The following is a 57671-nucleotide window of genomic DNA, read 5'->3' as shown; positions in this document are numbered from 1 at the left end:
CTTCGGGGCTGAGCGTCTGCGAATGCGTCATGTGGGGGACCCTGTTCCTTCCGGTGGGCAGCCATGAGGCCGTCTTGTCCCGCAACTGGTGTCTGAAAGTGATGACTTGAGCAGCCGTGCACTACCGTAACAACTACCGGACAATGTTGTCCGGTTGACCATCTGTTGCTTCCGCGTACTTTCGGACAGGAAAGGTGATCCGCATGCGGCGATTCCCCAGCCGGGTCGTCACCGGGTTCATCGCGCTCGGCCTGCTGCCCCTCACCGGGTGCGGCACGGAGACCGGCACCGCCACCACGGCGGCAGGCGGCGGAATCCGGACGATCCGCGCCCAGCAGGTCATGAAGCTGACCGAGGTGCACGAGGAGACCGGGATGACCCTCCTGGAGGGCCCGGTCTTCGACGGGAGGGGCCGGCTGCTCGTCGTCGACGTCACCGCACCCGCCGGTGAGCCGAAGGTGGTGCGCGTCGACGTCCGGAGCAAGACGGCCGAGCGGTTCCACACCGACGACCGGGGCGCGTACACCTCGGCGCAGTTCAGCCCGTACGACGGCCGGATCTACCTCACCGACTTCGCGCACGGCGAGATCGTCAGCCTGGCCGCGGACGGCACGGACCGGCGGACCTTCTTCACCGGCGATGTCGACGGCGCCCCGATGAAACCCGACGACCTCGCCTTCGACCAGGACGGCGACCTCTACGTCAGCGACTCACGCGGCATGTCCGAGGGCGAGCCGATCGGACGGGTGGTGCGGATCGACCGGGACGGGAAGGACGTCACCGTCCTGGCGGACGGGCTGTCGGCGCCCAACGGCGTCTCCTTCGACGCCGACCACCGCGGCCTGTGGTTCAGTGAACTGACGGAGGACCGCGTCTCCTACCTGCGGCTGGACGCCGAGGGCCGGGTCTCCTCCCGGCACACCGCCATCCATGTCGACGGCGGTCTCGCGCAGACCGACTCCATCGCCGTGGACGCCGACGGCAACCTGTACCAGGGCCTGCACGGGCGGCCCGCGATGGCCGTGTACAGCGAGTACGGCGAGCGTCTGGGCACCGTGGAGGTACCCGCCCGCGCCGCCGAAGGGCTGGAATCGGCCACCAACGTGGCCATCACACCCGGTGGGACCAAGGCGTACATGACCGTCAGCGGCCCCGCCGGCGGTTACCTGTACTCCTTCGACGCCCTGGCCGAGGGCATCCGTCAGTCCAACGGCGGCTGAGGCCGCACCTCGAAGGGCCGCACCGGTCCCACCTCGACACCGAGCAGCCGCCACGCCGCCAGTGCCCGGCGCTCGCGCTGCTCGCGGGTGGGGCCGGTGACCGCGCCCGAGACCATCGCGACGGCGAGCATCAGGTCCTGCGGCCGGGCGGCGAGCACGTGCTCCTGCGGCAGGTGGCTGCGCAGTGCGGCCTCGACACGGCGGGAGAGCGACTGGGCGTACGGGGCCGCACCCGGGCTGACCCCTGCCCCGTCGGCGTGCAGAACGGCGACGAAGGCCGCCGACTCCGTCTGGTGCCAGGTCAGTACACCCAGGACCTCGTCCATCCGCGCACCGGTCACCGCCGCCGCCTGCTCGATCTGCCGCACGTTCTCCTCCAGCACGGCGAGGGCGAGTGCGGCTCGGTCCGGGAAGTGCCGGTACAGCACGCCCTGTCCGACCCCGGCCCGCCGGGCGATGGCGGACAGCGGGGCATCGAGACCGGATCCGGCGTAGATCTCCCGGGCTGCGGCGATCAGGGCGGCGCGGTTGCGTGCGGCGGCTCTGGGTCCGTCGTTCGCGGGCCGTCGCTCGTCGGTGGGAGGGTGCTGCGTCATACCGGGAGGTTAGCGGTCGGGCCGGCGCACGGTTCGGCCTTCCCGGCCGAGAGCGGAGGGCTTCGTCGCCCCCGCCGGCCATGGGACGGGCCGCGTCGTCGTCGGCTGAGCACAGGACCCGTCGTACGGCTCGTCCTGCGGGAGCGGCCCGGCCGAAGTGGTGCGTGCCCGCTTCGGCCGTTGTGGTCCGGCCCGCCGGGCGGCGAGTTCGGCATGCCGTGCCGCGTCGTCCTGCCTCCTCAGGACATCGGCGCCGCGTGCCGGCGGACGGTCCCGGACGCGCTCGCCGGCGAGATCTCCCTGGTGGGTCGCGTGGACGGATCACCGGGCGGCTGGAGTCGTGGTGGAAAGGGCCGGTGACCGGTCTCCCGGCCCTCGCGCCCGGCCCGCACGCCCCGCGCGTCCTCGCCGGACCGGACCCCCGGTGAGCGGCGGTCACCAGAAGATCGCTATCGCCTCCAGCGTCACCTCGCGGGTGTCCTCCCGCCAGCCGGTCATCTTGCCGAGGCAGCGGGCCGTGAACGTGCCGTCCGGGATGGGGCGGCGCGCGTTCCCGGGAGCTACGACGCGCATGTGGACAGGGGGCCGCTCGTCGCCGTACTCGGCCCGCAGGACGAATCCTTCCGTCACGTCCGGCACGCGCGAGAACATGCCTTTGACCGAGACGAATTCACCGATGCGGCTCAGGGTCACCGCACGGCCGTCGGTCAGGCTGTCGGCGAGGTTCCGGTTCGGGACGACGGTCAGTGTGGTCAGGTCGGCGTGGACGATGGCGTCGGCCCGGTCGAAGGCCTCCATGACCACGCCGATCACGTTGATCGGTTTGTCCTTGCGCACGAACTTGCGGAACGTCTCCTGGCTGACGTCCCGCTTCAGCCGGAACCGGAACAGCCACGTCAGCACCCGGCTCCAGAAGCCGACGCTCGTATCGACCTTCGTCCGCAGTTCGACGGCCTCCTCCAGCGCGGACCGGTAGTTGCCGAGCTCGTACAGGTCCATCACGGCCTGCTCGTCGAGGTACAGGCAGATGCTGTACGCCGACTGCCAGCGTCGCAGGTGTCTGCGCCGCTGGCGGGCATGGCGCACCAGGATCACCGCGAGCACCACCGTGCCGGCGGCCGTCACCAGCCAGACCGTCATCCACGGCCACCAAAGGCTCCACCACAGTGCGTCAGTGACAGCCACGGATCTCCTTGAAAGCCTCGGAAAGGGACGAGCCGGCGGCTTCCACCATCCGTCCGCCCGTCCTCGCCGCCGCGCGCCGCAGTTCGTCCGCGTCGGCCTCGCCGAAGTGGACGGGGTAGGTGGGGACGGCGGCGCGCACGGCGGCGTCCAGCCTCTTGTGGCGGCGCACGAACTCGGCGTAGGACAGGCCCGCGTTGTTCTCGCCGTCCGTCATCAGGACGAGTGAGACGGAGCGGTCGGGGTCGGCGGCCAGTTCATGGGCGGCGGTGCGGTAGCCGTGGTCGAGGGCGGACCATACGGCGGTGGCGTCGCCGTAGCCGCCCCGGGCGACGGTGTCGGCGAGGGCGGTCAGATCCTTCGGGCCGGTAACGGTGACGGTCGTCTGCTCCAGCACCCGGCCGCCGAACCGGACGACGGTCAGCCGCTCGCCCCGGTAGAAGCGGGTGAACTTGCCGGAGGCGGAGGGGTCCGCGCCGCTGAGTCCGGCGAAGGCCTCGCGCAGGGCGGCCATCCGGGCGCCGCGCATCGAGCCGGAGAAGTCGAGCAGGAAGACCACCTGGCTCGTGGTGCGGCGGTCGGGGTCGCCGTAGTCCGCCAGCAGCGTTTCGACGACGGCCGGCCGGTCGGGGTAGAAGAGCGCGTTGCCGACCGGTTCGCGCAGCCGCGCGTCCCGGGTGACCGTCGTGGTCACGGGGCGGCGCACCGTCTGCCGCATGATCTGCCGCTGCACCGAGTCGCGCCGCAGCCACCTCGTGACCTTGTCGTACGCGGCACGGTGGGCCGGGTTCAGCAGGAGCAGCGGGAAGTCCGCCAGGACCATGCCGTCCTCGGGGCGAACGACCTCCAGGCGGTCGTCGAGACGGCCGGAGTCGTTGAGGGCGAGCAGATCGGACTCGTACGTGATGAGGGCGTTGGCCTCGTCCTGGTGGTCGACGTAGGTGTCGACGAGGGCGGGGCCGGTGTCGGCGGTGAGGGCCTGGCCGGAGCGGAAGCCGCGCAGCCGGTCGCAGGAGACGTCCTCGGGGCGCAGCGCCGCTCCGGTGCCGGCCGCGGCGGTGGCGACACCGACGAGGGCGGCGAGCCCGCTGCCGGCGTGCCGGGGGTCGGCCATGCCGAAGCGGACGGTGCCGGTGGCGGCGGCGTCCGCGATGTCCGCCCAGGTGAGCCGGGAGCCGGGCACCCGGGCGCGCAGCTCGCGTGCCACATCCGGCTTCAGGCCGATGACGACGGGGGACGTCATGGTGGCCGTGCGCTGCAGTCCTCGGACCGCGTCTCTGTCGGTGAGACGCAGATAGTGGTCGGAGGACAGCCACGCGAGGTCGTACCGGTCGCGGTCCGGGGCCTTCGTCTCGGCGTCGGCCCGGTGGTACAGGCGCAGGTCGACGCCGGTCTCGTCCTTCAACTCGCCCAGCAGCGGGTCCAGTACGGCGAGATCGGGGCCGGCGAGGACGCGCAGCCGGACCGTGTCGTCGTCACCGCCCGAGCAGGCGGTGAGGAAGGTGGCGACGAGCGCCAGGCAGAGCGCCGGCAGGCCCACGCCGCGCCTCACGGGTTGCCGTTCCTGTCCGGGCAGTCGCCGACGATCTCGATCATCTTCTCCAGCAGGGGCAGGCTGGGCAGGACCGCGCGGGTGTCGTCGGAGGAGGTGGTGGGCACCGGGATCCGCCGCTCGGTGAGGAACCGGGTGAGGTCGTCGCTGCTCGCACCGCTGCCGGTGCTGCGGGCCCGGAAGCCCAGCTCCATGGCGCGGTGCTGGAGTTCGGGGTCCTCGCTGACCAGTTCGCCGAGCCGCGCGCCGTCGCCGGTCAGCGCGACGAGTTGGGGTTCGGTGACGAAGCGCGTGGACGGGTAGAGCAGGACGCGCTCGTCGTCGGTCTCGCCCTTCTGCGCCTCGTGCCGTAACTGGTGGGCGAGGAACTGGTGCTCGTAGATCACCGAGACCGGGGCGATGCCCTGCCCGTCGGGGGACAGATACGTTTCGGCCCGTTCGGAGGACGGCAGGCCCTGTTCGACGAGGAGCGGCTTGATCCTCCGGGCGAGTCGCTCGGCCTCGGCCTCGTTGTCCGGTGCGTCGTTCCCGTGCTCGACGAAGGCCACGAGTCCGAGGTAGGTGCCGGCGGAGTTGGACTCGCAGATGTCCGAGGTCTGGGCGAGGATCTTGTTGCCGTTGCGGACGTGGTTCTTGTCGTCGATCTCGTCCCAGCGGTAGCCGTCCTCCGGGTCGCGCTGGACGCCCTTCCTCCTGCCGAGCGCGAGGTCGAGGAACTTCCGCATGTCGAGGGTGTAGTACATCGGCGGGCTGCCCGAGCCCGGCAGGCGCTTCGCGACGCCTTCCGCCGCGAGCACCTCGGCGTAGTCCCGGTAGGTGGCCAGCACGATGGGGCTGACGAAGGGGCGGTACAGCAGCACCGGACGGTTCGCCCGGGCGCGCTCCCGGTTGATCAGGTCGGCGGCCGGCTGGCCGGAGGGAAAGACGACGTCGTATCCGTCGTAGTCCTGCTTGGCGATCTCACGCGAGCCCATGTTCGTGATGTGCACGCGGAAGCCGTGCTTCATGAGCAGCCGCTCGACTTCGGGGTCCTGGAAGAAGTCCCTCTTGGAGGCCATCTTGGCCTCGATGGTGACCACCGGCCGCATCGGCAGCAGCAGGTTCCCGGAGGTCACGAGCAGGACCAGCCCGATGACCGGGACGGGCAGCGCCGCCGCCAGCGCTCTGCGCAGGTGGCGGCGCGGGGGTCTGGTCACGGTCAACCGCGGCTCTTCGGCAGCGGGTCTGTTCTCGGACACCTGTGTTCCCCCCTGACACCTGCGTTCTCCCCGTGTGGCCGGGCCAGGATCGTCGGTGACGGAGGTGTACCCCGAATGACCTTTCGGGGAACGTCGGTTGAAAGCGGGGAGCATGAACGGCTGGTCCGGGCGGGGCGGCACAGCCCTCGAGAGCCGGCGGACTTCCGCCACGGCGAAGCGGAGGATTCCGGTGGTGTCGTCCCCGCGGTCCCCTTCCGGGGGTCCGGGCGGTGGCCGCGGCAGGGAAGGCGCGCGGACGCGCGATGGAGGACTTTCGCCGAGGCCGGAGGGCCCGGCGCCACCGCGCCGCCGGGGAGCACGCGCGGTGACACTCGCTCGACGGCGGGCGCGGGCCGGTCGCACGTGCTCTTCGCCCCGCAGGTACGCGTCGCCGCAAGCCGTACCGGCTTTCGATGCCGGTGTCGCCCTCACCTCGTAGAAGGCCACCGCCGCGACCGAGCGGCTCGCGGAGGGCTGCGGACCGCGCCAGGCGATCCGGGGTGAACCCACCACTCGGCCACGGGAGCCGGCTGATGCGCGGCAGCGCGTCACCACAGCGCGCGAGGGCCTGCGTCCGATGACCGGAAGCGCTCATCCGGCCCTTTTCCCGGTCCGCTCGCGTCCCGACGTCCCGTTGCATGTCGTGCTCATGGCAAATTTGTTGCCAGGTAATCAACTCCCTTGTCCTGTACGGAAGTCGGCGACGAACCTTGATTGCGGTCCGGGAGCGCAACGCAACGCTCCCGGCAGGGGTGTGCGATCACGCGCACCCGCCCCCACAGACGCGTGCCCCACCCGGGCACGCCGCCCGGAGGAGGAATCCCTCGTCATGGCACGACTGCGCAGCAAGAGAACACGGTTCGCGGTGATCGCCGGTATCGCGACGGCCGCCCTGGCCTGCGGGCTCACCTCGACCCCCGTCCAGGCCGCCCCCGCCGAGGGCACGGTGCTCGCCGCCGGCTCCCCCACCGCGGTCAAGGACAGTTACATCGTGACGCTGAAGAAGGCCGCCGGGTTCAAGGCCTCCTCGGCCGCGGGCCGGGACCTGGTCGAGCGGTACGGCGGCAGCGTGCGGAAGACGTTCGGCAGCGCGCTGAACGGCTACACCGCCGTCCTCTCCGCCACCGAGGCCGGCCGCCTGGCCGCCGACCCGGCGGTCGCCTCCGTCGAGCAGAACCAGCGGGTGAGCGTCGCCGACACCACGCAGTCCAACGCGCCGTGGGGTCTGGACCGCATCGACCAGACCTCGCTCCCGCTCTCCGGCACCTACACCTACCCGGACAACGCGGGAAGCGGTGTCACGGCCTATGTCATCGACACCGGCGTGCGCATCACCCACCAGCAGATCAGCGGTCGTGCCGCGTACGGTTACGACGCCGTGGACGGTGACACCACCGCCTCCGACGGCAACGGTCACGGCACCCATGTGGCCACCACCATCGCCGGATCCACCTACGGAGTGGCCAAGAAGGCGAAGATCGTCGCCGTACGGGTGCTGGACAACAACGGGTCCGGGACCACCGCCGGGGTCATCGCCGGCATCGACTGGGTGACCAGGAACCACTCCGGTCCCTCGGTGGCCAACCTGTCGCTCGGCGGCGGTGCGTCCACCACCCTGGACGCGGCGGTGCGCAACTCCATAGCGAGCGGCGTCACGTACGCGGTCGCCGCGGGCAACAGCGGCGCCAACGCCTCCTCCTACTCCCCTGCCCGGGTCACCGAGGCGATCACCGTGGGCGCCACGACCAGTACGGACGCCAGGGCGAGCTACTCCAACTACGGCTCGGTGCTGGACGTCTTCGCCCCGGGCTCCTCGATCACGGCCGGCTGGCACACCGGTGACACCGCGACCAGCACCATCTCCGGCACCTCGATGGCGACTCCGCACGTCGCCGGAGCGGCGGCGGTCCATCTGGCCGGCCACCCCTCCGCCACCCCGGCCCAGGTCGCCTCGGCCCTGGTGAACGGCGCGACCACCGGCAAGGTGACCGGCCCCGGCTCGGGTTCGCCGAACCGGCTGCTGAGGCTCGTGCCCTGACGGTTCCCGGGTCCGACGGTGGCTCCGTGATCCGCCGGACCTGAACCGCGGTGCCCCGGAGGCCCGCCTCCGGGGCACACCGGTGCCGGTCAGGCCTCCTCGGCCGCAAGCGCGTACAGCCGGGGCAGGTTCACCACGATCGCCTCCTGCGTGCTGCGGGCGATGACCACCACCGCCTCCTCGGCGGGATCGGGGTTCTCCTCGCGGTGCGGGACGAACGGGGGGACGAAGACGTAGTCACCCGGGGACGTGCGCAGCCGCACCTCCTCGGCCTGGTCGCCCGAGTCGTCCAGGAAGACGAACTCGGGGTGGCCGCTGACCACGTAGATCGCGGTCTCCGACTCCCCGTGGTGGTGGTCGGAGGAGGAGGTCGCGGGAGCGACGTGGGTCTGGCCCATCCACAGTTTCTCGGAGCCCACCGTCCGCCCGCTCACGGCGGCGAACCTGCGCATGCCGCCGGTCTGCGCCGTGTCACCGTCGAGGGAGTCGGCGCGCACATGGTGCAGGCGGGTCCGCAGCGGGGCGGCCGACCGCCCGGGGGCGTCGTGGAGATGGGGATGGAAGCCCTCACCCGGGGCTGTCAACGGCTCGCTCATGCCGGGGACGCTAGAAGGGCGCCGAAAAAGATGTCAAGAGGTGTCCATTGCTGTTCACCTGCGGCAATGTTCTCGCAACAGACGACGGAAGCGGGTGGAAACACCATCCGGGAGGATGAACTCCGGCATCATGGGCGCCATGCATATCTCCGCGAAGGCGGACTACGCCACGCGGGCTCTTCTGGAGCTCGCCCGTGAACCCGCCCGCCCGCTGACGTGCGAGGCCATCGCCTCCTCCCAGCGGATCCCGTTCCGCTTCCTGAAGTCCGTCGTGAGCGAGCTGCGCAAGGGCGGACTGGTCCGCAGCCAGCGCGGCTGCGAGGGCGGCTACTGGCTCGGCCGGCCCGCCGAGGACATCACACTTCTGGACATCTCCCGTGTCGTCGACGGGGAGTTGCTCACCCTGCGCGGCGAGTCCCTGGCCACGCTCGACTATCCCGGCGCCGCGGCGGCGCTGCCCGATGTGTGGCGCCGGATCGAGACGGATGCCGCCGCCGTCCTGGGCGGGGTGACCGTGGCCTCGCTGCTGTCCGTGGGCGCCGGCGACGGGCTGCGGAAGGGAGCCGCGTGACGGCGGATCCGGGCGAGGCCCTGGTGGAGGTGGTGGAGTACACCGATCCGCTGTGTCCGTGGGCGTGGGGCTCGGAGCCCGTGTTCCGCCGGCTGCGCGCGGCCCTGCCCGGGCGGGTGGGCCTGCGTCGCGTCTTCTGCGTCCTCTTCGACGAGGACGACGACCCGCCGCCCGACCCTGCGGCGGAGACCGCCTGGTACGAGGGCTACGTCGACGAGGTCTGCCGGCACACCGGCGCTCCGCGGGCGACCCGGCTGAGCCGGGTGGCGGCGAGTTCCTGGCCGGCCTCGCTCGTCGCCAAGGCGGCGGAACCGCAGGGCACCGAGGTGGCCGACCGGGTGCTGCGCAGACTGCGGGAGACCGTCTTCGTCCTGGGCGAACCGGCCGACACTCCCGCACGGGCCCTGTCCGCGGTACGGGGCACACCGGGACTGGACCTGGCGCGGCTGTCCGTCGACGCGTCGTCCGACGCCGTACTCGAGCGGGTGCGCGCCGATCACCGCGAGGCGCGCCGTCCGGTCCCCGAGGCCCTTTCCGCACCCGGCGGTTCGCCGCATCCGGGGGCCGCGAAGGAGACCCCCGACGGCGGCCGGCGGTACGCGTTGCCGACCGTGCTCGTCCGGGCGCCGGGCGGCCACCGCGTGGTTCCGGGATGGCGCCCCTACGAGGCGTACGCCGACGCCGTACGGGAGCTGTGTCCGCCACCGGCGTGGGATCCGAAGCCGGTTCCTCTGGCTCCGGACGAGGCGCTGCGGCGCTACGGAAGCCTGACCGGGCCGGAGTCGCGGCTGCTGACGGACGGTCCGTGGCCGCCGCCCGGGGCGGTCCGGGTCGAGACCGGGAACGGCCCGCTGTGGCTGCACCCTCAGGAGGCCGCGACGCACCCGGCGACCCGCCCGGGCGCTCCGGCCGGCCCGCGACAAGGTCTCTGATCCGCGGTCAGGGACCTGTCCCGCCGAATGAGACACCTGCAGGTGTCCATTGACAGACGCTCGCGACCGCGCCCAGGATGTGGCACATGCTCACGACGCACCCCGGCGTGGTGTGCCGCTACGTGGACCTGCGGCGCACCTGCAGCGCCCTCTGTCGCTGACCGGCCGCCCTCTGCGGTCCCCCGGCGCCTGACGACCTCCGTCGGTTCCGGCCGTCCGCCGCTCAGCCGAGCCGCGACCGCCCTCCGCGCCCTCCCCTTCCTTCGCGTTCCCCGCCACCCCGCCCCTCAGGCAGCCCGCCTCCGCGGACCCGTCGACGTCATGGGTGCCGAGTCCGTCTCGGCATGCCCCGGCACGTCCTGAGCCGGCGCCGGGCGCGGTGGCGCCGCCCTCCCCTGCCCCGCTCCCGCCCGCGGCCGTTCGGCCGCGGGGAGCCGGCACTGTCACAGAGAGAACGAGATGCCCGGACGACTCACGACCCGACGCCCCGGACCACTCCGCCGATCCGGCCGCATGCGTGCCACCGCGCTCGGCACCGCCCTCGCCACCGTGCTCGTCCCCGCCCTCAGCGCGTGCGGCGGTGACGCGGCCTCCGCGAACGGTGCCGCGACCCTGAAGTGGACCTCGACCTACTTCCCCGCCCACTGGGACCCGGTGGTCTCGGGCAGCGGCGCGCAGTTCCGGGAACTCGCCCTCGTGTACGCCTCGTTGACCCGAACCGACACCACCGGCAAGGCCGTCCCGGACCTGGCCGAGAGCTGGGAGTACAACGACAGGGGCGACCGGGTCACCTTCCGTCTGCGCCCCGGACTGAAGTTCAGCGACGGTGAACCCGTGAACGCCGCCGCCGTGAAGGCCGCCGTCGAGCGGGCCAAGAAGCAGAAGAACTCGGCGCTCTTCGGCGACCTGACCTCGATCGAGTCGGTGGAGGCCAAGGGCCTGGACGCCATCGTCCATCTCAATCAAGTCGATTACCAGATACCCCAGTTGCTCGGCCAGCGGGTCCTACAGATCGCCAGCCCCAAGGCGGCCGCCTCGCCCGGGAAGCTGGACCAGAACCCGGTCGGCGCCGGCCCGTTCACCGTGACGCAGCTCGTTCCGGGGACCAAGGCGGTCCTGAAGAAGAACCCCGACTACTGGGACGCGGAGAACATCCACATCGACCAGGTCGAGCTGACCTCGGCACCCGACGCCTCCACGGTCGTCTCCGGTCTGCAGACCGGTGTGTACAACTTCGCCGACATCGACCCGAGTCAGGCGGACGCGGCGAAGAAGGCGGGCCTCGACGTCTTCGTCCAGCCCGGGTTCAACGCCTCCAACCTCAGCCTGAACGTCAACAAGGCGCCGTTCGACAACGACAAGGTCGTCGACGCCGTGCGGCACGCGGTCGACCGGCGGGAATTCGTCGACAAACTGACCTTCGGTCACGGCGAGGTGACCGACCAGCCCTTCCCGAAGGGCTACGTGGCCTACGACCCGCGGTCCGAGGACGCCTACCCCTACGACCCGCAGAAGTCGAAGAAGCTCCTCGCCGAGGCGGGTCACAGGCCCGGTGACATCAAGCTCGACCTGGTCATCCCGGCGGAGGACCCGCAGGCGGAGATCGTCCAGTCGCAGCTCGCGAAGGTGGGCATCACCGTCGACATCAGGATAGACAAGAACTGGGCCACGCCCTTCTTCGCCAAGGACCTCACGTTCTCGCTCTACAGCACCACCGGCCGGGACTCGGCAGTACAGACCCTCACCGCCCACTTCGGCCCCGACGGCCCGCTGAACCTCAGCTCCCCCTACCAGCCGGACGGCTTCGAGGAGGCCGTCGCCAAGGTGCGCCGGACCCCGCTGGACGCCCCCGAGTACCCGGAGGTGCTCCGGGCGGCGACGCGGGCCGGCCTGGAGAGCAAGGCGCTGGTGTTCACGTACTCCTCGCCCAACCTGATCGCCAAGAGCAAGTCGGTCTCCGGCCTGCCGGAGATCCCCGCCCACATCGACTGGACCGGCGTGACCATCGGCGGCGAGGGGGCGACCTCATGACGGCGGCCGAGGTTCCGGCGGAGACCGTCCTGCGCGGTGGGATCGCCGCGAGAAGGGCACGGCACACGCTGGGCCGCGCCCTGGTCACCCTCGCCCGGTCGGTCGCGGTCTTCGTGCCCGTCTTCCTGGTGGCGACGTTCGTGACGTTCGCGCTGCGGTCGCTGAGCGGCCTCAGCCCGGCCCGTATCCAGCTCGGCGAGGAGGCGACCCCCGAGGCCGTCGCCCGGGTCGAGGCGCAGTGGGGCCTGGACCGGCCCTTCCTGGTCCAGTACGGGGACTGGCTCGGCGGTGTCCTGCGCGGAGAGCTGGGAACCAGCTGGACCAACGGCGCGGACATCTCCACCCTCATCGGCCTCGGGCTGGGAGTGAGCCTGTCCGTCGCGACGTTCGCGCTGGTCATCGGCGTGGTCGTGGGCTTCGCGCTCGGCACCCTGGCGGCGCTGCGCCGCACCACCTGGGTCGACCGCGCCATCACCGGGTTCGTCACGGTGGTCTCGGTGATGCCCGCCTTCGTGGTCGGCATCGTGCTCGTCGCCGTCCTCGCCGTCCAGCTGAACCTGTTCCCCTCCGCCGGGTACGTCCCGGCGGAGCAGGGGCTGGGGCCGTGGCTCGCGCACATCACGCTTCCGGCACTGGCGCTGAGCTTCGACGTCATCGCCGACGTGGCCCGTCAGCTCCGCTCTGGTCTGGTCGCCGCCTACCAGGAGAACTACGTGACGGGCGCGGTCGTACGGGGGCTGAGCCCCCGCCGGATCTTCTTCGTCCACGTCCTGCGCAACGGCCTCGGCCCGACGCTGGCGACCCTGGGCCTGAAGTTCCCGGCCCTGGTCGGCGCCTCCGTGGTGACCGAGTGGATCTTCGGCCTGCAGGGCTTCGGCCGGTTCGCCAACGACTCCGCACAGGCCGGCGACGTACCTGCCGTGCAGGGCGTCCTGGTCGTGTCGATCGCCCTGGTCGTCGCCTTCAACCTCATCGTCAACCTGGTGCTGGCGCGCGTCACGCCGGCCTCGCAGCGGGGAGTGTGAACCATGGTGCGTCGCGTCCTCTCCCTCACCTCCGGCCGCATCGCCGTCGCGATCCTGACCGTGGTCGCACTACTGGCGGTCCTCGGGCCGCTGCTCGCCCCGCAGGACCCGCTGGCCACCAGCGACAACACCCTCGCCGCCGCGTCCGCCGGCCACTGGCTGGGCACCGACCACCTCGGCCGGGACGTCCTGAGCCGACTGCTCGACGGCTCCCGGGTCAGCGTGCTCGGCGCGCTCGAAGTCGCGCTCACGGCACTGGTCGTGGGGGTGGTCCCCGGGATCCTGTCGGTGTACCTGGGCCGGGTCTTCGAATGGATCACCCTGCGCCTGGCCGACACCCTGGTGGCCCTGCCGTTCCTGCTGTTCGCCGTCGCCGTGATCGCCCTGCTCGGCAACGGTCTGACGCAGGCGATGCTGGTGACGGGCGTGCTGGTGTCGCCCCTGTTCTACCGGGTGTCCCGGGCCGCCACGCTGGCGGTGGCCCGCTCGCAGTACGTCGAGGCGGCGCTGATCTCCGGCGCGTCCGTCGGCTGGGTGGTGCGCCGCCACGTGTGGGTCAAGGTGCTCCCGCCGATCGCCGTGGCGTTCGCCCAGACCGTGGGCGTCGGCTTCGTCATCGTCTCCAGCCTGACTTTCCTCGGCATCGGCGTGCAGCCCCCGGAACCGACCTGGGGCGGGCTCCTCGCCTCCGACCTCGGCTACCTGAGCCACCGGCCGTGGGCCCCGCTGACCCCCGCGCTGCTGATCACGGTCACCGTCTGGGCCGGCAACCTGCTCGCGGACGCCATCCGCGACGTGTCCGGCGAGGCGGGACGCGCGCTGGTCGCAGACCGGGGAGCCCGCGCCGGCCGAACCGACCCCACTCCCGCAGGAGGTGTGTGATGACGACGGTTTCCGAAAAGCTCCTCACCCGGCCCGGGGAGTCCGGCGCGTCCGGGCCCGCACAGGACCCGTCCCCGCCGTTGCTCTCCCTGCGCGACGTGCGCATCGGTGACCGCGGCGACGGCCGGGACATCGTGCACGGCGTGAGCTTCGACCTCACCCCCGGCAAGGTGGTCGGCATCGTCGGCGAGTCCGGCAGCGGCAAGACCCTCACGTGCCGGGCCGCCCTGGGCATCCTGCCGGCCCGCTTCGAGGTCACCGGCGGTTCGATAGAGATCGACGGCACCGACATCACCGCCCTCACACCCCCGCGGTGGACGGCGCTGCGCGGGGCGACGATCAGCGCGGTGTTCCAGGACCCGGCGTCCTACCTCAACCCGTCGCTGCGGATCGGCCGACAGATCGCGGAGGTCCTCCGGGTCAAGAAGGGACTCGGGCGCCGCGAGGCACGGGAACGGGTCCTCGGCCTGCTGCGCGCGGTGCACCTGCGGGACGCGGAACTGGTGCACGACCAGTACCCCTTCGAGCTCTCCGGCGGCATGCTGCAGCGCGTGCTGATCGCGGCCGCGATCGCCGCGGACCCGCGGATCCTCATCGCCGACGAGGCCACCACCGCGCTGGACGTCACCGTGCAGGCGGAGATCCTCGACCTCCTGGCCGACCTGCGCGAACGAGCAGGGCTCGCCCTCGTCGTCGTCTCCCACGACCTGGCCGTCGTGGCCCGGTCGTGCGACGAGGTCCTGGTGATGCGCCGGGGCGAGGTGGTCGAGCAGGGCCCGACCCGCGCGGTGCTGGACGCCCCGCGGCACGACTACACCCGGCTGCTGATCGGCGAGCACGAGCAGTACGGACTGGAGAAGTTCCTGACACCGCGGGAGGAAGCGTGACCACCGGGAGGCCGAACGCCGGCACCCGCCCCGTCCTCGAAGTCACCGGCCTGGAGGTCCACTACGGCTCGCGACGCCGGCGCCGACGCGCCCTGCACGGCGTCTCGCTGAGCGTCGCCCCGGGCGAGACCGTCGGCCTCATCGGCGAGACGGGGTCGGGCAAGTCCACCCTCGCCCGCACCGTGCTCGGGCTGGTACGCCCCTTTGCCGGGTCGGTGGTCGTCGACGGTGAGGACGTCACCACCCACGGCCCCCGCCAGTGGCGCGACCTGCGCCGCCGCGGAGTGGTCCAGTACGTCTTCCAGGACCCGCTGCGCAGCCTCGACCCGGACCTCACCGTCGAGGCGTCGCTGACCGAGCCGCTGCTCGTGCGCGGCGTGCCCCGTGACGAGGCGGTGGCGCGGGTGCGCGCGTTCCTGCCCCGCGTGCGGTTGTCCGAGGAGTTGCTCGGCCGGCTGCCGGGCGAGCTCTCCGGCGGGCAGCGCCAGCGGATCGCGGTGGCCCGCGCCCTGGTCACCGAACCGCGGCTGGTCATCCTCGACGAGCCGGTGAGCGCCCTGGACTCGGCCAACCGCGTCCAGGTCCTGGAGATCCTCAAGGAACTGCGCGCCACCGGCGTGGCCCTCGTGTTCATCTCCCACGACCTCGGCTCCGTCGCGGGGACCGCCGACCGCATCGCCGTGCTGTACCGGGGCGAGCTGGTCGAGACCGGCGCCGCACGCGACGTCGTCGGCCGGCCCGAACACCCCTACACACGGCTGCTCGTCGGCTCCGCCCCGACCCTGCGCGGCACCCCCGCCGACCGGTCCGAGCGTGCGGCGCTGCGCGCCCTGCTGCACGCCTGAACCCCCGTCCCACCCACCCTCAGCACGGACAGGAAGAACCATGCCCCGCAAGATCCATCTGGCTCTGCACCCCTACGGCGTCGGCGGCCCCGGCCAGCACGGCCTGTGGAAGGACCCCCGCGTCGCGAAGAACGCCAGCATCGACATCGGCTACTACATCCGGCAGGCCCAGGCCGCCGAACACGCGTTGTTCGACGCGCTGTTCATCGTCGACAGCCAGTTCATCAACGCCACCTACCCGTCGCACTACCTCAACCGGCTGGAGCCGCTGACCCTGCTGTCGGCGGTCGCCACCCACACCCGGCACATCGGCCTGGTGGGCACGGCGAGTTCGACGTACAACTCGCCGTTCAACCTCGCCCGCCGCTTCGCCTCGCTGGACCTCATCAGCGGCGGCCGGGCCGGCTGGAACGTCGTCACCAGCTTCGACACCGGCACCTCGCGCAACTTCGGCCTGGACGAGCACCTCGACTACGCCACCCGGTACGGCCGGGCCCTGGAGTTCGTGGAGGTCGCCCGCGGGCTGTGGGACTCCTACGAGGACGACGCCTTCCCCGCGGACGTGGCCCGCAACGTCTTCCTCGACCCGTCCAGGCTGCACGGACTGAACCACGAGGGCGAGCACTTCAAGGTCGCGGGCCCGCTGAACATCTCGCGTTCCCCGCAGGGCCAGCCGGTCGTCTTCCAGGCCGGTGTGTCCGAGGAGGGGCGCGATCTCGCGGCGCGCGTCGCCGAAGGCGTCTACGCGCCGGGCGGATCGCTGGAGCAGGCGCGGGAGTACTACGCCGACCTCAAGAAGCGGACCGCCGCGTACGGCCGGGACCCCGACCACATCAAGATCTTCATCCACGGTGGTCCGGTCGTCGCCGCCACCGACGAGGCGGCCCGGCGCCGTGAGCGGGAGATCTTCGAGGAGGACAACGACTTCGACCGTCATCTGGCGCTGCTCGGGCGTTCCTTCGGGGCCTACGACTTCAGCGTGCACGATCTGGACGCCCCGTTCCCGGACGTCGCCCATCTCGCCGAGAAGGGGGGCCGCACGGGCGCCGCGAAGATCATCGAGCGGGCACGCGAGGAAAAGCTGACCCTGCGTCAGGTCGCGCAGTCCGTGGCCGAGTTCCGTCGTTCCCCCTTCGTCGGCGCGCCGGAGACCGTGGCCGACACGATCGAGCGGTGGTTCGACGCCGGCGCCTTCGACGGCATCAACCTCGCCTTCCGCACCCAGGACGAACTCGACCTCTTCGTCGACGGCGTGGTGCCGATCCTGCAGAAGCGGGACCTGTTCCGCACCGAGTACGAGGCCGACACCTTCCGCGGCAACCTGGGCCTGCCGGTCCCGGTCAACCGCCACACCCTCGAGCGCCGTGCGGGGAACGGCTGAACCGGTCCGTCCCGACCGCCGAGGAACCCCGGCCGGGCGACCGCGCCGGGGACGTCACCACCGCCGACACGCACAGGAGCCCGAGATGACCGAGTACACCGACCACCACGCCCCCGAGGGCCTGCGCACCCGCGGAACGATCGTCGTGGTGCCGGGGCGGGGTGAGACCCGCGCGACCTACGGGCGGTTCGCCGGACGGCTCGCCGCCGACGCGTACCGGGTCCGGGTGATCGACGCCCCGGACATCGGCGCGTCCGACACCGACGCGGCACTCAGCCGTTTCGGGGCCGCGCTGGCCGACGCCGTCGACGGCACGGCGGCCGACGGCGGTGCCGTCGGGCCCGTGGTGCTCGTCGGAGCGGACACGGGCGCCGTCGCGCTGGCCGCACTCCTCGGACGGGGCGGATCCGGGCGGGTGGCGGACGCCGCCGTTCTCGCCGGCCTTCCGGGTTCCGCGCCCTCCACGGTCGGCTCGTGGGACGAGGAACTCGACATACGCACCTCCTGCCCCACGCACAGGGGCACGCTGAGCGACGACTCCCGGGTCCGGCGGGGTTCGCTCGGCGATGCGGTCCCCGGTGCCCTGCTCACCGCCGCCTACGACGCCGAGCTACCCGTCCCGGTCCTGTTCCTCGTCGGCGACGCGGACCGGCTCGCGGACCACGACGCCCTCACCCGGACGGCCGAGTCCCAGGCCCGGGCCCGTCTCTCGGTGGTCCACGGCGCCCACCACGACGTCCTCAACGATGTGAACCACCGCTCGGTGGCCGCGGAGACCGTCGCCTTCCTGGAGACGCTGCGCAACGGGCTGGTGCCGGTGGTCTCGGTGGAGTCGAGCTCCTGGTGAACGCCGGGCCGCCACCGGCGTACCCCGGCCCCGCGCCCCCCGACCGAATCCCGATCACGAAAGGTCCGTCCATGGCCTCCATCCTGTCCGTCTCCGGAAGCCCCTCCCCCAGCTCACGCACCGCGCGACTGCTGCGCCACCTCGACGACCGGCTGCGGCTCCACGGGCACGACGTGACGCCGCTCGACGTACGCACCCTCCCGGCGGAGGCGCTCCTGGGCGCCGACTTCCGGCATCCGGCGATCACCGCCGCCACCGCCCTGTTCGAACAGGCGGACGGTGTGGTGATCGGCACGCCCGTGTACAAGGCCGCCTACTCGGGCCTGCTGAAATCCCTGCTGGACCTGCTGCCGCAGTACGCCCTGACGGGCAAGACGGTGTTTCCGCTGGCCACCGGGGGCAGCACGGCCCATGTGCTGGCCATCGACTACGCGCTGCGTCCCGTGCTCAGCTCCATGGGCGCGCTGCACATAGTCCCCGGCTGGTTCACCCTGGACCGGGACATCACCGTCGACGACGACGGGGCGACGGTCGTCGCGCCGGGCACCGCCGAGGCTCTGGGGCGGGTCACGGACCAGTTCTCCGCGGCACTGGCGGGGGCCACTGCCCGGCTCGTGCCCACCGGCTGACCGGCGGCCGCCGCGGGCCGGTACGACGGCCGGAGCGGTGCTCGTGGGCACCACGCAGGGGGCCGGCCTGCCGCGCTTCCTCCGGTCGGGCCCGGCTACGGCGGGCCCGCGCCGCCGGTGCGCGACGTTCTGCCGGATCCATCGGCCGACCGGTCAGAACCTGACCACGGCCCCTGACGGCGGGGAGTGCAGCGGGGTTCGGCATGAGGGGGACGGGCTTGGGACGGCCGTCCCTCGAACGGGTGCCCGCGCCGCGTGTGATGACGGCGCCGAGCACGTGCCTGGTGGTGGCGCCGCCATCGGGACCAGTTCACCGCGCGGTGAGACATCCGTCCGCAGTGTTCCGTCGAGCTGCCCGATCCGGACTGCGTCGGCCGGGAGGGAGAGCTGGGCGCCCAGGAAGCGGTCGAGGACCATCACACCGGTCGGCCGCCTGCATCAGCACCGTTGCCGCAGAGGGCGTTCAGTCCGGTTCCGGTAGCGGCCTCGTCCGGGTGGGGGGTGAGGAAGCTCTGCCGGGCGAGGCGGCTGCGGGTGACGTTCCTCGGCGGAGGTCCGGACGGTGCGCCGCACTCGCCCTCGGTGGTGCCCGGCTCGTGGGTCTGCTGCAGTGGTGCGGAGGCGCGATCCGGATTTTTCGGAGTTCGGTGGTCCGAGGGTGTCGAGAACGTGCCACCGGCTCCGCCCCAGGGACATCGGCGGCCGCCACCGGCCGCACGCGGAAGAAGGAGGAGCCGGCATGGCGATCCAGCGGATGGACAACGTCGGCATCGTCGTCGAGGACATGGACGCCGCCATCGCGTTCTTCGTGGAACTCGGCATGGAGCTGGAGGGCAGGGCGCGGGTCGAGGGCCTCTTCGCCGACCAGTGCACCGGACTCGACGGCGTCCGCTGTGACATCGCGATGGTCCGGACCCCGGACGGTCACAGCCGGCTCGAGCTGGCGAAGTACCGCAGCCCCGCAGTGATCGGCGCCGGACCGCGCAACCGGCCGCACAACATCCTGGGTACGCACCGCGTCATGTTCACCGTCGACGACATCGAGGACACCGTTGCCCGCCTCCGCCCCCACGGCGCCGAACTGGTCGGTGAGATCGCCCGGTTCGAGGACAGCCATCTGCTCTGCTACATCCGCGGCCCGGAGGGCATCATCGTCGGACTGGCCGAGCAATTGGGCTGAGAAGGAGGACCGGATCCCGGCCGCTCGTCCTCACCGCCGCCACGGTCCTCGGGTTCGCGCCCTGGTCCGTCCTGTCCGTCGCCCGCGGTGCCGGGTGGGGTACGTGGACTCGGTGGCCGTGCGCCCCGGGGAGCCGGGACACCGGAGGTCCAGGCGTTCCACCCACCCGCCTGTCGTGTCTGCGCGGTACTTCCGGTCCGGAGCACACCTCGGGTGCCGGGTCCCGGAGGAGCCGGGCGCGGCTGTGCCGCAGGTCCGCCTCGGGACGGATGACGGAGCGGTGCCCTCCCGGCGGCTGTCGGGCCGCCGGGCGGCGGTGCGGTCGTCATCGGATCGGTGGACACGGTCCCGGGGCCGGCCGGTCCGGCCTCGGCCGGATCCGCGCGGCGCGGCTCACCAGTCGTGCATCGTGCCGTCCGCCAGGCGGTTGACGGGGAGGTAGGCCGGTTCGTAGGGGTGGTGGGCCGCTGCCTCCGTGTCGAGGTCGACGCCGAGGCCGGGGGTGTCGGAGGGGTGCAGGAGGCCGTCCTTGAAGGTGAAGGCCGTGCGGAAGACCTCCAGGGTGCGGTCGGAGTGCCGCATGTACTCCTGGATGCCGAAGTTGTGGATCGCCAGGTCCAGGTGCAGGGCGGCGGCCATGCCGACGGGTGAGATGTCGGTGGGGCCGTGCATGCCGGACTTGATGCCGAACACGTCGGCGAGATCGAGGAGTTTGCGCATCGCGGTGATGCCGCCGGTGTGGGTGACGGCGGAGCGCACGTAGTCGATCAGGCGCTCGCTGAGCAGGGTGGTGTAGTCGTACACCGAGTTGAAGACCTCGCCGATGGCCAGCGGGGTGGTGGTGTGCCGGCGGATCAGGCGCAGGGCCGCCTGGTCCTCGGCGGGGGTGGCGTCCTCCAGCCAGAACAAGTCGTAGGGCTCCAGCGCCTTGCCGAGCCGGGCGGCCTGGATGGGGGTCATGCGGTGGTGGCCGTCGTGCAGCAACGGCAGTTCGGGGCCGAACTCCGCCCGGACGGCCTCGAAGACGGCCGGGATGTGCCGCAGGTAGGCCCTGGTGTCCCAGGTCTCGGTCACCGGGAGGGGGATGCCGCCGCCGGCCGCGCGGCGGGCGGGCTCGTAGTCGTAGCGGTCCGTGCCGTCCGTGCCGGCGGCGACCCCGTACACCGGGCCCAGGCCGGGGATGCCGCTCTGGATGCGGATGGCTCGGTAGCCCTGCTCCAGGTGGGCCCGTACGGAGTCGAGGAGTTCGGGGATGTCGCGGCCCGAGGCGTGGCCGTAGGCCAGGGCGCCGGTGCGGGACGCCCCGCCCAGGAGCTGGTAGAGCGGCATGCCGGCGCACTTGGCCTTGATGTCCCACAGGGCGGTGTCGACGGCTGCGACGGCTGCCATGGTGACGGGCCCGCGCCGCCAGTACGCGCCCCGGTACAGGTACTGCCAGGTGTCCTCGATGCGGGTGGCGTCGCTCCCGAGGAGGAGGGGGACGACGTGGTTCTCCAGGTAGGACTGGACGGCCAGTTCACGGCCGTTGAGCGTGGCGTCGCCGAGGCCGGTGACACCGTCCTCGGTGGTGAGGCGCAGGGTGACGAAGTTGCGTCCCGGGCTGGTGACGATCACCTCGGCCGACACGATCCTCATGGCATGGTCCCCTCTTCACAGTCGCGGTCGCGGTCGTGGATGCCGTGCGCTCAGAGCTCCCCGGCCGCCCGTCTTCGCGCATGGCCGGCCAGTGCCGTCTGTGCCTCCGCCACGATCCGCTCCACCGGCAGCGTCGCGTCGACGGTCATGCCGGCCTCGTCGTCCTGGAGCGGCTCCAGGTCTTCGAATTGCGAGTCCACCAGCGAGGCCGGCATGAAGTGCCCCTGCCTGCCCCTGACCCGGGCGGCGGCCTTTTCCCGGTCGAGCTCCAGGTACACGAAGAAGGCGTCGGGGCGGGCCACCCGAAGCAGTTCGCGGTAGATCCGGCGCAGGGACGAGCAGGTGATCACCAGTCCTTCCTCCGGGCCGGCGCCCTTCATCCGCTCGGCGACGGCGGCCAGCCACGGGCTGCGCATGCTGTCGTCGAGGCGCGTGCCGGCCTTCATGGCCTCCACGTTGCGTCGCGGGTGGAGCCGGTCGCCCTCCTCGAACGGCGCCCGCAGCGACTCCGCCAGGTACTCGCCGACGGTGGTCTTGCCGCAGCCGCTGACCCCCATCACGACGACGGGGGCGCGCCGGGTGCGGACCAGCGCGGCGAGGGCGTCCCGGAAACCCTCGCGGTACGCGGCGGGCAGTCCGCACGGGTCGAACTGCGCCAGTCCCTCCCGCAGCCGGTCGAGGACGGCGGGGTCCTGGAGCCGCCCGCCGCGGATCTCGGCGAGAATGGCTTCCGCGAACGTCTCGGCGGCCGTGGCCCGTCCCTGGTCGACGGCGTAGGCGAGCCCCATGTGCAGCCACATGGAGATCGGCAGCGGCCGTACGGGATAGCTCTGCACGGTGTCGGAGCCGGTCAGGGCCCGTGCCGAGGCGGCCCGCTCCCCCGGGCGGCCGCCGGCCCAGTCCCGGTCGATACGGTGGTTGAGGGCCATGGCGACGGGGTGGGAGAGGTGCAGGAACAGCTCGTTACGGGAGCCGGCGAGCAGGGTGCGGTGGAAGGCGGCGTCGACGTCCCGGAACCGCTGGCGGACCGCGGCGCCCTCCCGCGGCTGTTCGAAGGCGGGTTCCCGGCTGAGGGCGAGCAGGGCGCGGGCGTGGCTGGTGAGGTCGTGGCAGATCTCCGCGGATCTGCTCTGCGCCGCCAGCCGGGCCGCGCGGGGTTCGATGACCTCGCGCAGTTCCGTCAGGGACCGCATCTGGCTGTCGGGGGCGACTTCCAGGCGCCAGGCGATCACGTCGGCGTCCAGGAGGTCCCAGCGCTCCAGCGGCTGGACGGTGGCCCCGATGCGGGGCTGGAGGGTGAGCAGGCCCTTCTGGTGCAGGGTCTGCAGGGCCTCGCGGGCCATCGAGCGGGTGACGCCGAACTCCTGCACGACGGCGTCGACGGTCAGGTGCCGGTCGCGGTGCTTGGCGCCCTCGACGATCTGACAGCCCAGGCGGGCCACGACCTGGGCGGTGGAGCCCCGGAGGGCGTCGTCGGTGTCCACGGGTGGGTCCAATGTGGGACCAGTCATGACCCGAAGACTAGGTCACAGAGTCTTCGTGGTCAGCGGTACGGGCACCACTTTCGGGAGTGCGAAGCCGGGTGCGGGAGCACGGAGGGCGGGACGGGCGCACGCCAGGGCGCGCGAAGGGCAGTGAGCGCTCTTTCGTGCCCCTGCACGGTCTGTGATGCCGTATCAGTAGCCTTCTCTGATAGTGCTCAGATGGGTACTCTGGTCATCATTCGAGAGGTGCCGGTGGCGCCGGGCACGGCCGGATGGGTCGCGGGATGGGCCGCATCGGGACCGGCGCCGGCGCGCGGCGGTCCGCAGGAGAGGGCCGCCCCGTCCCGTCCTGACACAGCGGCAGGAGAGCCGTATGTCCGAACCGTCCCCGCCCACGCCCACGCCGGACCGGCTGTCGTTGCGGTGGGCCCTCATCCTCCTGGCCTCGGTGGTGGCGGGACTGCTGGCCGGGCTGCTCACCTACGCCCAGTCCGGCGACTGGCCCGGCTCGCTGCTGGCGGCCCTCGGTGCGAGCGGGGCGGCCCTCGTCGCCCTGCCCCTGCTGCTGTGAGCCAAGGGGTTCCGGGCTCCGCCGAACGGTCCTCGACCGTCCTCGTCACCGTCTTCACGGCTCCGCGACGGAACCCCCGGCCTTTGAGCGCGTGACACGATCACGCGACCGGCCCGGTGGGCGCGTCGTGGTGGAGCGTGGGAGCGTGGCACCGGATCGCAGGCAATCACTTGTACGGGGCGAGCGTGGCTGGATGAGCGTGGCGTGGGCGGCGACGTCGCCGGAATCAGGGCTGTTCCATCCGGTTGAGAGGTGTCCGGGGGTGAAGGATCTGACGGACCGCTTCAACGAACTGCGTTCCCGTGGCCGGGGATACATCGAGGTCCGGTCGCCGAGCAGAGGGTTCCCGGTGCTGATCCTGGCCTTTCGGGGTGATCACGCAGTGGTCCATCCGATGGGCGACACTGAGCGGCTGTCCCTGCTGGTGGGAGACGGCACTGTGCCCTCGGGTGCCGAGGTCGAAGTCCCGGTCATGAACGGCTTCGCCGCGTTCACGGGCGACTTCGTCCTGGACATCGACCGGGCCTGGGAGGTGGTGTACGGCTTCGCCCGGACGCGGACGGTGCCTCCGGGCGAATGGTGTGAGTCGTAGCCGGTCCGGCGCCGCGGGTCCGGATTGGGGCAGGGACTCGGGGGCACGCGCACCTCAGGACGGTGGAGGGGTGATCGACGATGACCGAACGACCGGTGGCGGCAGCGCGGCAGGGGTCCGGAGCGGCGGAGCGTGAGGGCGTCCGGACGCCGCCGCTGCGCCCCGGCGGCTACGAGCCGGCCGACTACGCGGCGGTCGTGGTGCGCGGTGCCCGGGAGGCCGGGGTCTCGCCCCTGCTCGTGATGACCGTGCTCCACAACGAGGCGTACAAGCCGCACCATCCCCTGCTGGAGCGGTTGTGGCAGTGGTGGAAGCCCGGGGCGTCCTTCGGCCTGGCGAACATGCACCGGGCGACGTTCGAGCGGGTCCGGCGGACGCACGGCCTGCCGGAGCGGTGGCAGGACCTGCGCGACGACCCGGCCCTCGCCGTTCGCTCGGCCGCCCTGCACCTGAAGGACCTCGACCGGAGCCTTCCGAGGCGGCACGTACGCCGTTACACCCGCGACGAGCTCCTCGCCCTCGGCTACAACACGGGCGAACGCAACATGCGCGCCTTCGCCCGGGGCGTCCCGCCGGGCCCCATGGCACGGTCGTACCTGCGCCGTTTCCGCGCCCACCGGGAACGAGCCGCCGAAGCCCTGGCCGGCGGCGAGCCACGCGACACGGTCACCGGCTGACACCGCGACGGTGTTCGCCTTGGTCGTCAGCCGGGCCGGTCCTGGTGGGGTCGTGGGCGGCGGTGGCGGTGAGCTTCGTGCGCCCGGTGGGCGGGCCGGCCGCGGGTCCCTCAGGTCACCGGTCCCGCGGCCGGCGGCGCGGGGTCGTAGGCGGCGTCCCGGGTGAGGTCCCGCAGGCGGAGGGCGGCGGTGAGCAGGTCCCGGTGGCTGGTGTAGAGGGCGTTGACGCCGAAGCGCAGCAGGTCGGGCGCGCGCATGTCGGCGATGACGCCGTGCTCGGCGAGGGCGGCGACCAGCCCGCGGGCGTGGGGGTGGCGGAGGGTGACCTGGCTGCCGCGGCGGCCGGGGTCGGCCGGGGTGACGGAGGTGAAGCCCAGGGGGGTCAGGAGTTCGTCCGCGCAGCGCAGGAAGAAGCCCGTCAGGGAGAGGCTCTTGGCGCGGACCCGGGTCAGGTCGACGCCGTCGAAGGCGGTGAGGGCCGCCTCGAGGGCGAGCAGGGACAGGATCGGCGGGGTGCCGATGCGGGCGCGGGCGATGCCGGGGGCGGGTGTGTACTCCCGGGCCAGGCCGAACGGGTCGGCATGGCCGGTCCAGCCCGGCAACGGCGTCTCCAGGCCGGCGTGGTGGCGGTGCGCCACGTACAGGAAGGCGGGGGCGCCGGGGCCGCCGGAGAGGAACTTGTAGCCGCAGCCGACGGCCAGGTCGACGCCGAGGGCGTCGACGTCGAGGGGCAGGGCACCGGCCGCGTGGCACAGGTCCCACAGCGCGAGGGCGCCGGCGTCGTGGGCGGCCCGGGTCAGCGCCCGCATGTCGTGGAGCTCGCCGGTGCGGAAGTCGACGGGCGCGTAGCTGACGACGGCGACCCGGTGGCCCTCGGCGGCGAGGAGGCGCGGGAGGTCCTCCGGCGGCACCCGCCGTACCTCCAGGCCCCGGCGGCGGGCGACCGCGTCCGCCAGATAGCGGTCGGTGGGGAAGTGCCCGGGGTCGGTGACCAGCAGCGGGCGGTCCGGGCGGAGCGCCGCCGCGGCGTCGAGCGCGGTGAACAGCTGCACGCTGGTGGAGTCGCCCGCGACCGTCTGCCCCGGCGCGGCCCCGATGAGCGCGCCGATGGCGTCCCCCACCCGCAGGGGCGCCTCCCACCAGCCTTCCGCGTTCCAGGAGCCGATGAGTCCGGTGGCCCACTGGCGCCGTACGACGTCGTCGAGGGCCGCCGGTACGGCGGCGGGCAGCGGGCCCAGGGAGTTGCCGTCGAGGTGGACGACGTCCGGCGGGAGCAGGAAGCGTGCGCGGAGAGGGGCCAGGGGGTCGTCGGCGTCGAGCCGTGCGGCCCGTTCGCGCAGGCCGGCCGGTGCGGAGAGTGCGGTGGTCATCGGTGTGCGGCCTCCTCGTCCGCGCGGCCGGGGTCCTCCGGGGTGAAGGCGGCCGCCATCTCCCGGAGGGTGTCGGCGACCGCGCGGGCGCCGGGTGCTCCCGGTTCGATGAGGGTGTAGTGGCCGGTGCCGGGCAGGACGACCGTCCTGAGGTCCCGGTGCACGGCCGCGTAGTCGCTGAACTGGGTGAGCGGGACCTCCTCGTCGGCGGCGCCGTGCAGCAGCACGGTGGGAACGCCGGTGGTGCCGGCGTCCCGCAGCAGGGTGAGGGGGTCGACCTCGGGCAGCCGCCGGTCGAAGTGCTCCTCCCCGCCCAGGAGTTGCAGGGCGGCGTCGTCGCTGAGGCCGTCGCGGCGGGTGGCGGTGAGGTCGGTGATCGGCGCGAGGGCGAGCACGCTCGTCGGCAGGGTGCGCGTGTGCCAGCGCGAGCCGGGCGGCAGCAGTCCCCGGGCGGCGCACCACAGCGCCAGGTGGCCGCCGGAGCAGTGGCCCGCGAGGACGTAGGGCCGGCCCTGGGGCAGGGTGTCCACGATGCGGGCGACGTCGTCGAAGGTCTCGGGGTGGCCGCCCGCGCCGCCGGACCGGCGGAAGCCGGGGAGCAGGACGTCGAAGCCCTGCTGGGAGAGGTAGGCCGCGAAGGGGGTGAGGTGCATCCGGTCGTAGCGCCAGTAGCCGCCGTGCAGCAGGACGACCAGCGGGGCGCCGGGGTCGTCGGACGGCCAGGCGTCGTAGGACTGGTGGGGGTGGTCGCCGTAGCGGCCGTGCACCGGTGCCAGCACCGGCTTCAGGCTCAGGACCCGCCGCTCCTCCTCGGCGGCGAAGGCGGAGATCGCCCTAGACGTCACCGCGCGCCTCCCACAGCTCGGGGAAGACCGGGCGGGCCGCCCGCTGCTCCAGCCAGGCCAGTCCGGCGGAGCCGGCGCTGCCCGGTCTGGCGCCCATGGCGCGGCGGACCACCAGGACGTGGTCGAACCGCCAGCGGGTGACGAGTTCGGCGATGTCGGTGAGCAGTTCGCCGAGCGCCAGGTGGGGGTGGTGCCGCGGTCCGGCGTAGACGTGCCGCCAGACCTCCACGACCCCGGGGTCGCCGGTGTAGGGGCTGGTCACGTCCCGCTCGCGGACGTGGTGCGGGACGGGCAGGCCCTGGCGGTGGAGGTAGGCCAGCACCTCGTCATACAGGGACGGTTCGCGGTAGGTCTCGGCGAGCGCCTCGTGGACGGCCGGGTCGCCGCGGTGGGCGCGCAGCAGCCCGGCGGACTTGTCGCCGAGGAGGAACTCCATGTGGCGGTACATCGCCGACTGGAAGCCCGACGCCTGGCCGAACGCGGCCCGGAAGCCGTTGAACTGGGCGGGCGTGAGTGCGGCGATGGGCGCCCAGGAGCCGCCCAGGGCGCTCAGCGCGCGGCGGCTGCGCTCCAGCGCGTCCATGGCCGCGGGCAGGTCGTCCTTGGCGAAGGCGACCCGGGCCGTGCGCCACTCGTGCACGATCAGGGTGAACCACAGCTCCATCACCTGGGTGGTGACGAGGAACCCCATCTCGTCCGGGGCCTCGGTGAGCGGGTGCTGCAGCGAGTTGAGGACGGACGCGTGCACGTAGGTGTCGTAGGGGCTGGCGCCCGCGAAGGGCCGGGTCAGGGCGTCGTCCGTCACCGGCTCGTCGAGGGCGGACGTGCGGTCGTTCATCGCATCTCCTAGGGGCGCGGACGGGTCACACACCGAGGTGGGCGCCGCCGGAGGCGTCGATCCACTGGCCGGTCACCCAGCGGGCGTCGTCGCTCGCGACGAAGGAGACGACGTCGGCGATGTCCGCCGGGTCGCCGAGCCGGCCGAAGGTGGAAGCCTCGGAGTAGCGGCGGCGGATCTCCGGGACGGCGAGGGTGGGGTTGATCTCCGTCTCGGTGTAGCCGGGTGCGACGGCGTTGACGGTGATGCCCCGGGGGCCCAGTTCCTGGGCGAGGGAGAGGGTGAGGTAGTCGAGGGCGGCCTTGGTCATGGTGTACGAGACGATCGCCGGGAAGGCGACGCGGGTCGCGACGGAGGAGATGTTGACGATCCTGCCGCCGTCCCGCAGGCGGTCCAGTCCGCGCTGGATGATGAAGAACGGTGCCTTGGTGTTGATCGCGAAGACGCGGTCGTAGTCGGCCTCGGTCACCTGGGCGAGCGGACGCGGGAGGGTGATGCCCGCGTTGTTGACGAGGATGTCCAGGCCCTCCGGGGCGTCCTGCTCCGCCAGGGCCCGGTCGAAGGCGGACCACAGGGTGTCGGCGTCGCCGGGGACACCGAGTTCGGCGTGTACGGGGAAGGCACGGCCGCCGTCGGCCTCGATCTCCTTGACGGTGCGTTCGGCGGCCGTCAGGTCGTGGCCGTAGTGGACCGCCACCAGGGCGCCCTCGCGGGCGAGACGGCGGCTGACGGCTCTGCCGATGCCCCGGCTGCCTCCGGTGACCAGGGCGGTCTTCCCCGCGTGGCGGGCGGTGGCGGTCATCGTGGGTCTCCTTCGCTGTCGGGCGTACGGGTCAGGCGTCGAAGTCGAGGGTGATCTCGGGGGTGCGCGGCCGGGCCCGGCAGACGAGGGTGTAGCCGGTGGCGCGGTCCCGCTCGTCCAGGGCGTGCTGGCGGTCCGCCGTCACCTGCCCGGACAGGACCTTCGCGCGGCAGCTGCCGCACACGCCCTCACGGCAGGCGTACGGCACGTCGGGGTGGGCGCGCAGCAGCGCGTCGAGGAGGGCAGGGTCGTGCGGCAGGACGGTGGTGGCACGGGGGCGCCCGTCGAGCAGGGCGGTGACCCGGGTCTCCCCCGTCTCCGGTGCCGGTCCGGTCCTCTTCGGTGGCGGCCCGGTCGTCTCCGGTGGCCGCGGTGCCGTGTCGTCGGACGTGAACAGTTCCCAGCGGACGAGCGACGGATCGGCTCCCTCGTCGGCCAGGACCCGCCGTGCGGTGTCGACGAGGCCGGGCGGTCCGCACAGGGCGAACGTGGTGTCCGGGCCGGGACGGGCGTCCACGGCCGCCAGCAGGCGGCGCAGCCCGGCCGTGTCCAGCCGCCGCGCGAGCGGGCCGCCCCCGCTCCGCGGGTCCTCACGGGTCAGCACGTACAGGACGGTGAGGCGGTCGACGAACTCGTCCTTCAGCTCGGCCACCTCGTCGGCCAGCAGGGCGTCGGCGGAGGTGCGGACCGAGTGGACGAGGCTGACGCGGCAGGCCGGGTCCCGGCGCAGCGCGTGGGCGGCCATCGGGGCCAGGGGGGTGATGCCGGTGCCGCCCGCGAGCAGGACGTGGTGGGCGCCGGGCAGCTCCGGCAGGGCGAAGGTCCCGGTGGGCGGGGAGAGTTCGAGGTGGTCGCCGGGTGCGAGCCGGGTAGTGGCGTGCTCGCCGAAACCGCCGGGGCCGGACCGTTTGATCACCAGGCGGAGCGTCTCGGGGGCGTGCGGTGGCGGGCAGAGCGAGTAGCTGCGGCGCAGTGCGGCGCCGGCCCGGCGGTGCCGAACGGTGACGTGCCGGCCGGGGTGGTGGGTGAAGACGTCGCGCAGTGCGGCGGGCACGTCCAGGGTGACGGCCACCGTGTCGGCGGTCAGGTGCCGGACCTCGGTGACCTCCAGCGGGTGCCAGCCGGTGCGGCGGGGCGGGCCGGCCGGTACCCCGTCGAGGGGAGCGGGCGGGATGGTGGCGGTGTCCACGGTGTGCCTCACAGCGCGGTCAGGTGGGGGAAGGGCTCGCGGCACGCCGTGCACCACAGCACCGACTGGCAGCGGGAGGGCCCGAAGAGGCTGTGCGGCCGGGTGGCCCGTGAGCCGCAGTGCGGGCAGGGCACCGCGACCGGTTCGACGGTGACCGGGCCGGCGGGGGCCGGGGACACGGGCGGGGCGATGCCGTGCGCGGCGAGCTTGCGCCGTCCCTCGGGGGTGACGCGGTCCGTCGTCCAGGGCGGTGTCAGGACCTGCCGGACGCGGCCCTCGGGGTGGCCGCAGTCGGCCAGGACCTCCCGTACGGCGGCGGTGATCTCGGGCAGCGCGGGGCAGCCCAGGTAGGTGGGCGTGATCTCCACCTCCAGTACGCCGTCGGCGCCCGGGGCGACGGAGCCCACCACGCCGAGGTCGCCCAGGCCGATCACCGGCAGTTCCGGGTCCGGAAGCGCCTCCACCCGCTCGCGCACCTCCTCGGCGGAGCGGCGGGCCGTGGACGGTGCGGGCCCGTTCACCAGGCACCTCCGGGGAACTGCCGTCGTACCGACTGCAGTTCGGCGATCAGCGGGCCGAACTCCTCGGTGTGCAGGCCCGAGCGGCCTCCCGTGGCCGACCAGGTGGGCGTGGGCACGGTGAGTCCCGCCCCGGTGACGACGCCGGTGACCCGGTCGAGCCACGTCTCGCGCAGAGGCGCCGGTGAGGGCACGGTGCCGGAGGCGGCCAGACGGCGCAGTACGTCGTCCTCCTCGAAGAGTTCGCCGGTGTACGGCCACACCCGTTCCAGGCCGTGCCGCATGCGGCGGGCGCTCTCCTCGGTGCCGCGTCCCAGGGTCACCGTCCAGCGGTCCGCGTGCAGCCGGTGGAAGGCGACCTCCTTGGCGGCGCGCGCCCCGAACGCGGCGAGTTCGGGGTCGGCGCGGTGCGCGAGCGCCTCGTAGTACAGGACGGCGTAGTGGGTGTAGGCGAGCTGCCGGGCCACGGTCGTCGCGAAGTCCCCGTTGGGGAGTTCGGTCAGCAGGGCGTTGGTGAACTCGCGTTCCGAGCGGCCGTAGGCGAGGTCGTCCTCGGTGCGGCCGGTTCCGTCGAGCCGTCCGGCCCGGGTGAACAGGGCGCGGGCGTGGCCGATGAGGTCGAGGGCGATGTTGGACAGGGCCAGGTCCTCGTCGACGGTCGGCGCGCGGGTGATCCACTGGCACAGGCGCTGCCCGAGGACGAGGGCGTCGTCGCCGAGGCGCAGGAGATGGCGGGCCAGGTCGGGCTCGGTGGACGGCCCTTCGCCCGGCGGGGTGCCCGGGCGTACCGCCGGGAGGTCACTCGTGGTGCTCACCTTCGGGGCCTTTCTCGGTCAGCGGCGCGTAGTGCTCGGTGTGGCGGTACGGCTTGTGGCGGGCGCCCGCGAAGTACGCGTCGCGTTCGTCCGGGGAGACCGTGTGCACGGCGTCGGATCGGACCACCCACAGCGACAGGGGGTCGCCCCGGCGGGTGTACAGGTCGCGGGCGGCGGCCAGCGCCGCGTCCGGGCCGGCCGCGCGCACCGACCCCGCGTGCTGGTGGGCCAGGCCCCGGCGGGCCCGCAGGAAGACCTCCCAGGACGCCGGCGCGCCCTCCGGTGCCCCGCTCATGCGTCCCCTCCTGTCGTCGTGTCCGTCCGGGCGGCGTACGCGGCGGCGGCCCGGCGGACCCAGGCGCCGTCCTCGTGCGCGGCCCTGCGGTGCGCGATCCGCTGCCGCGCCCAGTGGGTGTCGTCGCCCAGCGCCTCGCGGTAGGTGTCCCAGTCGACCGGGGTGAAGTCGTAGTGGCCGCGTTCCTCGTTCCAGCGGATCGCCGGGTCGGGCAGCGTCAGGCCGAGGCGTTCGGCCTGGGGCACGCAACTGTCGACGAAGCGCTGGCGCAGTTCGTCGTTGGTGTGGCGCTTGATGCCCCAGGCGATCGCGCGGCGGGAGACCGCGGCGCCCAGCGCGGCGGTCCGCGCGTCGGCGCCGCCCGCCTCGGTGTCGGGCGGCCCGAACATCAGCGCCACGGCCGGCAGCCACCAGCGGTTCACCGCGTCCTGCGCCATCTCCTTCTGCTGCGGCGTCCCCTCGCACAGGGCGCGCATCAGGTCGTAGCCCTGCCGCACGTGGAAGGCCTCCTCCTGGCAGACGCGGCGCATCGCCCGGGCGTACGGCCCGTAGGAGGTGCGGCACAGGGGCGCCTGGTTGATGACGGCGGCACCGTCCGTCAGCCAGGCGATGGCCCCGGTGTCCGCCCAGGTCAGCGCGGGGTGGTTGAAGGTGGCGGAGGCGCGCTGCCGGCCGTGGTGCAGGGCGTCCAGCAGGTCGGCGCGGTCCACGCCGAGCGTCTCGGCGGCGGAGTACAGGTACAGGCCGTGACCGGCCTCGTCCTGGACCTTGGCGAGGAGGACCGACTTGCGGTGCAGGGACGGGGCGCGGGTGAGCCAGGCGCCCTCCGGCTGCATGCCGATGATCTCGGAGTGGGCGTGCTGGGCGATCTGGCGGACCAGCATGCGGCGGTATCCGTCGGGCATCCAGTCGCGCGATTCGATCGTCCCGCCGCCGGCGACGAGCGCGTCGAAACGGGCGAGCAGCTCGTCCTCGTCCGCGGGGGCGGTGGTGGCCGAGGCGCTCACCGGGTACCGCCCGGGCGTCCGGTGACCGCCGCGGCGGTGCCGTGCTGCGGGCACCGTCCCGGGGTCCTGACCCGTACCGGCTGCCTGGGCACGCGCATCACTCCTTCGGCTCGGGACCGCCCGCGGGGGGCGGGCGGAGCGGGTGGCTTCGTTGCGGTAAGAGGCCGGGCGGGCGGCCCCGCTATCCCCGCCGCGCGAGGTTCGGGCGCGTGACAAAGCTCACGGACCGGCCCGGGGAGTGGGACCGGGCCGCACCCGCCTCTTCAGGGGGTGACAGTCGTAACACCGCGCGGCGGCCGGCACGCCGAGGCGAAAGGGGAAACCATGAGCACCATCAGGGAGTTGCTGGTCGAACTCACCGGTACGGCCGAGTACGCCGACCAGGTCGGCGACGACGTCGACCTGGCCGCCAGTGGCATCGACTCCGGGGACCTGGTGCGCCTCGTCCTCCTGGTCGAGCAGCGGCTCGGCGTGGAGATCACCGCCCGGGACATGGAGGAGCTGCGCACGATCGGCGACTACGAGCGCTTCGTGGCCGAGCACGCGGTCGCCGGTGCGAGCGGCGGTGCGTGATGTGGCTGACGCAACTGCTGGAACGCAACCGTCAGTGCCGGCCCGGCGGGACCGCGCTGGTCGACGAGGAACGCAGCGTCACCTGGGCCGAGTTCCACGACCGCACGCTGGAACTGGCACGCGGGCTGGCCGACCTGGGCATCGAGCGGGGTGACCGGGTCGCCGTGCTCTCCAAGGACCGGATCGAGGTCCTGGAGAGCTACTTCGCGCTGGCCCGGCTCGGCGCGCTGTTCGTGCCGCTGAACCACAGCCTGGCCGAGCCCGAGGTCGCCGGGATCGTCGAGCGCGTCGGCGCGGTGGCGGTCCTCGGTGAGTCCGAGCTGCTGGACCGGCACACCGAACTGCCGGCGTCGGTACGGATCCGGCTGGCCCTCGACAAACCCGCCTTCGCGGCGCTGGGCACCCTGGCCACCGAACGGGACCTGCCGGACGTCGCCGACACCGACCCGATCGCCGTGCTGCACACCTCGGCGACCACCGGGCAGGCCAAGGGCGTCACCGTCGACAGCGCGTCGTTCCGGGCCATCGCCCTGGGCTGGCTGGTGATGGCCCGCCCCACCGACGACATCGTCATGGTCAACTGCTGCCCGCTGTACCACGGCAGCATGGTCGTGTCGCTGACCTACCTGGCGGCCGGCGCGACGGTCGTGCTGATGCCCGGCTTCACCCCGCAGCGGGCGCTGTCCGCGGTGGAGCGGCACCGCGCCACGCACATGTGGCTGGTGCCGCAGATGCTGCGCTTCATGCTGCAGGCCCGGGCGTCCCACCGTGCCGACCTGTCCTCCCTGCGGGAGGTCCTGTACGGGGCCGCCCCCATGCCGCTCGACGTCTACGCGGAGGCGGTCGAACGGCTCGGCTGCGGCTTCCGGCAGGTGTACGGCATGACCGAGGTGGGCGGCCCGTTCGTCACGCTCGGCCCCGACGAGCACCCCGCCCCCGGGGACGTCACCGTCCGTATCCCGTGCGGGCGGGTCGTGCCGGGCATGTCCGCCCGCGCGGTGGACGAGGGCGGCCGGGAGCTGCCGCCCGGCGAGACCGGGGAGATCGTGGTGCGCGGGCCGGGCGTCATGCGGGGCTACTGGAACGACCCGGAGGCCACCCGTGAGATCACCCTCGACGGCTGGATCAGGACGGGCGACCTCGGCTTCATGGACGACGAGGGCCGCATCAGCCTGGTGGACCGCACGAAGGACGTGATCATCCGCGCGGGTCAGAACGTCTACCCCTCGGAGATCGAGCGCGCCCTGATGACCCACCCGGCGGTCCGGGACGCGGCGGTCGTCGGAATGCCCGACGAGGACTACGGCGAGGTGCCGCTGGCGTACGTGGTTCCGGAGCCGGACGCGGAAGCGGACGCGGCGGCGCTGCTCGCGCACGTCGCGGGGCTGCTCGCCCCGTACAAGCGCCCGCGACGGGTGGAGTTCATCGAGCAGGTGCCGCGCAATCCCGCCGGGAAGATCGTCAAGAAGCTGCTGCGGGTGTGAGCGCGCGCGGCGGCGGACGGTGACGTGGCCGCGCCGCGTCCGCTGCCGGCGGTCGGTGTACTCGGGCCGGCCGGCGCCCGCGGCTCATCATGGGCTTCCCCCTCCCCCGAGCATCGTCCCTGGGGAGGGGGAAGCCGTTCGTGCCGGGTCAGCGCTCCGGTGTACCGCCGTCCCGGTAGGAGCGCCGCGCCGTGTCGGCGGCCTTGTCGGTCTGGGCGTCGTACTTGTCGCCCGTCCGCCGGTCGACCGCTCGCTCGGCGCCCGCGACGCCCTTGTCGGCCTGGTCGGGGTGGCCCTTGGCCATCTGCTTGGCCTTGTTCATCATGTCGCCCAGCTTGCCCATGGGGTACCTCCCGTGAGTACACGTGCGTCGTACCCCGCCGCAGGTACCCCTCCGGCGGTGCGCGAATCACCCGGCCCCGCGCACCGCCGTCCCGTCCCTCATCCCCGGTCGCCCACCCGTGCGGCCATGTTCCCCGCCGGGTGCCGGTTGTCGTGGATGAGCTGGTGGGCGAGGCCTATCTCGTCGAAATCGAAGGTGCGGGACAGGCATGGGTCGATGATGCCCTGGTCGATCAGCCGGGTGACCTCACGTGCCTCGCGGGCGGTGGCGACGTGCGAGCCCTGCAGGCGCTTCTGCCGCATCCACAGGAACCGCAGGTCGACGTCGCCGTTGTAGCCGGTGGTGCCGCCGCACAGGACGACCATGCCGCCGTTGTCGCACAGGTACAGGGAGGTGGGGACGGTGTCGGCGCCGGAGTGCTCCAGCACGATGCGCGGGCTGCGGCGCTCGCCGAGCACCTCCCAGAAGGCCCGCCCGAAGGCGCGGGCCCCCGACAGCCAGCGGCCCATCGCCGCCTCGTCGGAGGTGTCCGGCAGCCGCCCCCAGTGGTCGAACCGGCGCCGGTCGATGAAGCCCTCGGCGCCCAGCTTGAGGCAGAACTCGCCGCGTTCCTCGCTGGAGACGACCGCGACGGGGATGCCGCCGACGTGCCGGACGAGCTGGATGGCGATGCAGCCGAGGCCGCCGGCGCCGCCCCAGATCAGCACCGGGTCGCCGGGGCGCACCGTGTGCGGCGGCCAGCCGAAGAGCTGACGGTAGGCGGTGGCCGCGGTCGCCATGTAGCAGGCGGCCTCCGCCCAGGACAGCCGGGCGGGCTTGGGGTGGCACATGTAGTCGTCGACGACGGCGAACTGGGCGAAGGAGCCGTAGTTCTCCTCGTACCCCCACACCCGCTGGCTGGTGGACCAGGTGGGGTCGCCGCCGAGGCGGATGTCGTCGGCCTTCTCGTCCCAGCGGTTGGCGAGGACGACGACCTCGTCGCCGAGCCTCACCCCGCGCACGTCCTCGCCGACCGCCCACACGATCCCGGACAGGTCGGAGCCACCGATGTGGAAGTCCTCGGTGGCGCCCGCCTTCTGCCGGGCGGCGATCACGTCGAGCGGCGAACCCAGAGCCGCCCAGACGTTGTTGTAGTTGATTCCGGCGGCCATCACCTTCACCAGGACCTGTCCGCGGCCCACGGGCGGGACGTCGACCACCTCGGTCCGGAAGGCGTCGACGGGCTGTCCGTAGCGCTCACGGCGGATCAGCGAGGCGTACATCCGCCGGGGTGCGGTGCCGATCTCGGGCGCGTCGCCGAGTTCGTAGAGTTCCTGGGTCGCTCTCACGCTGGTTCTCCTCAACGTGTGCTCAAGGGTGCTCAAGGGGAGGCCTGTTCAGCCGGCGAGGCCGCGCAGGGCCTTGGCGACCGTCTCGCCGATGCGGGCGATCGGATCGGGTTCGGTCATCTCGTAGTGTCCGCACGGCACTTGGTGGTCGTGCAGGGTGCCGTCGACGTGGGGCCGCCAGCTGTCCGCCTTGCCGGGCAGCACCGCCAGGTCGGCCGGGAAGTCCGTGGGTTCCTCCTCGGCCGCGCTGAAGAACAGCACGTCGCCCCGGAAGACGCCGGGGGTGAACTGGGGTGCGATGCGCAGGTTGTTGCGCATGACGGCGGCGATGGCGGCGGCCTCGGCGCGGGTGACGGGGGAACTCGACGGGTCGGCCGTGACCCGGGCGTCGATCCGGTCCAGGACGGTGTCGACGTCCGGGGGTGCCGCGCCGGGGTCGACGGGGAGTCCGGCCACCCGGGACAGCAGGGCCGCCACCTGGCGTTCGGCCGCGTCGGGGTCGTGGGCGGTGCCGTGCGGCTGGGGTGCGTCGAGCATGGCGAGGAGTTCGACCCGCTCGCCGTCGCGCTGGAGGGCGCAGGCCATGGCGTGTGCGACGAATCCGCCGTAGGACCAGCCCAGCAGCCGGTACGGGCCGTGCGGCTGCACCCGGCGCACCAGGTCGAGGTAGTGGGCGACCATGGCGGCGGCGTCGGGCGCGGGCGGGGTGGTGCCGTCGAGGCCGGCCGCCTGGATGCCGTGGACGGGCTGGTCGCCGCCGAGGTGGGGCAGCAGGCCCGTGTAGCGCCAGGACACGCCCGCGCCGGGGTGGACGCAGAACAGGGGCGTGGCGGTGCCTTCGGCGCGCAGCGGCAGCAGCGGGCTCAGCGCGGTCCGCGCCTTCCCCGTGGTGGTCCCGTCCGGTTCGTCGGCGGAGGCGAGGACCCCGGCCACCGTGGGCGCGGCCAGCAGGGTCGCCGCCGGGACGTCGAGGACGCCGGCCTGTCGGAGCCGGCCCGCCAGCAGCACGGCGCGCATGGAGTCGCCGCCGAGGTCGAAGAAGTTGTCGTGCAGGCCGATGCCGCCGATTCCCAGGGTCTCCTCCCAGAGCCGGGTCACCGCCTGTTCGCGGTCGGTGCGCGGCGGTACGTGCTCGGTCGTCAGCCGGGGCCGCGGGGCGAGGCCGGGACCGGTGTCCGTCGCGGCCGGGGTGTCGTCGGAGGCGGCGGGGCCGGTCCGGGCGCCGGGGGCGTCGATCCAGTGGCGCCGGCGTTCGAAGGCGTACGGGGGCAGCGGTGCCCGCCGGGGTGCGCCCGGCACGGGGGGCAGGGCGCTGTCCACGCCCGCGCTCCACAGCCGTCCCAGCGCCTCGGCGAGGACGAACCCGTCGGACGCCTCGGCCTTGGCGTGCCGCATGGTGGTCACGGTCACCGGTGCCTCGTCGGCGAGCCGGCCGGTGGCCAGCTTGGTCAGGGTGTCGCCCGGCCCGATCTCCACCAGGACGGGGTGCATGCGGTCCCAGAGGGCGGTGATGCCGTCGGCGAACCGCACGGTGTCGCGGGTGTGGTCGATCCAGTGCCGTACGGAGGTGGCCTGGGCGTCGGTGGCCCAGGTGCCGGTGACGTTGGTGACGTACGGGATGCGCGGGGGGCGCAGGGTGACCTGGCGGAGGTGGGTCTCGTAGGCCGGCAGGACCGGGTCCAGGACGTGGGAGTGGGCCGCGACGGGGATGCGCAGGCGGCGGAACGGCACGTTCCGGCGGGTGAGTTCGGCCTCGAAGCGGGTGACGGCGTCGAGGTGTCCGGCGACGGTGCATGCCTGGGGGCCGTTGACGGCGGCCAGGGACAGTTCGTCGTCGAGCAGCGGCCGGATCTCCTCGGCCGGGGCGGCGACGCCGACGGTGGCCCCGCCTGCGGAGCTGATGAGCCGGATGCGTTCGGTGACCAGGGGCAGCATGTCCGCCAGGTCGATGACGCCGGCCAGGCAGGCCGCCGTGTACTCGCCGAGCGAGTGGCCGATCAGCGCGTCGGGGCGCACGCCCGACTCGATGAGCGTGCGGGCCAGGGCGTACTCGGTGACCACGAGCCCGAGGAAGGCGGAGATGTCGTCGGGCCGCCGTTCCTCGAAGAGGGCGGTGCGCAGGTCGGCGCCGAGGACGGGCCGCAGGACGCGGGCGCACTCGTCGACGGTGTCGCGGTACACGGTGTGGTCGCGGTACAGCTCCGCTCCCATGCCGGGGTACTGGGTGCCGCCGCCGGGCAGCAGGAACGCCACGCGGGCCGGCTCGTCGGAGAGCGGCGGGGTGAGGGGGGCGGCGGAGCGCAGCGCGTCGAGGGCCTCGTCGCGGGAGGCCGCCGTGACGGTGAGCCGGTGGCGCAGGGCGGGCCGGTCGGTGCGCAGGGAGTGGGCCACGTCGTCCAGCCGCAGTTCCGGGCGGCGTTCGAGGTGCCGGGCGAGTGCCTCGGCCTGGCCGCGCAGGGCACCGGCGGTACGGGCGGACAGGGGCAGCACCAGGCGGCGGTCGTCCTCGGGCGGGCGCGGCGCGGCGGGGGCGGCGGGCGGGGCCTCCTCCAGGACGACGTGGGCGTTGGTGCCGCCGATGCCGAAGGCGCTGACGGCGGCGCGGCGGGGGTGGTCGCCCGCGGGCCAGTCCTCCAGGGCGGTGGGCACGCGGAAGGGGCTCGTGTCGAAGTCGATGAGCGGGTTGGGGCGGTCGAAGTGCAGGCTCGGCGGGATCTGCCGGTGTTCCAGGGCCAGGACCGCCTTGATGAGTCCGGCGATGCCGGCGGCGGCTCCGAGGTGGCCGATGTTGGTCTTGACCGAGCCGAGCGCACAGAATCCGGTGTGTTGCGTGCTCTGCCGGAACGCCTCCGTCAGGGCGGACACCTCGATCGGGTCGCCGAGTTTCGTGGCGGTGCCGTGCGCCTCGACCAGGCCGATGGTGCCGGCGTCGACCTCCGCCTGGGCCTGGGCGGCGAGGACGACCTCGGTCTGTCCGGGGGCGCTGGGCGCGCTGAAGCCGACCTTGCGGCGGCCGTCGTTGTTGACGGCGCTGCCGCGGATGACGGCGCGGATGCGGTCGCCGTCGGCGAGGGCGTCCTCCAGCCGTTTGAGCACGACGGCTCCCACACCGTCGCCGGAGGAGGTGCCGGCGGCGTCCGCGGCGAAGGCGCGGCAGTGGCCGTCGGGCGAGAACGGCCCGTCGGGCACGTGGCGGTAGCCGAGGACGGCGGAGGGGTTGAGGGAGACGGCGGCGGCGAGCGCGGTGTCGCAGCGGTGGTCCAGCAGGTCCTGGCAGGCGGTGTGCACGGCGACCAGCGCGGTGGAGCAGGCCGTCTGGAGCGACACGCTCGGGCCGGTGAGGCCCAGTTCGTAGGAGACGCGGGTGGCGAGGGTGCCGAGGGAGTTGGCGGTGGCCGCGTGGACGAGCGCCACCGAGCCGGGCTGCCCGGCGAAGCGCGGGTACACGTGGGCCGGGTAGTAGCGGCTGTCGCCCGCGCCCGCGTACACGCCGAACGCCTCGCCCGTACGGTCCCCGCCGAGGCAGCCGGCGTCCTCCAGGGCGTGGTAGGCCGTCTCCAGCAGCAGCCGCTGCTGCGGGTCGACGACGGCGGCCTCGGCGGGGCTGTAGCCGAAGAAGCCGGAGTCGAAGCGGTCGATGCCCTCGACGACCGACGCCATCCGGACCAGTGCCGGGTCTTCCAGGTCGCGCGGGTCGCCGCCCGCGGCGAGGAACTCCTCGTCGGTGACGGGCCGGATCGCCTCCCGGCCGGCCGCGAGGTTCTCCCAGAAGGCGTCGAGGTCGTCGGCGCCGGGGAAGCGGCCCGCCATGCCGATGACGGCGACGGCGGGGAGGTCCTCGTCATGGGGTGTGGTGGTGTCGTGCACGGCCTGTGCCTCGTCCTCTCCCGGCTCGGTGGTGTCGTGCGGGGACTTCGTCTCGTTCCGGCCCGGCCCGGTGGGTTCACGCACGGCCCCGGTCCTTCCCGTGCCGTGCGGCGCGGCGCGCGCGGGCGGCGCGCTGGCGCTGTGCTTGTTCCCTGGCGTGGTCCAGGCCGCCGCCGGCCTCCGGCCGGGGTGACGGTTCGGCGTCCGCCGCCGGGGCGGCGCCGCGTTCCGACAGGTGGCGGGCGAGGTCCCGGACGGTGGGGTGCGCGAACAGGTCGACCACCGACAGGTCGGTGCCGAAGGCGCGGTTGACGGCGGTCCGGGCGGTGACCAGGAGCAGGGAGTTGCCGCCCAGGTCGAAGAAGTTCTCGTCCCGGCCCACCCGGTCGCGTCCCAGGACGCCGCACCACACCTCGGCGAGCCGGTGCTCCAGCCGCCGCGGGTCCTCTCCCGTCTCCGTCTCGTCCGGGCGTGCTGTGGTGCCCGCCGAGCGCAGTGTCCACGCGTCGGACAGGCCGGCCGCGCGGGCGCCGTCGGCCGCCGCGCGGTACAGGGCACCCAGGTCGGTGCCGTCCTCCAGACCGACGCGCGCGGCCAGGCGCCGCACCTGCCGCACGGGGGCCACGACGTGGCTGCGGACCCAGGGGGCGGTGCGGTCGGCGCCGATCAGCAGGTGCGGCTCGTCCAGGGAGCGGGCCAGGTCGAAGGAGCGCAGCGCGGCGGGGACGTCGAGCAGCCGGTAGCCGCGGGCCTCGGTGAGCGCGGTGAGCCCGTAGCCGCGGCTCATGCCGCGCTCGCGCCACATGCTCCAGGCCAGGGACTGCGCGGGCAGGCCGAGGGCGCGGCGGTGGTGGGCGAGGGCGTCCAGGTAGGCGTTGGCGGCGGCGTAGGCGGCGTTCATGGCGCCGCCGAAGAAGCCGTTCACCGAGGAGAAGGTGACGAAGGAACCGACCGGGTGGTCGGCGGTGAGCCGGTGCAGCGTCCACGCGCCGCGCACCTTGGCCTCCAGCGCCCGGCGCCAGGTGGCGGCGTCCAGCTCCCCCACGGGCCGTTCCACGAACGTGCCGGCCAGGTGCAGCACCGACCCCAGGGGCACGCCCCACGCCTCGGCGGCGGCCTCCACCGCGGCCCGCACCTGGCGTTCGTCGGTGACGTCGGCGCGGGCGTAGCGGACCTCGCCCAGCTCGCTCAGCCGCGCCGGAACGGCGGCCTCGGCTGCCGGTGTGCGGCCCACGATCAGCAGCCGGGTGCCGGGGGTGCGGAGCAGGTGCGCCGCGATCTCGACGCCGACGCCGCCCAGTCCGCCGGTGAGCAGGGTGAAGCCGTCGTGGGCGGACGGCTCGACGCGGGACGGGGTGTCGGACAGGGGGGCGAGGCGGCGTACGTACCGGTGCCCGTCGCGGTACGCCACCTCCGCGCCGTCCGCGGTGACCGTCGCCTCGGCCAGCAGGACGGGCAGCGGGTCCGCGCCCTCGTCCGGTGCGAGGTCGAGGTGCGTGGCACGCAGCCAACCGGACTCCTCGGCCAGTGACTTGAGGAGCGCGCCCGCCATGGCGTGGGCCGGGGAGGGGCGGTCGCCGGGGCGCACGGCCTGGGCACCCGCCGTCACGTGGACGAGGTCGACGGGACGCTGCCGTCCGGGCCGGGTGGTGAGGGCGCGGGCGAACGCGAGCAGTCGCTCCGCGCCGGTCGTGTCGTCCGGTGCCGTCTCCGGATCCTCCGTGCCGCGCAGCCCGTCGATGTGGAGGACGGCGTCGACCGGCCGCTGGTCGTGCTCCAACTGCCCCAGCAGCACGCCGTAGTCGGCTTCCTCGGCGGGCCGCACCCTGTAGTGCGCGGCGTCGAGCCGGGCGTACGACGCTGCCTCGCCGACCACCGTGCACAGGCCGCCGGCGGACCGCAGCGCGTCGGCGAGCCGTTCCGCGAGCTTTCCGGCCCGGGGGTCGCCGCCCGCCAGGACGAGGGTGTGCCGGCCGGACGCCGTCGCAGGGGCACCGGGGTGTTCCGTCCGCTGCCACACCGGTCGCAGGAACCAGTCGGGGACGGTCGTGGCGGTGCCCAGCAGCATCTGGGTCCGGCGGACCTCGTCGTCGAAGTCGCCCGCCTCGAAGCCCTTGCGCAGCTTGGTGCGCTGGATCTTGCCGATCTCGGTCTTGGGCACGGCGTCCCGCGCGACCGGGATCAGGAAGGAGGGGCTGACGCCGATCTCCCGGGTGACCTTGCCGGCGATCTCGCGGAGGGCGCCGGCCGGTTCGGCGGCGGCTTCGGGAGTGAGGTGGAAGAACAGGGCCAGTTCGTCGGTGGGCGACGACGGGTCGGTGCGCACCGCGACCGCGGCGGTGAAACTCCGCTCCACGTACGGCAGTTCCTCGACGCAGGACTCGATCTCGTGGCTGTAGTGGTTGACGCCGTTGACGATGATGACGTCCTTGGCGCGGCCGGTGATGTACAGCTCGCCGTCCCGCAGGAACGCCAGGTCGCCGGTGTCGAACCAGCCGTCCTCGGTGAACGCCTCCGCGTTGGCCGCCGCGTTGTCGTGGTAGCCGCCGGTCACGGAGGTGCCGCGGACCTGGAGCCGGCCGGCCTCGTCCTCCTTCAGGAGGGTGCCCTGCTCGTCGACGACCCGCATGGCGAACCCCGGGTAGGGCCGGCCGCAGCTGACGAAGGCGCCCTCGGTGGCGTCGGGTTCGCCGGGCAGGACGGCATCGGTCACCACGGAGCAGGTCTCGGACATGCCCCAGCCGGGGTGCATCACGTGCTGCGGCAGGCCGAACGGCTTCAGCGCGTGCAGGAACCTGCGGGCGGCCTGGGCGACGACGACCTCGCCGGCGTTCATCGCCAGCCGCATCGGTGACAGGTCCCAGGTGCGGTCGGTGAAGCGGTGGGACTGCTCGGCGAGGAGTCCGAAGGCGAAGTTGGGCGCCCAGGTGACGGTGACCCGGTGCCGGTCGGCGAGGTCCATCCAGCGCAGCGGGTCCTCGAGGACCCAGGAGGTGGGGGCGTGGATCTGGCGGCAGCCCAGGTACACGTCCCGCAGGTGGAACATGACCACGCCGGTGACGTGGTCGAGCGGGATCCAGTTCAGGGAGACGTCGTCCGCGCCGAGCCCGTTCAGCTGCTCGGTGGCGGCGGAGCGGGTCAGCACGTTGCGGTGGGTGAGCCGCACCGCCTTGGGCAGGCCGGTGCTGCCGGACGTCATCAGCATCAGCAGGAGGTCGTCCGGCCCGGCGGGGTGCCAGTCGTGGTCCTCGGGCGCCTCGCGCAGCGCGTCGGCCGTGGTGAGCCGCAGGTCGGGCCAGGCCTGCCGGGCGGCGAGGGCGCGCAGCCCGGCCTCACGGCCGGCGGAGCACACGACCTGGGGCCGGCCGAGCATCCGCCAGATGCCCTCCAGTTTGGTCAGCGCCGCCGAGGGGGTGTCGTAGGAGACGGGGACGGTCAGCGGGACGGCGACGAAGCCGCCGAGGACGCAGCCCCACAGCACGGCGATGAAGTCCTCGGTGGCGTCGCACTGGAGGATGACCCGGTCGCCCGGGCGCAGGCCCGCCCGGCGCAGACCGGCGAGGACGCGGGAGGCCTCGGGGATCAGGGAGGCGTAGGTGCGCCGGTGTTCGCCGCCGTCGGCGTGGACGTGGACGATGTCGCCCCGGCCCCGTTCGGCGGCGCGGCGCAGGGCCTCGGCCCAGCTCGGCACGGACGGCTCGGTCAGGGCGGGGCCCTCGCTGAGCGCCGGGACGGCGGACGCGCGGTCGGTGCGGGCGGGGGCGGGTCGCGTGGTGCGGTCGGGCAGGCCGGCGTGGCGGCGGTCCAGTTCCCCGGGGGTGTTCTCCGCCGTCACCTCGGCGGTGGTGACGCCGGGGAGGGCGGTCAGGTGCTCCCGCCAGGTCCCGGCCGCGGTGCGGTCGACGGCGGGCAGGGCGCGCAGCGCCGCGGTGTCCACGGTTCCGTCCGCCGCGCGGGGCAGCACGTTCACCGCCGTGACGCGGACGGTGTCGTGGCCGGCGCGGTCCAGGGCGTCCTCGACGCGTTCGGCGGCGTCCGCCCGCCCCGGCACCACGTACAGGCGCGGTGGGGTGCCGTCGGTGCCGGGCAGGGCGCGGACGTCGCGGATGCCGGGCACGGCGAGGGCCGCGTGCTCCAGTTCCGCGGGGTCGGTCGCGGCCGGGGCGGGGGTGCGCCCGGGGAGCGCGGGCAGTTCCGCGAGGCGGGTCCCGGGGTCGGCGCCCACCGTGCGCAGGGTCTCGTGCAGGGCGTGGGTGAACGCCTCGGCGGTGCCGGCGTCGTAGAGGTCGGTGGCGTACTCGACGTGCAGGGTCAGGCCGTCGGGGGCGCCTTCGGGAGTGTGGTGTTCCAGGACGTCCACGAAGAGGTCGAACTTGGCGGTTCCGGTGGCGGTGGGCCGCAACTCGGCTCGGGTGGAGTCGAGTTCGAGGACGGCGGGTGTGTTGTTCTGCAGGGCCAGCATCACCTGGAACAGGGGGTGCCGGCCGGGTGTGCGGGGCGGGTTGAGGTCGTCCACCAGCCGGTCGAAGGGCAGGTCCTGGTGGTCGAGGGCGGCCAGGTCGGTGGTGCGCAGCCGGGCGAGGAGCTCCCGGAAGGCGGGGTCGCCCGAGGTGTCGGCGCGCAGCACCAGGGTGTTGGTGATCAGGCCGATCAGGGGATCCAGCGCGGGTTCGGTGCGGCCGGCGACGGGGGTGCCGAGGACGATGTCCTCGCCGGCGCCGCAGCGGGTGAGCAGGGCGCCGACGGCGGCGTGCAGCACCATGAACAGGCTGGCGCCCTCGCGGTCGGCGAGGCGCAGCAGGGTGCGGTGCAGGGCGGCGTCGACGGTGGCCTCGACGTGGGCGCCGCCGCCGCGCGGTGCGGTGGGACGCGGCCGGTCGCCGGGCAGGGTGCACTCCTCGGGCAGGCCGTCCAGCGCGGTGCGCCAGTGGGAGGTGAGCCGCTCCAGCAGGCCCGGGCCGTCCGGTCCGGGGGCCAGCAGGGCGCGCTGCCACAGCGCGTAGTCGGCGTACTGCGCCGGCAGCGGGGTCCACGTGGGTGTCCGGCCGGCCCGGCGGGCCGCGTAGGCGGTGCTCAGGTCGGCGGCGAAGGGGCCGAGCGACCAGCCGTCGGCCGCGCTGTGGTGCAGGACGAACAGCAGCACCCGCTCGCTGCCGGTGCCCAGCAGCCAGGCGGTGAGGGGGCTTTCGGCGGTGAGGTCGAAGCGGTGCCGCAGCGCGGCGGTGACGTGGGCGGCGGTCTCCGCGGCGGGGCAGTCGACGTGCCGCAGTACCGGGCGCAGCTCCCCCGGCGGCAGGATGCGCTGGTGGGGGACGCCGTCGTGCTCGGCGATCACCGTCCGCAGGATCTCGTGGCGGTCGGCCAGGTCGCCGAGGGCCGACCGGAGCGCCTCGGTGTCGAGGCCGGCGCCGACCGGGACGAGGAGCGGGATGTTGTAGGTGGCCGCTCCCTCGTCGAGCCGGTTCAGGAACCACATGCGTTCCTGGGCGAAGGACAGGGGCACCCGCTGCGGGCGTGCGGCGTCGCCGAGGACCGGCCGGGGCGGGGTGTCGTCCGCCCGTACGTCGAGCCGCCGGGCGAGGGCGGCCGGGGTCGGCGTATCGAACAGGGCGGTGAGGGGGATCTCGGCGCCGGTCCCGTGCCGCAGGCGGGCCAGCAGGCGGGTGGCGAGGAGGGAGTCGCCGCCCAGGTCGAAGAAGTTGACGTCGGTTCCCACGGTGTCCCGCGGCAGTTTCAGGACGTCCTCGAACAGGGCGCATACCAGGGCTTGTCCCGGTGTCGCGGGGCGGGTGCCGGACGCGGCGGCGGTGAAGTCGGGGTCGGGCAGGGCCTGGGCGTCGAGCTTGCCGTTCGCGGTCAGCGGCAGTGTGTCCACCGGGACGCAGGCGGCCGGGACCATGTGCTCGGGCAGGTGGGCGGCGGCGTGGGCGCGCAGTTCGGCGGGGTCCACGGGTCCGTCGCCCGCGGGGACGGTGTAGGCGACGAGGTGCAGGGCACCGCTGCCGGCGCGGCGGGGCACGACGGCGGCGCGGGCGACGCCCGGATGGGCGGCGAGGACGGCCTCGATCTCGCCGGGTTCGACGCGGAAGCCGCGCAGCTGCACCTGGGCGTCGGCGCGGCCGACGTAGTCGAGCGTGCCGTCGGGGCGGCACCGGGCCAGGTCGCCCGAACGGTACATGCGGGTGCCGGGCGGGCCGTAGGGGTCGTCGAGGAAGCGTTCGGCGGTCAGCTCGGGCCGGTTCAGGTATCCGGCGGCGACGCCGGCGCCGGAGACGTACATCTCGCCGGTCGCGCCGGGCGGCACCGGGCGACCCGCGGCGTCCAGCAGGTGGACGCGGAGGTCGGCGAGCGGGGTGCCGATGACGCTGCCGCGGCGCGGATCGTCCAGGTCGGCGCGGGTGAGGCGGTGGTGGGTGACGTGCACGGTGGTCTCGGTGATGCCGTACATGTTCACCAGCGCCGGGCGGTCCAGGCCGTGCCGGTCGGCCCAGGGGCGCAGCCGCGCGGGGCGCAGGGCCTCGCCGCCGAAGACGACGTAGCGCAACGCCCCGGTGTCCCCGGCCCGTTCCAGGTCGGCGTCGATCAGCTGCTCGAAGGCGGACGGCGTCTGGTTGAGGACCGTCACGCCCTCGCGGTGCAGCAGCTCCAGGAACTCCCTCGGCGAGCGGCTGACGGCGTACGGCACGACGACGACCCGGCCGCCGTGCAGCAGGGCGCCCCAGATCTCCCACACGGAGAAGTCGAAGGCGTAGGAGTGGAACAGCGCCCACACGTCGTCGGGGCGGAAGTCGAAGTGTGCGGACGCGGCGGCGAAGAGCCGTACGACGTTCGCGTGCGGGACGGGCACGCCCTTGGGGCGGCCGGTGGAGCCGGAGGTGTGGATGACGTACGCGGTGTCGGACGGGCTCACCGGCCCGTTCCGGTCGGCGTCGCTCAGGTCGGTGGCGGGGCGGCGGGCGAGGTCCGCCGCGACCTCCGGGTCGTCCAACCGGACGACGGGGACGGCATCGTGGGCGAGGTGGGCGTGGGCGCGCTCGGTGACGAGGACGACGGGGGCCGCGTCCTCGACGACCAGCCGCAGCCGCTCGGCCGGGTGGCCGGGGTCCAGGGGCAGGTAGGCGGCGCCGGTCTTGAGGACGGCCAGCAGGGCGGGCAGCAGCCGCACGCCGCGCTCCAGGGCCAGCGCCACCACCCGGCCGGGGCCGGCGCCGTGTTCGGTCAGCAGCCGGGCCAGGCGGTTGGCCTCGGCGTTGAGCTCGGCGTACGTGAGCCGTTCGTCCCCGCAGGTGACGGCGGTCCGCTCGGGCCCGGCCGCCGCCCGCTCCTCGAACAGCTCCGTGAGGGTCCGCTCGACCGGATACGTGTGCACGGGCGTGTCGCGGGGGTGTTCGCCCGGCAGCAGGATGTCCAGGTCGCGCAGCGGCGTCGTCGGCTCCGCCTCGGCCAGCCGACGCAGCAGTGTGAGGAACCGGTCGCGGTGCAGGGCGAGTTCGTCTTCCCCGTACAGGGCGGGGTTGGCGTCGAGGGCCAGCCACAGTCCGCCGGGGCGGGCGCCGGGGCGCACCGAGATCTGGAGGTCGTCGACGGCTCCGCCGGACAGGTGGTGCCAGGTGGTGGGGTGTCCGCCGAAGACCGGGGACTCGTCGAACGGGACGATGTTGAGGACCGGCCCGTACAGCCGGCGTCCGGTGCCCAGCAGGCCCAGGTCGCGGCGGAGGAACTCGCCCCGGTAGCGCTGGTGGCGGCGCAGCGCCTCCAGTTCGCCGGCGACGGCCCGCGCCAGCTCGGCGAGGGGCGTGCCGGGGGCGGCGGCCACGCGCAGCGGGAGGACGTCGGAGGCGGTGCCGGGGGTGCGCAGGGCGGCGCTGCCGAGCCGGCTCATGGTGGCCAGGCCCAGCACCAGGTCCCCGGCGCCGGTCATGCGGTGCAGGTAGGCGGCGGTGGCGGCGGTCAGCAGGTCGGTGCGCCGGACGCCGAGGCGGGCCGCGGCGGCGTCGAGGGCTTCGGTCTCGGCGGGCGTCAGTTCGGCGGTGCGGCGCAGGAAGGGCGCGGTGGGGGCGGCCGTACGGGAGGTGAGGCGGGCGGGCTCCGGCAGGCCGGCCAGGCGCCGCGCCCAGTGGTCGCGGTCGCGGGCGTACCGCTCGGAGGCGCGGTAGGCCGCCTCTTCCTCGTGGAGCCGGCTCACCGGCGCGAAGCCGCAGGGGTCCGGCTCGCGCCCCTCGGCCAGGGCGTTGTACGTCTCGGCCAGGCGCCGCCCGAGGAGCTTGTAGCTGTAGCCGTCGAGCAGGAGGTGATGGGCTCTCAACAGCCAGAGGAACCGGTCGGGGGCCAGGGTCAGCAGGGTGTGGGCGAACAGCGGGCCCTTGTCCAGGTCCACGGGGGCCGCGAGATCGGCGCGGACGTGGGCCCACGCGGCGGCTTCCGGATCGTCGGCGCCGCTGACGTCGACCCGGTGCAGGGGCCAGTCGTCCGCGTCCGGAGCGAGGTGGCAGCACGGGCCGTCGCCGGTGTCGGCGAAACGCAGGGCGAAGGTGTCGGCCTCACCGACGGTGCGCCGCAGCGCGGTCTCGAACAGGGCGGTGTCGAGAGGGCCGTGGATCTCCACCGCCTCCGCCGTGTTGTACGCGGCGCTGTCCGGTGCGAGCCGCCCGGCGTACCAGAGGCCCTCCTGGGCTCCGGACAGCGGTCGACGTTCGTCCTCCTGGAGTGACATAGCACAACCCTCACGTGGCAAGCCGTAATGTCCCGGACGGCGAAGGCCCGGCCGGATCGGACGGGTACGGCCACCGCTCCGCGCCGCCCTCGCGTGTGGGTACGCGCCGGGCCGGCCCGCGGGGCGGAAAGGAGGCCGCACGCCGGGGCGGGGAAACACGCCACCCGTCCCGGTTTCACGGCACAGCACGGTGGTGCACCGGAACCGGCCGGGTCAAGGAATCCGGGCTCCCGGGACGCCGATTCAGGGGTTTCCCTGGAGAATGCGCAGCCGGGGAGTGCGTGCCCCGGTTCAACTTTTAGGGAAAACACGCGACTTCGCGCCGCCGCGGGCTCTCCGCTGGATTCGGCCGCGTTCCGCCGTGCACTCTCGAAAGGCCCCTGCCGTCCCGCGGAAAGCCGCGGCGACAAACCGATTCCGGGCCGTGGACCCGAAATGAACGACGGAAAGAAGGCTGACGGCATGCACCGTGCGCTGTGTCCGGTCGAAACGCTCTACGTGGGCCAGAGGAGCAGGGCCTTCCTGTCCTGCGCCTTGCGCGGAGCCGTGGACGTCGCGGCGCTGTCGGCCGCGTTCGACGCCCTGACGGAGGCGAACCCGCCGCTGCGGTCCCGCATCGAGCAGGACGGAGCGGGTCACGTGCTGCGCGTCCTCGGTGAGGACGAACGGCCGCGGCTGGTCACCCGGACCGGCGACGCGGAGGAGGCCTACGCGGCGGAGCTGAACAGGCCCCTCCCGGTCGGGGGCCCGCTGAGCCGTGCCGTCCTGGTCAGCGCGCCGGACGGCGAGAGCCACCTGTTCGCGCTGGTGGTGGACCACACCGTCACCGACGGCCACAGCAGCATCGCGCTGCACAACGCGCTGTGGGACCGCTACCGGGCGCTGGTCGACGGGGAGCCCACCGCCGGGGCCGCCGGTCCGGACCTCCCGCGCTGGTCCGAGCCCGTCAGCCGGCTGCTGCCTCCGGCCGACGACGCCGACACGGCGAAGTACCTCGACGGCCGTCTCGAACAGATCCGGCGGCACCCGGTCGAGCTGGTGCCGTACGACGCCGTCACCGGCGAAGGTGCCGACGCGGACGGGCACATCGAGGTCCGCAGGCTGACCCTGGACGCGGACCTCACCTCGCGGCTGCGCCGGACGGCGCGCGGCTCGGGCGTCTCCGTGCACGCCCTGGTCGCCGCGGTGCTGCTGGCCACGGCCCGGCGACGCCTGGACGGCGACGGATCCCGCACCCTCGGCTGCCTCTCCCCCGTCGACCTGCGCTCCCGGCTGTCCCCGACGCTGCCCGCCTCCGTCCCGGTGCCCGCGGTCACCACCCACCTGCAGACCCTGGAGGTGTCCGAGGCCTGCGAGCCGCTGGAGCTGGCGCGTGCCGTGCACGCCCGCCTGGGCGACTTCCTCTCCCGCGGTGACCACTTCCACGAGATGCGCATCACGCCGGAGATCCCACGCAATCCCGCTCTGCAGCTGGCCACGGTGATCGCCACCAACATGGGCGTCGTCCCCGGCCCGCGGCTGCCGAGCGGGCTGCGGGCGGTCGACGTGCGTCTGGTGCCGGCCCGCGAGCACTACTTCCCGCAGGCGGGACGCAGCCCCGTCATGGCGTGCGTCGTCTCCTTCGAGGGCCGGCTCTCCATCGAGTTCCCGCACTCCACCGCCTGTTACAGCCCGTCCTTCATGCGGGCGTTCCGCGACGACGTGCGTGCCGGGCTCCTCGGTTTCGCGACCGCGGCGGAGCCCGGGGACGCCCGCGCCGCCACCGGCTGACCACGGCCCCCGCGCCACTTCCGCCCCTGCCCGCCCGGCTGTCGTAAGGAAGCACTGCCGACATGACCACCGTCAGCGAACTCCCCTCTCCTCTGACGCTGCTCCCCCGAGCCCAGGCGGGCGACGAGCACGCGATGAACCGCCTGCTGACCGGCATCACGCCCTACGTCGCGCGCATCTGCAGGTCCATCACCCACGACGACGGTGCCGACGCCACGCAGGAGGCGCTGCTCGCCGTCTACCGCGGCCTGGGTTCCCTGCGCGAACCGGCGGCGTTCTACGGCTGGGTGCGCTCGGTGACGGTCCGTGAGGCCGTCCGCACCGCCAAGCGCTACGGCGAGGAACGCTGCTGTTCCGAGGTGGAGTCACGGCAGGAGGCGAACCCTCTGGACGCGGTGCACATCAGCGACGTGCTGGAGCGTCTGTCCCGGGCGCACCGGCAGGTCCTCACCCTGCGCGCCTACGGGCTCAACGAGGAGGAGATGGCCGAGGTGCTCGCCCTGCCCGTGGGCACCGTCCGCTCCCGTCTCTTCAGGGCCCGCCGCCGGTTCCAGGAGGCGTGGCAGCCCTCGGCGGCGTGACGCCGGCACCGGTTCCCGGGGCCGGACCCGCGCGAAGGCGGCTGTGGCGGTGCGTCACCGCCACAGCCGCCGCGCGGGCCCGGCTACCGCACGCGTTCCGGGAGGACGCGCGGGGGCCACTGGCCCGCGGCGAACATCCCGAGCGCGTGCGCCCGCGCCACCAGGGCGGGACGGTTGGACACGTCGAAGCGCCGCAGCATCTGCCCGACGCGGTACTCGATTCCCTGACGGCTCAGATAGAGACGGGAGGCCAACTGCACCGTGGACTCGCCACTCGCCACACCTTCCAGGACCTGCGCGTCGAGGGCGTCGAGCATGGGTCCGGCGGAAACCGCGCCTTCGGACCGGCGCAGAAAGACGATGAAGCCGGCCATGTCCCCCGAAGGTTTCCTGACGGCGACTCCGGTGATTTCCGCCTGGAAATCCCGGCCGGTGCCGTCCTTGCCCGTCACCCTTTCCCGGAATCGCCGGCTGCTTCCCGAGGAAAGCGCGGTGAACTTCTCTCTCAGCCGTGCGGGAACGGGTGAGCGGAGAAGGTCGAGCAGACCGTACCCGCATATGTCGTCGGCGCTGAGTCCGAATGGGCGGGCGAATCCGGGGTCCGCGGCCGTGACGACCAGGTCTTCGGGGGACACGTGGGCTCTACAGGTGTCCGCCGGGGCCGCACCGCCCGGCGCGCCGTTTCCGGTCGGGGCGCGGCGGGCGGGGGCAGCCGCAGCGGCGGCTTTCTTGTTCTTGCGGGGTGAGGCGTCGGGGAAACTCGTGGTCGCCACGGACGTACCGTCCTTCTTCCTGCGCGTGGGGCCGGGAAGGGTGAGCGGACGCGGAGCGGACCGGTGCGCCGTGCCTGGGTGTCGACGAGCGTCCGGGGACGGCACGTGCCACCTCGTCGGTGGCCGGTGCCGGTGTCCGCGTCGTCCCGGGTCGGCCGGCGGCGGGGCGCCGGACTCCCGGGTCGGTCAGGGTGAGCAGAGGAAGCGGCGCCGGGGCGGCCGGCGCCCGACTACCGTGGATAACGTTGTCACAGCCGGTCGATCTCGGTGTCCGGTCCCGGCGGGGAACCACCGGGCGGACCGGCGGGCCGCATGTCCGGCCTTCGCGAGGGACCCGGTCGGGAGCCGCGCAGCACAAAAACCTCCGCATGACGAAGAAGGGATCGCATTGAGGGGGCGCTCTCGAGATTAAGGGTCGGCAACCCATGTGGCAAGGGTTTGCCAGACGACCTCGGCAGCCTGGCAACTCTCTTGCGATCGGGCCGCTTTCGGGCAGCGCGGAGCCCGATCCAAACTCTTCCCGCGGAGTCGTACGCCGCCTCGACAATGGCCGGTTGACCTGCGCTTAACGGCTTGTAGCCCCTTGCTGAGCTCCATAGAGTGTTGACAACCCACGCGCCCGACCGGGCAGGCGGGGACCACGACACCTGTTGAACGCGCCACGGAACAAGAGGGGGAGATGCTCGAACAGCCGCATTTCGGCCGTCGGCTGAAGAGGCTTCGGCTGGCGCGGGGCCTGAGCCAGGCCGGCCTCGTCGGCGAAGGCATGTCGACGGGATACCTGTCACGTCTGGAGTCCGGTGACCGGCGTCCCACCGAGCGCGCCGTGTCCTACCTCGCCCACCGGCTCGGCGTCGACACGTCCGCCCTGGCCGACCCTCCGGACGGCAGGTCCCTGACCGGGGTACTGGCCGCCGTGGCCTCGGCTCCGCCCGGAGCGGACGACACGGCCGCTCTCAGCCGCGCGGTCGAGGAGGACGCGGGCGAGGATCCCGCCGCCCGCTGGCAGGCCCTGTGGCTGCTGAGCCGCGCCGCCGGCCATGACGGCGACTACGAGCTGGAGCGCACGCGGCTGCTGGAACTCATCGAGCTGAGCGATCTGCTGGAGGCGCCGGAACTCCGGGCCCGGTCGCGCGTCCGGTACGCCCGCTGCGCACGCGCCCTGGGCGACATGCGCACGGCCGAACCGGCGGCCGTGGAGGCGCTGTCCGTCGCCCGCGCCGCGGAACTGGGCGTGTCCGACACGCTGGCCGCCCTGATGGTGCTGATCGGCATCGAGACGGAACTCGGCAGGCTGGAGACGGCCGGCCGGCACGTCGCCGAACTGGAGCGGGATCTGCTGCCCATGGCCGCATCCGCCCAGGCGGCCGAAGCGTTGTGGACGGCCGCCGTGGTCAGCAACCGCCAGGGTGACGACGCGACCGCCCGGGCCAGGCTGGACACCGCCCTGGGTCTGCTGAAGGGCAAGGACGACCTGGCCCTGTGGACCCGGCTGCGGGCCGCCGCCACCGCCGCCGCGCTGCAGATGTCACCGCCCGGCGTGACCGCCGCCGAGCGCTGGCTGGGCGAGGCCGCCTCCGTCCTCCACCTGATCGGCACCCCTGTGCAGCTCCAGGAGCTGCGGGCGCTCCAGGCCCATCTCGCCTTCCATCAGGGCCGGCTGGACGACGCCCGGGCCCTCAGCCGGGCCCTGCTCACCGAGGAGGACCTGCGTCTCTCCTACCGTGACCGGGTACGGCTGTCGGTCCTCGACGGCCGGCTGATGATCCTGGCGGGCCGTGCCGACGAGGGCGTCGCCGTACTGCAACGGCTCGGGCGGCAGGCGACGGAGGCCGGGAACCTCGACCTGGCGGCCCACATCTGGCAGGCCCTGGCCACTACCCTGGCCGATGTCCGTTCCCCCGAGGAGCGGACGCGGACACCGGAGCGGGGCGGCTCCGGACGCCACCGCGCCTCCGGCTCCTGACCGGACCGCGCACGCCCGGCGCCTCGTGCGCGGGCCGTGTTCGCGGGGTGCGGCCGTGCGACCCGCGGCATCCGCCCGGACCGCCGCCGGCGCCGGAGTCGTGGTGGCACGGTTCACCGGCGGTGTACGGACACATCGTTCCGGACGCCTCGAACCGACACCCGGCCGGCTTGACCAAAGACATAGGGGCACCTCCGGGCAACACCCGTCGGTGCCTACTCTCCGGACGCCGCCGCCAGCCAGGTCCGCCAGACATGGCGCGTGTTGGGCACCTCGGGACGGTCCAGGATCCAGAGAACGTATCCGGCATGGCGCTGCGCCCATGGGTTGTCCGAACGGGCGGCTTTCTCAAGCCTGCCGCGCAGGTCCTCACTGTCCACGGCGCGGGCCACGCGCACGTACTCGCGGTCCTTGCAGCGGTAGGGCCGCTGAACGACGGTCTCGACCAGTTCCACAAGCCTGTTCCTGACCGCCTCATCGTGGTGAACGGCAGCCATGTACCGAATGAGGTCCTCCTTCGTGCCCCACGACTTGGCGTACCGTGTCCACTCCCGCGGGTATCCCGCCTCCCACTCCAGGAAGCACAGCGCGTAGGGAAGACCCGGCCATGTGCTGATGCCGGGACCGGCCGGCCGGTCCCACAACGCGCCCGGCAGCGAATACCTCAGGGCCTTCTCGTAGTTTCTGTGCGCCGCCTGCCGTCCCGGCGCATACCGGCGACGCCACGCCCTGTTGTACCGGTCCAGAGCGTCCTGGACGTTCCTCTCGGCGTCGGTCAGACGGACGAGCGCCGCAGCACGTTCAGCCGGATCGCTCGCTGTCAGCCCGAACGCCCACCCCAGCCGCTCGTGCCACACGTCGGCACCCTCCACGCTCACGCCCGTATCCACGTCCCTCTTCACCCGGCAGATCATGCCCTGCCCAAGCCACCATCGCCTTCGTTTATCCCGGTCCCGCACAGCACCGTCCGACGTCGGCGGGCACGGTGACAAGCCCCCCTGTCTTCATGACAAATCCGGGAGGCCGGCGCGGCCGGCACCTGGGCACGGTCCGAGTACGGCTTCAGGGTCTGCGGGTGTTCGGCTCCGAAGGTCCTGCCGGAGACCGGCAGCGCCGCATCGTAGGTCGCGAGTGCCTCGGCGTGGCGCGGACGGACCTCGGCGACAGCCCCATCGGACCTCTCGACTTGTACGACAGACCCGGACGGGTGGGCGGAAGGGCCGAAACTCGGTCAACCCGGCCCGGATGGCGGGATACTCGTGTCGACTCGTTGTCGGGACGACCAGGGAGTGGGCCGGTGAAATCTGCCGTAGGTGCGGGCCGTCGGGGTGGGCGGCATGTGGTGGTCGTGGGCGGGAGCCTCGCGGGGCTGCTCGCGGCGCATGTGCTGGCCGGGCATGCCGACCGGGTGACCGTCGTCGAGCGGGACCGGTTCCCGGGCGGTGCCGAGCCGCGGTCCGGGGTGCCGCAGGGGCGCCACCCCCATGTACTGCTGCAAGGTGGGCAGGTGGCCGTGGAAGCGCTGCTGCCGGGCTTCCTCGCGGAGTTGCGGGAGGCGGGCGCGCCGCGGGTGGGCATGCCGTCGGACCTGGTGCTCTGGCAGGCCGGGCGCTGGTTCCGCCGGGTGGCCGCCTCCACGCACATCTACACCGGGTCCCGCGCGCAACTGGAGGGGCTGGTACGGCGGCGGGTTCTCGCCAACCCGCTGATCGGCACCCTGGAGGGCACCGATGTCGTGGGACTCCTCGGTGACGCCTCGCGGGTGCGGGGCGTGCTGCTGCGGGAGCGGTCCGGGGACACGCGCGCGGAACCCCGGGCGCTGGAGGCCGACCTGGTCGTCGATGCCTCCGGCGCCGGTACGAAGGCCCCGCAGTGGCTCGCCGCGATCGGCGCCGCGGCCCCGCACGAGGAGACCCTCGACACGGGGATCGCCTACGCCTCCCGTGTCTACCGCGGCCCGAAGGGGGTTCTCGACGGCGCGACCGTCGGTTACTACGTCTATCCCGGCCCCTCCCAGCCGCACGGCGGCGGTGCGCTGCCCTTGGAGGACGGCACCCACCTGGTGATCGTCTCCGGGCTGCGCGGCGACGAACCGCCCACGGACGAGGACGAGTTCGTGACGTACGCCAAGCGGCTGGGCCATCCGCTCCTGGACCGCTGGATGGACGAGGCCGAACCGCTCTCCCCGCCATTCGGCTACCGGCGCACCGCCAACGTCCGCCGCCGCTACGACCTGCCCGGCGCACCGGCTGGATTCCTCGCCACCGGTGACGCGCTGTGCACCTTCAACCCGATCTACGGCCAGGGCATGGCCGTCGCCGCGATGAGCGCGGTCGCCCTGCGTGACGCGCTCGCCGATCCACGCCGTACGCCCACGACCCGGCGCGTGCAGCGGGCGTTGCTCACGGCGTCCCGGCAGGCGTGGGACATCTCCGCCGGGGCGGACCGCAAGATGCCGGGTGCCCTGGGCAACGCCCTCGACGGCGGTCCCGCGGACCGGGTCGCGGACTGGTACCTGCGCCGGGTCCAGGAGAGGGCACCCGGCGACCCGGTCGTGGGCGACGCCTTCCGTGCCGTACTGATGCTCGCCCGGCCCGTCTCCGCGCTGTTCGCTCCGCCGGTGGCCCGCGCCGTCCTCTTCGCCCGGCCGGCACCGACGCCGACGGAGCCTCCCGCGGCACCGGAGGGGCCCGGGGTCCGGGCGGGCCGGGTCCGGGCCGACGAACGACGCTGATCCAGACCTCTTCCGGGTTCTCCGGCATGACCGGAGCATGAAGGAAGCGCATCTGCCGACCACTTCCTTGCCCTCACGGGCACCGCCCGCACCCTCATCCGCGCCGTGGACCCGGTGGTCTCCCGCCGCGGTAATTCGATGGCGCGCGCGAAGACGTGTGATCACCCTGGTCCAGTGACAGAACCCAAGTACCGGATCCGAGCCCTGCACACGGACCGCACGATCACCGTCTACCAGGCGTACTCGCCGGCGATCGGTCCGGCGGCGGCCCGGGACGGCCGCTTTCCGGCGGAGTGGAAGCGGGACCGCATGACGTGGGTCATCAAGCCGCGTTCACAGACCCTGTCCGTGGCAGGTCATCGAGCGGGTGAGAGATACGCCTAGCCCTGTGAGCCGGCGTGCCCGTCCTTCGAGGGAACGTGAGGGACGGCGGAGCGGGGGTCGAAGCCGGCGAAAGCCAAGCCGATCACGAAACCCGCCACCTCCTCCAACTGGCGGACACGATCCAGCGGTCCCAGAGTCAGCGGTACTCCGTTGACAGCACGGACCAGTTCACCGACGACGTGCAGAGCGGTCGAGTCGTCGCCGCACATCGCCACCGTCACACGGGACTGACCATCACGGGGTGGGCTCGTCCACTGGTCAGCGGGAAAGAGATGAAACGCCTTCACGACCAGGGATCCCGGAGCGAGTCCGGCGATCCTCCCCGCCATCGCCTCGCCGGGTTCGGTGAGCAGAGTGCCGACGCCATGCGTAACGGCGTTCGTGGGGTCGATCAGCGGCACTCCTTCGAGTACGCCGTCGGACGCGCCCGCCATTCCCAGCATCTCTTCGACACCGTCCCGGGAGACGGCCAGGAGCACCGCATCGCGCCCGGTGGCCGCCTCACGCGGTGCGACAGCGAGCACTTCGTGGTCCAGCCGCTCAGCGAGTTTCTCCGCCTTGACCCGCGACCGTCCGCCGATCACCACCTCATGTCCCGCACGTGCCCAGCCCTCACCCAGGGCCGCCGCCAGTGTGCCTGTTCCCAGGATTCCGATGCGCATGTGTCCGTGCCTCTTCCCTAGTGGTCGGTCGAGTGGTCACGGTAGGGAAGGCGTTACGCACCGATCAGTGCGCGACCGGCGCGCGATGATGGACGGTGAGATGACTGATCATGAGGCTCACTGCTACGAGTTGGTCGCCGATTGCCGTTTACGCGCGGCCACCGACCTCTTCGCCCATACCTGGGATCCCGTCGTGCTGGCGGCGCTCCGTTTGGGACCGCGC

General features: G+C 73.3%; 47 protein-coding genes and 1 pseudogene (2 of these 48 only partly in view). 24 read left to right on the top strand and 24 right to left on the bottom strand.

The genetic code is table 11. The features are described from left to right. Window positions 1-31, bottom strand: partial view of a flavin-containing monooxygenase gene (locus ACF1DX_RS27040; protein WP_391793728.1) — the 5' portion only. The gene continues 1778 nt to the left of window position 1, outside the view; the window shows 31 of its 1809 coding nt (coding positions 1-31); it begins with the start codon at window positions 29-31; its stop codon lies off the left edge, out of view. Between the two features lie 172 nt (window positions 32-203). On the opposite strand from ACF1DX_RS27040, the gene ACF1DX_RS27035 reads away from it, so the two are divergent. Beyond that, a complete protein-coding gene (locus tag ACF1DX_RS27035; RefSeq protein WP_391793727.1) occupies window positions 204-1220 on the top strand; it encodes an SMP-30/gluconolactonase/LRE family protein in 1017 nt (338 codons plus the stop codon). On the opposite strand, the gene ACF1DX_RS27030 is transcribed toward ACF1DX_RS27035, so the two are convergent. The 4 genes from ACF1DX_RS27030 to ACF1DX_RS27015 form a co-directional block, all read right to left on the bottom strand. Continuing rightward, the gene (locus tag ACF1DX_RS27030; protein ID WP_391793726.1) at window positions 1202-1816 is read right to left on the bottom strand and encodes a TetR/AcrR family transcriptional regulator; all 615 of its coding nucleotides are present in this window, start codon (window positions 1814-1816) and stop codon (window positions 1202-1204) included. The genes ACF1DX_RS27035 and ACF1DX_RS27030 overlap by 19 nt on opposite strands. A gap of 435 nt (window positions 1817-2251) precedes the next feature. Beyond that, complete coding sequence (locus ACF1DX_RS27025) at window positions 2252-3001, bottom strand: hypothetical protein (RefSeq protein ID WP_391793725.1); 750 nt, start codon at window positions 2999-3001, stop codon at window positions 2252-2254. Next, window positions 2988-4550, bottom strand: coding sequence for a substrate-binding domain-containing protein (locus ACF1DX_RS27020; protein ID WP_391793724.1), 1563 nt, complete (start codon window positions 4548-4550; stop codon window positions 2988-2990). Before ACF1DX_RS27020 ends, ACF1DX_RS27025 begins: the two co-directional genes overlap by 14 nt. Continuing rightward, window positions 4547-5746 (bottom strand): hypothetical protein, encoded by a 1200-nt coding sequence (locus tag ACF1DX_RS27015; RefSeq protein ID WP_391793776.1) that lies wholly within the window; start codon window positions 5744-5746, stop codon window positions 4547-4549. Before ACF1DX_RS27015 ends, ACF1DX_RS27020 begins: the two co-directional genes overlap by 4 nt. Window positions 5747-6617: 871 nt before the next feature. Between ACF1DX_RS27015 and ACF1DX_RS27010 the strand changes: the two genes are divergently transcribed. Further along, window positions 6618-7826, top strand: coding sequence for a S8 family peptidase (locus tag ACF1DX_RS27010; protein ID WP_391793723.1), 1209 nt, complete (start codon window positions 6618-6620; stop codon window positions 7824-7826). 89 nt (window positions 7827-7915) lie between these two features. On the opposite strand, the gene ACF1DX_RS27005 is transcribed toward ACF1DX_RS27010, so the two are convergent. After that, window positions 7916-8422: a cupin domain-containing protein gene (locus ACF1DX_RS27005; protein WP_391793722.1), complete on the bottom strand. Its 507-nt coding sequence runs from the start codon at window positions 8420-8422 to the stop codon at window positions 7916-7918. Window positions 8423-8561: 139 nt separating this feature from the next. Here ACF1DX_RS27005 and ACF1DX_RS27000 point away from each other — a divergent pair, with 139 nt between their 5' ends. From ACF1DX_RS27000 to ACF1DX_RS26950, 11 genes are all read left to right on the top strand, one after another. Beyond that, the gene (locus ACF1DX_RS27000) at window positions 8562-8993 is read left to right on the top strand and encodes an RrF2 family transcriptional regulator (RefSeq protein ID WP_391793775.1); all 432 of its coding nucleotides are present in this window, start codon (window positions 8562-8564) and stop codon (window positions 8991-8993) included. Further along, the gene (locus ACF1DX_RS26995) at window positions 8990-9925 is read left to right on the top strand and encodes a DsbA family protein (protein ID WP_391793721.1); all 936 of its coding nucleotides are present in this window, start codon (window positions 8990-8992) and stop codon (window positions 9923-9925) included. The genes ACF1DX_RS27000 and ACF1DX_RS26995 overlap by 4 nt, the downstream gene beginning before the upstream one ends. Window positions 9926-10384: 459 nt before the next feature. Continuing rightward, the gene (locus ACF1DX_RS26990) at window positions 10385-11956 is read left to right on the top strand and encodes an ABC transporter substrate-binding protein (RefSeq protein WP_391793720.1); all 1572 of its coding nucleotides are present in this window, start codon (window positions 10385-10387) and stop codon (window positions 11954-11956) included. After that, entirely contained in the window at window positions 11953-12981 is a 1029-nt protein-coding gene (locus tag ACF1DX_RS26985) for an ABC transporter permease (protein ID WP_391793719.1), read from the top strand. The genes ACF1DX_RS26990 and ACF1DX_RS26985 overlap by 4 nt, the downstream gene beginning before the upstream one ends. 3 nt (window positions 12982-12984) lie before the next feature. Next, window positions 12985-13863 (top strand): ABC transporter permease, encoded by an 879-nt coding sequence (locus ACF1DX_RS26980; RefSeq protein WP_391793718.1) that lies wholly within the window; start codon window positions 12985-12987, stop codon window positions 13861-13863. Next, window positions 13863-14750, top strand: coding sequence for an ABC transporter ATP-binding protein (locus tag ACF1DX_RS26975; protein WP_391793717.1), 888 nt, complete (start codon window positions 13863-13865; stop codon window positions 14748-14750). Before ACF1DX_RS26980 ends, ACF1DX_RS26975 begins: the two co-directional genes overlap by 1 nt. Then, window positions 14747-15595 carry an ABC transporter ATP-binding protein gene (locus ACF1DX_RS26970; RefSeq protein ID WP_391793716.1) on the top strand — a complete coding sequence of 283 codons (849 nt, stop codon included), beginning with the start codon at window positions 14747-14749 and terminating at the stop codon, window positions 15593-15595. The genes ACF1DX_RS26975 and ACF1DX_RS26970 overlap by 4 nt, the downstream gene beginning before the upstream one ends. 40 nt (window positions 15596-15635) lie before the next feature. Then, window positions 15636-16976, top strand: coding sequence for an LLM class flavin-dependent oxidoreductase (locus ACF1DX_RS26965; protein ID WP_391793715.1), 1341 nt, complete (start codon window positions 15636-15638; stop codon window positions 16974-16976). An 85-nt stretch (window positions 16977-17061) separates the two neighbouring features. Further along, complete coding sequence (locus ACF1DX_RS26960; protein ID WP_391793714.1) at window positions 17062-17823, top strand: alpha/beta hydrolase; 762 nt, start codon at window positions 17062-17064, stop codon at window positions 17821-17823. 71 nt (window positions 17824-17894) lie between these two features. Continuing rightward, window positions 17895-18452, top strand: a complete 558-nt coding sequence (gene ssuE, locus ACF1DX_RS26955; protein ID WP_391793713.1) for an NADPH-dependent FMN reductase — start codon at window positions 17895-17897, stop codon at window positions 18450-18452. 739 nt (window positions 18453-19191) lie between these two features. After that, window positions 19192-19632, top strand: coding sequence for a VOC family protein (locus ACF1DX_RS26950; RefSeq protein ID WP_391793712.1), 441 nt, complete (start codon window positions 19192-19194; stop codon window positions 19630-19632). A 393-nt stretch (window positions 19633-20025) separates the two neighbouring features. Here the strand turns inward: ACF1DX_RS26950 and manD are convergent, their stop codons facing one another. Then, entirely contained in the window at window positions 20026-21267 is a 1242-nt protein-coding gene (gene manD / locus ACF1DX_RS26945) for a D-mannonate dehydratase ManD (protein WP_391793711.1), read from the bottom strand. Between the two features lie 50 nt (window positions 21268-21317). Beyond that, a complete protein-coding gene (locus ACF1DX_RS26940) occupies window positions 21318-22778 on the bottom strand; it encodes a gluconokinase, GntK/IdnK-type (RefSeq protein WP_391793710.1) in 1461 nt (486 codons plus the stop codon). Between the two features lie 346 nt (window positions 22779-23124). Between ACF1DX_RS26940 and ACF1DX_RS26935 the strand changes: the two genes are divergently transcribed. From ACF1DX_RS26935 to ACF1DX_RS26925, 3 genes are all read left to right on the top strand, one after another. Further along, window positions 23125-23322 carry a hypothetical protein gene (locus ACF1DX_RS26935; RefSeq protein WP_217131942.1) on the top strand — a complete coding sequence of 66 codons (198 nt, stop codon included), beginning with the start codon at window positions 23125-23127 and terminating at the stop codon, window positions 23320-23322. A 394-nt stretch (window positions 23323-23716) separates the two neighbouring features. Beyond that, window positions 23717-23914 (top strand): hypothetical protein, encoded by a 198-nt coding sequence (locus ACF1DX_RS26930; RefSeq protein WP_391793709.1) that lies wholly within the window; start codon window positions 23717-23719, stop codon window positions 23912-23914. 80 nt (window positions 23915-23994) lie between these two features. Next, entirely contained in the window at window positions 23995-24591 is a 597-nt protein-coding gene (locus tag ACF1DX_RS26925) for a lytic transglycosylase domain-containing protein (RefSeq protein ID WP_391793708.1), read from the top strand. A 110-nt stretch (window positions 24592-24701) separates the two neighbouring features. Here the strand turns inward: ACF1DX_RS26925 and ACF1DX_RS26920 are convergent, their stop codons facing one another. The 9 genes from ACF1DX_RS26920 to paaA are packed head-to-tail and all read right to left on the bottom strand — an operon-like array spanning window position 24702 to window position 32270. Next, on the bottom strand, window positions 24702-25961 hold the full coding sequence (locus tag ACF1DX_RS26920) for a kynureninase (protein WP_391793707.1): 1260 nt from the start codon (window positions 25959-25961) through the stop codon (window positions 24702-24704). Continuing rightward, window positions 25958-26806 carry an alpha/beta hydrolase family protein gene (locus ACF1DX_RS26915; RefSeq protein ID WP_391793706.1) on the bottom strand — a complete coding sequence of 283 codons (849 nt, stop codon included), beginning with the start codon at window positions 26804-26806 and terminating at the stop codon, window positions 25958-25960. Before ACF1DX_RS26915 ends, ACF1DX_RS26920 begins: the two co-directional genes overlap by 4 nt. Then, window positions 26796-27644 carry a tryptophan 2,3-dioxygenase gene (locus tag ACF1DX_RS26910; protein ID WP_391793705.1) on the bottom strand — a complete coding sequence of 283 codons (849 nt, stop codon included), beginning with the start codon at window positions 27642-27644 and terminating at the stop codon, window positions 26796-26798. The genes ACF1DX_RS26915 and ACF1DX_RS26910 overlap by 11 nt, the downstream gene beginning before the upstream one ends. Before the next feature lie 25 nt (window positions 27645-27669). Continuing rightward, a complete protein-coding gene (locus tag ACF1DX_RS26905; protein ID WP_391793704.1) occupies window positions 27670-28446 on the bottom strand; it encodes an SDR family oxidoreductase in 777 nt (258 codons plus the stop codon). Between the two features lie 31 nt (window positions 28447-28477). Beyond that, window positions 28478-29635: a 2Fe-2S iron-sulfur cluster-binding protein gene (locus ACF1DX_RS26900; RefSeq protein WP_391793703.1), complete on the bottom strand. Its 1158-nt coding sequence runs from the start codon at window positions 29633-29635 to the stop codon at window positions 28478-28480. 8 nt (window positions 29636-29643) lie between these two features. Beyond that, on the bottom strand, window positions 29644-30156 hold the full coding sequence (paaD, locus tag ACF1DX_RS26895) for a 1,2-phenylacetyl-CoA epoxidase subunit PaaD (RefSeq protein WP_391793702.1): 513 nt from the start codon (window positions 30154-30156) through the stop codon (window positions 29644-29646). Next, window positions 30153-30893, bottom strand: a complete 741-nt coding sequence (gene paaC, locus ACF1DX_RS26890) for a 1,2-phenylacetyl-CoA epoxidase subunit PaaC (RefSeq protein WP_391793774.1) — start codon at window positions 30891-30893, stop codon at window positions 30153-30155. Before paaC ends, paaD begins: the two co-directional genes overlap by 4 nt. Window positions 30894-30951: 58 nt before the next feature. Next, complete coding sequence (gene paaB, locus ACF1DX_RS26885) at window positions 30952-31263, bottom strand: 1,2-phenylacetyl-CoA epoxidase subunit PaaB (RefSeq protein ID WP_391793701.1); 312 nt, start codon at window positions 31261-31263, stop codon at window positions 30952-30954. Then, window positions 31260-32270, bottom strand: coding sequence for a 1,2-phenylacetyl-CoA epoxidase subunit PaaA (paaA, locus tag ACF1DX_RS26880; RefSeq protein ID WP_391793773.1), 1011 nt, complete (start codon window positions 32268-32270; stop codon window positions 31260-31262). The genes paaB and paaA overlap by 4 nt, the downstream gene beginning before the upstream one ends. A gap of 324 nt (window positions 32271-32594) precedes the next feature. Between paaA and ACF1DX_RS26875 the strand changes: the two genes are divergently transcribed. Both ACF1DX_RS26875 and ACF1DX_RS26870 read left to right on the top strand, forming a co-directional pair. Then, complete coding sequence (locus ACF1DX_RS26875; protein ID WP_391793700.1) at window positions 32595-32843, top strand: acyl carrier protein; 249 nt, start codon at window positions 32595-32597, stop codon at window positions 32841-32843. Next, window positions 32843-34327 (top strand): class I adenylate-forming enzyme family protein, encoded by a 1485-nt coding sequence (locus ACF1DX_RS26870; RefSeq protein ID WP_391793699.1) that lies wholly within the window; start codon window positions 32843-32845, stop codon window positions 34325-34327. Before ACF1DX_RS26875 ends, ACF1DX_RS26870 begins: the two co-directional genes overlap by 1 nt. A gap of 148 nt (window positions 34328-34475) precedes the next feature. Here ACF1DX_RS26870 and ACF1DX_RS26865 read toward each other — a convergent pair whose 3' ends face one another. From ACF1DX_RS26865 to ACF1DX_RS26850, 4 genes are all read right to left on the bottom strand, one after another. Next, a complete protein-coding gene (locus ACF1DX_RS26865; RefSeq protein WP_391793698.1) occupies window positions 34476-34670 on the bottom strand; it encodes an antitoxin in 195 nt (64 codons plus the stop codon). A 98-nt stretch (window positions 34671-34768) separates the two neighbouring features. Next, window positions 34769-35998: a crotonyl-CoA carboxylase/reductase gene (gene ccrA / locus ACF1DX_RS26860; RefSeq protein WP_391793697.1), complete on the bottom strand. Its 1230-nt coding sequence runs from the start codon at window positions 35996-35998 to the stop codon at window positions 34769-34771. 48 nt (window positions 35999-36046) lie between these two features. Then, window positions 36047-39949: a type I polyketide synthase gene (locus ACF1DX_RS26855; RefSeq protein ID WP_391793696.1), complete on the bottom strand. Its 3903-nt coding sequence runs from the start codon at window positions 39947-39949 to the stop codon at window positions 36047-36049. Beyond that, a complete protein-coding gene (locus ACF1DX_RS26850) occupies window positions 39942-48578 on the bottom strand; it encodes an amino acid adenylation domain-containing protein (protein ID WP_391793695.1) in 8637 nt (2878 codons plus the stop codon). Before ACF1DX_RS26850 ends, ACF1DX_RS26855 begins: the two co-directional genes overlap by 8 nt. A gap of 462 nt (window positions 48579-49040) precedes the next feature. On the opposite strand from ACF1DX_RS26850, the gene ACF1DX_RS26845 reads away from it, so the two are divergent. Together ACF1DX_RS26845 and ACF1DX_RS26840 are read left to right on the top strand one after the other, a co-directional pair. Beyond that, entirely contained in the window at window positions 49041-50348 is a 1308-nt protein-coding gene (locus tag ACF1DX_RS26845) for a condensation domain-containing protein (protein ID WP_391793772.1), read from the top strand. Between the two features lie 62 nt (window positions 50349-50410). Continuing rightward, window positions 50411-50929, top strand: coding sequence for an RNA polymerase sigma factor (locus tag ACF1DX_RS26840; RefSeq protein WP_391793694.1), 519 nt, complete (start codon window positions 50411-50413; stop codon window positions 50927-50929). A gap of 83 nt (window positions 50930-51012) precedes the next feature. On the opposite strand, the gene ACF1DX_RS26835 is transcribed toward ACF1DX_RS26840, so the two are convergent. After that, window positions 51013-51702 (bottom strand): PAS domain-containing protein, encoded by a 690-nt coding sequence (locus ACF1DX_RS26835; RefSeq protein WP_391793693.1) that lies wholly within the window; start codon window positions 51700-51702, stop codon window positions 51013-51015. A gap of 679 nt (window positions 51703-52381) precedes the next feature. On the opposite strand from ACF1DX_RS26835, the gene ACF1DX_RS26830 reads away from it, so the two are divergent. Then, window positions 52382-53668, top strand: a complete 1287-nt coding sequence (locus tag ACF1DX_RS26830) for a helix-turn-helix domain-containing protein (RefSeq protein ID WP_391793692.1) — start codon at window positions 52382-52384, stop codon at window positions 53666-53668. A gap of 215 nt (window positions 53669-53883) precedes the next feature. Here the strand turns inward: ACF1DX_RS26830 and ACF1DX_RS26825 are convergent, their stop codons facing one another. Beyond that, window positions 53884-54570, bottom strand: a complete 687-nt coding sequence (locus tag ACF1DX_RS26825; protein WP_391793691.1) for a hypothetical protein — start codon at window positions 54568-54570, stop codon at window positions 53884-53886. A gap of 446 nt (window positions 54571-55016) precedes the next feature. Here ACF1DX_RS26825 and ACF1DX_RS26820 point away from each other — a divergent pair, with 446 nt between their 5' ends. Further along, entirely contained in the window at window positions 55017-56402 is a 1386-nt protein-coding gene (locus ACF1DX_RS26820; RefSeq protein ID WP_391793771.1) for an NAD(P)/FAD-dependent oxidoreductase, read from the top strand. A 138-nt stretch (window positions 56403-56540) separates the two neighbouring features. Then, a pseudogene (locus ACF1DX_RS26815) lies at window positions 56541-56732 on the top strand (DUF4291 family protein); the annotation flags it as partial. A gap of 50 nt (window positions 56733-56782) precedes the next feature. Here ACF1DX_RS26815 and ACF1DX_RS26810 read toward each other — a convergent pair. Further along, complete coding sequence (locus ACF1DX_RS26810) at window positions 56783-57448, bottom strand: NADPH-dependent F420 reductase (RefSeq protein WP_391793690.1); 666 nt, start codon at window positions 57446-57448, stop codon at window positions 56783-56785. 67 nt (window positions 57449-57515) lie between these two features. Between ACF1DX_RS26810 and ACF1DX_RS26805 the strand changes: the two genes are divergently transcribed. Further along, window positions 57516-57671, top strand: the 5' portion of a protein-coding gene (locus ACF1DX_RS26805) for a winged helix-turn-helix transcriptional regulator (protein WP_391793689.1). Its footprint extends 264 nt past the window's final position; 156 of the gene's 420 nt are visible here — the first part of the coding sequence; it begins with the start codon at window positions 57516-57518; the stop codon falls past the right edge of the window.

The organism is Streptomyces sp. NPDC014676 (assembly GCF_043084105.1).
Classification (GTDB): domain Bacteria; phylum Actinomycetota; class Actinomycetes; order Streptomycetales; family Streptomycetaceae; genus Streptomyces.
The sequence above is the reverse complement of the archived record's forward strand: the minus strand, read 5'-3'. Positions and strand labels throughout refer to the sequence as shown.

Coding starts and splice junctions, on each gene's coding strand:
- ACF1DX_RS27035 (WP_391793727.1), top strand. CDS start 204: ATGCGGCGATTCCCCAGCCGGGTCGTCACCGGGTTCATCGCGCTCGGC.
- ACF1DX_RS27030 (WP_391793726.1), bottom strand. CDS start 1,816: ATGACGCAGCACCCTCCCACCGACGAGCGACGGCCCGCGAACGACGGA.
- ACF1DX_RS27010 (WP_391793723.1), top strand. CDS start 6,618: ATGGCACGACTGCGCAGCAAGAGAACACGGTTCGCGGTGATCGCCGGT.
- ACF1DX_RS27005 (WP_391793722.1), bottom strand. CDS start 8,422: ATGAGCGAGCCGTTGACAGCCCCGGGTGAGGGCTTCCATCCCCATCTC.
- ACF1DX_RS27000 (WP_391793775.1), top strand. CDS start 8,562: ATGCATATCTCCGCGAAGGCGGACTACGCCACGCGGGCTCTTCTGGAG.
- ACF1DX_RS26990 (WP_391793720.1), top strand. CDS start 10,385: ATGCCCGGACGACTCACGACCCGACGCCCCGGACCACTCCGCCGATCC.
- ACF1DX_RS26985 (WP_391793719.1), top strand. CDS start 11,953: ATGACGGCGGCCGAGGTTCCGGCGGAGACCGTCCTGCGCGGTGGGATC.
- ACF1DX_RS26980 (WP_391793718.1), top strand. CDS start 12,985: ATGGTGCGTCGCGTCCTCTCCCTCACCTCCGGCCGCATCGCCGTCGCG.
- ACF1DX_RS26975 (WP_391793717.1), top strand. CDS start 13,863: ATGACGACGGTTTCCGAAAAGCTCCTCACCCGGCCCGGGGAGTCCGGC.
- ACF1DX_RS26965 (WP_391793715.1), top strand. CDS start 15,636: ATGCCCCGCAAGATCCATCTGGCTCTGCACCCCTACGGCGTCGGCGGC.
- ACF1DX_RS26960 (WP_391793714.1), top strand. CDS start 17,062: ATGACCGAGTACACCGACCACCACGCCCCCGAGGGCCTGCGCACCCGC.
- ssuE (WP_391793713.1), top strand. CDS start 17,895: ATGGCCTCCATCCTGTCCGTCTCCGGAAGCCCCTCCCCCAGCTCACGC.
- ACF1DX_RS26950 (WP_391793712.1), top strand. CDS start 19,192: ATGGCGATCCAGCGGATGGACAACGTCGGCATCGTCGTCGAGGACATG.
- manD (WP_391793711.1), bottom strand. CDS start 21,267: ATGAGGATCGTGTCGGCCGAGGTGATCGTCACCAGCCCGGGACGCAAC.
- ACF1DX_RS26940 (WP_391793710.1), bottom strand. CDS start 22,778: ATGACTGGTCCCACATTGGACCCACCCGTGGACACCGACGACGCCCTC.
- ACF1DX_RS26935 (WP_217131942.1), top strand. CDS start 23,125: ATGTCCGAACCGTCCCCGCCCACGCCCACGCCGGACCGGCTGTCGTTG.
- ACF1DX_RS26930 (WP_391793709.1), top strand. CDS start 23,717: ATGGGCGACACTGAGCGGCTGTCCCTGCTGGTGGGAGACGGCACTGTG.
- ACF1DX_RS26925 (WP_391793708.1), top strand. CDS start 23,995: ATGACCGAACGACCGGTGGCGGCAGCGCGGCAGGGGTCCGGAGCGGCG.
- ACF1DX_RS26920 (WP_391793707.1), bottom strand. CDS start 25,961: ATGACCACCGCACTCTCCGCACCGGCCGGCCTGCGCGAACGGGCCGCA.
- ACF1DX_RS26910 (WP_391793705.1), bottom strand. CDS start 27,644: ATGAACGACCGCACGTCCGCCCTCGACGAGCCGGTGACGGACGACGCC.
- ACF1DX_RS26905 (WP_391793704.1), bottom strand. CDS start 28,446: ATGACCGCCACCGCCCGCCACGCGGGGAAGACCGCCCTGGTCACCGGA.
- paaB (WP_391793701.1), bottom strand. CDS start 31,263: ATGAGCGGGGCACCGGAGGGCGCGCCGGCGTCCTGGGAGGTCTTCCTG.
- ACF1DX_RS26875 (WP_391793700.1), top strand. CDS start 32,595: ATGAGCACCATCAGGGAGTTGCTGGTCGAACTCACCGGTACGGCCGAG.
- ACF1DX_RS26870 (WP_391793699.1), top strand. CDS start 32,843: ATGTGGCTGACGCAACTGCTGGAACGCAACCGTCAGTGCCGGCCCGGC.
- ACF1DX_RS26865 (WP_391793698.1), bottom strand. CDS start 34,670: ATGGGCAAGCTGGGCGACATGATGAACAAGGCCAAGCAGATGGCCAAG.
- ACF1DX_RS26850 (WP_391793695.1), bottom strand. CDS start 48,578: ATGTCACTCCAGGAGGACGAACGTCGACCGCTGTCCGGAGCCCAGGAG.
- ACF1DX_RS26845 (WP_391793772.1), top strand. CDS start 49,041: ATGCACCGTGCGCTGTGTCCGGTCGAAACGCTCTACGTGGGCCAGAGG.
- ACF1DX_RS26840 (WP_391793694.1), top strand. CDS start 50,411: ATGACCACCGTCAGCGAACTCCCCTCTCCTCTGACGCTGCTCCCCCGA.
- ACF1DX_RS26830 (WP_391793692.1), top strand. CDS start 52,382: ATGCTCGAACAGCCGCATTTCGGCCGTCGGCTGAAGAGGCTTCGGCTG.
- ACF1DX_RS26810 (WP_391793690.1), bottom strand. CDS start 57,448: ATGCGCATCGGAATCCTGGGAACAGGCACACTGGCGGCGGCCCTGGGT.